At 72.1% G+C, this 54,953-nt stretch carries 58 protein-coding genes, 1 pseudogene and 1 riboswitch (2 of these 60 only partly in view); of the genes and pseudogenes, 24 read left to right on the top strand and 35 right to left on the bottom strand.

Annotated elements, in window-relative coordinates:
* The 5 genes from PH203_RS20475 to PH203_RS20455 all read right to left on the bottom strand — a co-directional run.
* Positions 1-662, bottom strand: the 5' portion of a protein-coding gene (locus tag PH203_RS20475; protein ID WP_289921658.1) for a serine/threonine-protein kinase. It extends 1,576 nt beyond the left edge of the window; 662 of the gene's 2,238 nt are visible here — the first part of the coding sequence; the start codon lies at positions 660-662; the stop codon falls past the left edge of the window.
* A gap of 56 nt (positions 663-718) precedes the next feature.
* On the bottom strand, positions 719-1,561 hold the full coding sequence (locus PH203_RS20470; protein WP_289921656.1) for an oxygenase MpaB family protein: 843 nt from the start codon (positions 1,559-1,561) through the stop codon (positions 719-721).
* A gap of 9 nt (positions 1,562-1,570) precedes the next feature.
* Positions 1,571-2,749 (bottom strand): acyl-CoA dehydrogenase family protein, encoded by a 1,179-nt coding sequence (locus PH203_RS20465; protein ID WP_289921655.1) that lies wholly within the window; start codon positions 2,747-2,749, stop codon positions 1,571-1,573.
* A 152-nt stretch (positions 2,750-2,901) separates the two neighbouring features.
* Positions 2,902-3,666 carry a CbtA family protein gene (locus tag PH203_RS20460; protein WP_289921653.1) on the bottom strand — a complete coding sequence of 255 codons (765 nt, stop codon included), beginning with the start codon at positions 3,664-3,666 and terminating at the stop codon, positions 2,902-2,904.
* Positions 3,667-3,691: 25 nt separating this feature from the next.
* On the bottom strand, positions 3,692-3,913 hold the full coding sequence (locus PH203_RS20455; protein WP_289921651.1) for a CbtB-domain containing protein: 222 nt from the start codon (positions 3,911-3,913) through the stop codon (positions 3,692-3,694).
* 38 nt (positions 3,914-3,951) lie between these two features.
* A riboswitch (cobalamin riboswitch) is annotated at positions 3,952-4,105 on the bottom strand.
* Positions 4,106-4,200: 95 nt separating this feature from the next.
* Here PH203_RS20455 and PH203_RS20450 point away from each other — a divergent pair.
* On the top strand, positions 4,201-4,767 hold the full coding sequence (locus tag PH203_RS20450) for a histidine phosphatase family protein (RefSeq protein ID WP_289921650.1): 567 nt from the start codon (positions 4,201-4,203) through the stop codon (positions 4,765-4,767).
* Positions 4,768-5,002: 235 nt separating this feature from the next.
* Here the strand turns inward: PH203_RS20450 and PH203_RS20445 are convergent, their stop codons facing one another.
* Positions 5,003-5,371, bottom strand: coding sequence for a ferredoxin (locus PH203_RS20445; RefSeq protein ID WP_289921649.1), 369 nt, complete (start codon positions 5,369-5,371; stop codon positions 5,003-5,005).
* Positions 5,372-5,478: 107 nt separating this feature from the next.
* On the opposite strand from PH203_RS20445, the gene PH203_RS20440 reads away from it, so the two are divergent.
* The 6 genes from PH203_RS20440 to PH203_RS20415 all read left to right on the top strand — a co-directional run bounded on the left by PH203_RS20440 (position 5,479) and on the right by PH203_RS20415 (position 10,308).
* Positions 5,479-5,844, top strand: coding sequence for a DUF6479 family protein (locus PH203_RS20440; RefSeq protein ID WP_289921648.1), 366 nt, complete (start codon positions 5,479-5,481; stop codon positions 5,842-5,844).
* A gap of 65 nt (positions 5,845-5,909) precedes the next feature.
* Entirely contained in the window at positions 5,910-6,260 is a 351-nt protein-coding gene (locus PH203_RS20435; RefSeq protein ID WP_289921647.1) for a hypothetical protein, read from the top strand.
* 223 nt (positions 6,261-6,483) lie between these two features.
* Positions 6,484-8,076, top strand: coding sequence for a glycoside hydrolase family 43 protein (locus PH203_RS20430; protein ID WP_289921646.1), 1,593 nt, complete (start codon positions 6,484-6,486; stop codon positions 8,074-8,076).
* Between the two features lie 180 nt (positions 8,077-8,256).
* Positions 8,257-9,249 (top strand): dihydroxyacetone kinase subunit DhaK, encoded by a 993-nt coding sequence (gene dhaK / locus PH203_RS20425; protein ID WP_289921644.1) that lies wholly within the window; start codon positions 8,257-8,259, stop codon positions 9,247-9,249.
* A gap of 47 nt (positions 9,250-9,296) precedes the next feature.
* The gene (dhaL, locus tag PH203_RS20420; RefSeq protein WP_289921641.1) at positions 9,297-9,905 is read left to right on the top strand and encodes a dihydroxyacetone kinase subunit DhaL; all 609 of its coding nucleotides are present in this window, start codon (positions 9,297-9,299) and stop codon (positions 9,903-9,905) included.
* Complete coding sequence (locus PH203_RS20415) at positions 9,898-10,308, top strand: PTS fructose transporter subunit IIA (RefSeq protein WP_289921637.1); 411 nt, start codon at positions 9,898-9,900, stop codon at positions 10,306-10,308. Before dhaL ends, PH203_RS20415 begins: the two co-directional genes overlap by 8 nt.
* Before the next feature lie 213 nt (positions 10,309-10,521).
* Here the strand turns inward: PH203_RS20415 and PH203_RS20410 are convergent, their stop codons facing one another.
* Complete coding sequence (locus PH203_RS20410) at positions 10,522-11,163, bottom strand: TetR/AcrR family transcriptional regulator (RefSeq protein WP_289921635.1); 642 nt, start codon at positions 11,161-11,163, stop codon at positions 10,522-10,524.
* A gap of 132 nt (positions 11,164-11,295) precedes the next feature.
* On the opposite strand from PH203_RS20410, the gene PH203_RS20405 reads away from it, so the two are divergent.
* The gene (locus PH203_RS20405) at positions 11,296-12,057 is read left to right on the top strand and encodes a glucose 1-dehydrogenase (RefSeq protein ID WP_289921634.1); all 762 of its coding nucleotides are present in this window, start codon (positions 11,296-11,298) and stop codon (positions 12,055-12,057) included.
* A gap of 7 nt (positions 12,058-12,064) precedes the next feature.
* On the opposite strand, the gene PH203_RS20400 is transcribed toward PH203_RS20405, so the two are convergent.
* The gene (locus tag PH203_RS20400; protein WP_289921632.1) at positions 12,065-12,760 is read right to left on the bottom strand and encodes a glycoside hydrolase family 75 protein; all 696 of its coding nucleotides are present in this window, start codon (positions 12,758-12,760) and stop codon (positions 12,065-12,067) included.
* Positions 12,761-13,137: 377 nt separating this feature from the next.
* Between PH203_RS20400 and PH203_RS20395 the strand changes: the two genes are divergently transcribed.
* A complete protein-coding gene (locus PH203_RS20395; protein WP_289921629.1) occupies positions 13,138-14,115 on the top strand; it encodes a fibronectin type III domain-containing protein in 978 nt (325 codons plus the stop codon).
* A gap of 188 nt (positions 14,116-14,303) precedes the next feature.
* On the top strand, positions 14,304-14,834 hold the full coding sequence (locus tag PH203_RS20390; RefSeq protein ID WP_289921627.1) for a hypothetical protein: 531 nt from the start codon (positions 14,304-14,306) through the stop codon (positions 14,832-14,834).
* On the opposite strand, the gene PH203_RS20385 is transcribed toward PH203_RS20390, so the two are convergent.
* Complete coding sequence (locus PH203_RS20385; protein WP_289921624.1) at positions 14,822-15,370, bottom strand: PadR family transcriptional regulator; 549 nt, start codon at positions 15,368-15,370, stop codon at positions 14,822-14,824. The two genes, PH203_RS20390 and PH203_RS20385, sit on opposite strands and share 13 nt — an antisense overlap.
* Positions 15,371-15,392: 22 nt before the next feature.
* Complete coding sequence (locus PH203_RS20380; RefSeq protein ID WP_289921620.1) at positions 15,393-17,408, bottom strand: NADPH-dependent 2,4-dienoyl-CoA reductase; 2,016 nt, start codon at positions 17,406-17,408, stop codon at positions 15,393-15,395.
* Positions 17,409-17,527: 119 nt separating this feature from the next.
* On the opposite strand from PH203_RS20380, the gene PH203_RS20375 reads away from it, so the two are divergent.
* Positions 17,528-18,688: a M20/M25/M40 family metallo-hydrolase gene (locus tag PH203_RS20375; RefSeq protein WP_289921618.1), complete on the top strand. Its 1,161-nt coding sequence runs from the start codon at positions 17,528-17,530 to the stop codon at positions 18,686-18,688.
* Here PH203_RS20375 and PH203_RS20370 read toward each other — a convergent pair.
* Complete coding sequence (locus PH203_RS20370) at positions 18,649-19,011, bottom strand: hypothetical protein (RefSeq protein WP_289921615.1); 363 nt, start codon at positions 19,009-19,011, stop codon at positions 18,649-18,651. The genes PH203_RS20375 and PH203_RS20370 overlap by 40 nt on opposite strands.
* Before the next feature lie 104 nt (positions 19,012-19,115).
* Positions 19,116-19,988: a hypothetical protein gene (locus PH203_RS20365; RefSeq protein ID WP_289921898.1), complete on the bottom strand. Its 873-nt coding sequence runs from the start codon at positions 19,986-19,988 to the stop codon at positions 19,116-19,118.
* Positions 19,989-20,232: 244 nt separating this feature from the next.
* On the opposite strand from PH203_RS20365, the gene PH203_RS20360 reads away from it, so the two are divergent.
* Together PH203_RS20360 and PH203_RS20355 are read left to right on the top strand one after the other, a co-directional pair.
* Complete coding sequence (locus PH203_RS20360) at positions 20,233-22,311, top strand: SpoIIE family protein phosphatase (protein ID WP_289921614.1); 2,079 nt, start codon at positions 20,233-20,235, stop codon at positions 22,309-22,311.
* Between the two features lie 99 nt (positions 22,312-22,410).
* Positions 22,411-23,115 (top strand): DUF5666 domain-containing protein, encoded by a 705-nt coding sequence (locus PH203_RS20355; RefSeq protein WP_289921612.1) that lies wholly within the window; start codon positions 22,411-22,413, stop codon positions 23,113-23,115.
* An 18-nt stretch (positions 23,116-23,133) separates the two neighbouring features.
* Here PH203_RS20355 and PH203_RS20350 read toward each other — a convergent pair whose 3' ends face one another.
* Positions 23,134-23,925, bottom strand: a complete 792-nt coding sequence (locus tag PH203_RS20350; protein ID WP_289921609.1) for a putative protein N(5)-glutamine methyltransferase — start codon at positions 23,923-23,925, stop codon at positions 23,134-23,136.
* Positions 23,926-24,055: 130 nt separating this feature from the next.
* Between PH203_RS20350 and PH203_RS20345 the strand changes: the two genes are divergently transcribed.
* Positions 24,056-24,484, top strand: coding sequence for a MarR family winged helix-turn-helix transcriptional regulator (locus PH203_RS20345; protein ID WP_289921607.1), 429 nt, complete (start codon positions 24,056-24,058; stop codon positions 24,482-24,484).
* Positions 24,485-24,526: 42 nt separating this feature from the next.
* On the opposite strand, the gene PH203_RS20340 is transcribed toward PH203_RS20345, so the two are convergent.
* Positions 24,527-25,264: a GNAT family N-acetyltransferase gene (locus tag PH203_RS20340; RefSeq protein ID WP_289921896.1), complete on the bottom strand. Its 738-nt coding sequence runs from the start codon at positions 25,262-25,264 to the stop codon at positions 24,527-24,529.
* 68 nt (positions 25,265-25,332) lie between these two features.
* Positions 25,333-26,259, bottom strand: a complete 927-nt coding sequence (locus tag PH203_RS20335) for an NADP-dependent oxidoreductase (RefSeq protein WP_289921603.1) — start codon at positions 26,257-26,259, stop codon at positions 25,333-25,335.
* A 152-nt stretch (positions 26,260-26,411) separates the two neighbouring features.
* On the opposite strand from PH203_RS20335, the gene PH203_RS20330 reads away from it, so the two are divergent.
* The 5 genes from PH203_RS20330 to PH203_RS20310 all read left to right on the top strand — a co-directional run bounded on the left by PH203_RS20330 (position 26,412) and on the right by PH203_RS20310 (position 30,940).
* Positions 26,412-27,017, top strand: a complete 606-nt coding sequence (locus PH203_RS20330) for a sulfite oxidase-like oxidoreductase (RefSeq protein WP_289921602.1) — start codon at positions 26,412-26,414, stop codon at positions 27,015-27,017.
* Complete coding sequence (locus PH203_RS20325) at positions 27,010-27,765, top strand: ferredoxin reductase (RefSeq protein ID WP_289921600.1); 756 nt, start codon at positions 27,010-27,012, stop codon at positions 27,763-27,765. The genes PH203_RS20330 and PH203_RS20325 overlap by 8 nt, the downstream gene beginning before the upstream one ends.
* A gap of 257 nt (positions 27,766-28,022) precedes the next feature.
* Positions 28,023-28,610 (top strand): hypothetical protein, encoded by a 588-nt coding sequence (locus PH203_RS20320; protein WP_289921599.1) that lies wholly within the window; start codon positions 28,023-28,025, stop codon positions 28,608-28,610.
* A gap of 94 nt (positions 28,611-28,704) precedes the next feature.
* Complete coding sequence (locus tag PH203_RS20315) at positions 28,705-29,673, top strand: acetylxylan esterase (protein WP_289921597.1); 969 nt, start codon at positions 28,705-28,707, stop codon at positions 29,671-29,673.
* Positions 29,674-29,773: 100 nt separating this feature from the next.
* On the top strand, positions 29,774-30,940 hold the full coding sequence (locus tag PH203_RS20310) for a serine hydrolase domain-containing protein (RefSeq protein WP_289921596.1): 1,167 nt from the start codon (positions 29,774-29,776) through the stop codon (positions 30,938-30,940).
* 22 nt (positions 30,941-30,962) lie between these two features.
* Here the strand turns inward: PH203_RS20310 and PH203_RS20305 are convergent, their stop codons facing one another.
* Complete coding sequence (locus tag PH203_RS20305) at positions 30,963-31,898, bottom strand: sensor histidine kinase (RefSeq protein WP_289921595.1); 936 nt, start codon at positions 31,896-31,898, stop codon at positions 30,963-30,965.
* Positions 31,895-32,776: an MEDS domain-containing protein gene (locus PH203_RS20300; RefSeq protein WP_289921594.1), complete on the bottom strand. Its 882-nt coding sequence runs from the start codon at positions 32,774-32,776 to the stop codon at positions 31,895-31,897. The genes PH203_RS20305 and PH203_RS20300 overlap by 4 nt, the downstream gene beginning before the upstream one ends.
* Before the next feature lie 106 nt (positions 32,777-32,882).
* Between PH203_RS20300 and PH203_RS20295 the strand changes: the two genes are divergently transcribed.
* A complete protein-coding gene (locus PH203_RS20295; RefSeq protein ID WP_289921591.1) occupies positions 32,883-34,958 on the top strand; it encodes a hypothetical protein in 2,076 nt (691 codons plus the stop codon).
* A gap of 46 nt (positions 34,959-35,004) precedes the next feature.
* Here PH203_RS20295 and PH203_RS20290 read toward each other — a convergent pair whose 3' ends face one another.
* Positions 35,005-35,775, bottom strand: a complete 771-nt coding sequence (locus PH203_RS20290) for a thioesterase family protein (protein WP_289921589.1) — start codon at positions 35,773-35,775, stop codon at positions 35,005-35,007.
* Between the two features lie 83 nt (positions 35,776-35,858).
* Positions 35,859-36,584 (bottom strand): class I SAM-dependent methyltransferase, encoded by a 726-nt coding sequence (locus PH203_RS20285; protein WP_289921588.1) that lies wholly within the window; start codon positions 36,582-36,584, stop codon positions 35,859-35,861.
* Positions 36,585-36,682: 98 nt separating this feature from the next.
* On the opposite strand from PH203_RS20285, the gene PH203_RS20280 reads away from it, so the two are divergent.
* Positions 36,683-37,084: a nuclear transport factor 2 family protein gene (locus PH203_RS20280; protein WP_289921585.1), complete on the top strand. Its 402-nt coding sequence runs from the start codon at positions 36,683-36,685 to the stop codon at positions 37,082-37,084.
* Positions 37,085-37,126: 42 nt separating this feature from the next.
* On the opposite strand, the gene PH203_RS20275 is transcribed toward PH203_RS20280, so the two are convergent.
* The 3 genes from PH203_RS20275 to PH203_RS20265 are packed head-to-tail and all read right to left on the bottom strand — an operon-like array spanning position 37,127 to position 39,296.
* Positions 37,127-38,377, bottom strand: a complete 1,251-nt coding sequence (locus tag PH203_RS20275; RefSeq protein WP_289921584.1) for an RNA polymerase sigma factor — start codon at positions 38,375-38,377, stop codon at positions 37,127-37,129.
* The gene (locus PH203_RS20270; protein ID WP_289921583.1) at positions 38,374-38,628 is read right to left on the bottom strand and encodes a YciI family protein; all 255 of its coding nucleotides are present in this window, start codon (positions 38,626-38,628) and stop codon (positions 38,374-38,376) included. The genes PH203_RS20275 and PH203_RS20270 overlap by 4 nt, the downstream gene beginning before the upstream one ends.
* Positions 38,625-39,296 (bottom strand): YciI family protein, encoded by a 672-nt coding sequence (locus tag PH203_RS20265; RefSeq protein ID WP_289921582.1) that lies wholly within the window; start codon positions 39,294-39,296, stop codon positions 38,625-38,627. Before PH203_RS20265 ends, PH203_RS20270 begins: the two co-directional genes overlap by 4 nt.
* Positions 39,297-39,462: 166 nt before the next feature.
* Between PH203_RS20265 and PH203_RS20260 the strand changes: the two genes are divergently transcribed.
* The 3 genes and pseudogenes from PH203_RS20260 to PH203_RS20250 form a co-directional block, all read left to right on the top strand.
* Entirely contained in the window at positions 39,463-40,290 is an 828-nt protein-coding gene (locus PH203_RS20260) for a class I SAM-dependent methyltransferase (RefSeq protein ID WP_289921581.1), read from the top strand.
* A 243-nt stretch (positions 40,291-40,533) separates the two neighbouring features.
* Positions 40,534-41,673: a transcription termination factor Rho gene (rho, locus tag PH203_RS20255; protein ID WP_289921580.1), complete on the top strand. Its 1,140-nt coding sequence runs from the start codon at positions 40,534-40,536 to the stop codon at positions 41,671-41,673.
* A 167-nt stretch (positions 41,674-41,840) separates the two neighbouring features.
* Positions 41,841-42,677, top strand: a pseudogene (locus tag PH203_RS20250) (serine hydrolase); the annotation flags it as partial.
* 59 nt (positions 42,678-42,736) lie between these two features.
* Here the strand turns inward: PH203_RS20250 and PH203_RS20245 are convergent.
* The 13 genes from PH203_RS20245 to PH203_RS20185 form a co-directional block, all read right to left on the bottom strand.
* On the bottom strand, positions 42,737-44,110 hold the full coding sequence (locus tag PH203_RS20245) for a glycosyltransferase 87 family protein (protein ID WP_289921895.1): 1,374 nt from the start codon (positions 44,108-44,110) through the stop codon (positions 42,737-42,739).
* 11 nt (positions 44,111-44,121) lie between these two features.
* The gene (mptB, locus tag PH203_RS20240; protein WP_289921579.1) at positions 44,122-45,516 is read right to left on the bottom strand and encodes a polyprenol phosphomannose-dependent alpha 1,6 mannosyltransferase MptB; all 1,395 of its coding nucleotides are present in this window, start codon (positions 45,514-45,516) and stop codon (positions 44,122-44,124) included.
* 133 nt (positions 45,517-45,649) lie between these two features.
* Positions 45,650-46,582, bottom strand: a complete 933-nt coding sequence (locus PH203_RS20235) for a glutaminase (RefSeq protein WP_289921578.1) — start codon at positions 46,580-46,582, stop codon at positions 45,650-45,652.
* A 99-nt stretch (positions 46,583-46,681) separates the two neighbouring features.
* Complete coding sequence (gene aspA, locus PH203_RS20230; RefSeq protein ID WP_289921577.1) at positions 46,682-48,094, bottom strand: aspartate ammonia-lyase; 1,413 nt, start codon at positions 48,092-48,094, stop codon at positions 46,682-46,684.
* A 116-nt stretch (positions 48,095-48,210) separates the two neighbouring features.
* Positions 48,211-49,227, bottom strand: a complete 1,017-nt coding sequence (locus PH203_RS20225) for an asparaginase (RefSeq protein ID WP_289921575.1) — start codon at positions 49,225-49,227, stop codon at positions 48,211-48,213.
* A gap of 32 nt (positions 49,228-49,259) precedes the next feature.
* The gene (locus tag PH203_RS20220) at positions 49,260-50,720 is read right to left on the bottom strand and encodes an amino acid permease (RefSeq protein ID WP_289921573.1); all 1,461 of its coding nucleotides are present in this window, start codon (positions 50,718-50,720) and stop codon (positions 49,260-49,262) included.
* Positions 50,717-51,418, bottom strand: coding sequence for a FadR/GntR family transcriptional regulator (locus PH203_RS20215; protein WP_289921892.1), 702 nt, complete (start codon positions 51,416-51,418; stop codon positions 50,717-50,719). The genes PH203_RS20220 and PH203_RS20215 overlap by 4 nt, the downstream gene beginning before the upstream one ends.
* A 158-nt stretch (positions 51,419-51,576) precedes the next feature.
* Entirely contained in the window at positions 51,577-52,413 is an 837-nt protein-coding gene (locus tag PH203_RS20210; protein WP_289921572.1) for an undecaprenyl-diphosphate phosphatase, read from the bottom strand.
* Between the two features lie 74 nt (positions 52,414-52,487).
* Positions 52,488-52,850 carry a fluoride efflux transporter CrcB gene (gene crcB / locus PH203_RS20205; protein ID WP_289921570.1) on the bottom strand — a complete coding sequence of 121 codons (363 nt, stop codon included), beginning with the start codon at positions 52,848-52,850 and terminating at the stop codon, positions 52,488-52,490.
* The gene (locus tag PH203_RS20200) at positions 52,847-53,227 is read right to left on the bottom strand and encodes a DUF190 domain-containing protein (RefSeq protein WP_289921569.1); all 381 of its coding nucleotides are present in this window, start codon (positions 53,225-53,227) and stop codon (positions 52,847-52,849) included. Before PH203_RS20200 ends, crcB (PH203_RS20205) begins: the two co-directional genes overlap by 4 nt.
* A complete protein-coding gene (gene crcB, locus PH203_RS20195) occupies positions 53,224-53,679 on the bottom strand; it encodes a fluoride efflux transporter CrcB (protein WP_289921568.1) in 456 nt (151 codons plus the stop codon). The genes PH203_RS20200 and crcB (PH203_RS20195) overlap by 4 nt, the downstream gene beginning before the upstream one ends.
* Before the next feature lie 59 nt (positions 53,680-53,738).
* Positions 53,739-54,719 (bottom strand): SMP-30/gluconolactonase/LRE family protein, encoded by a 981-nt coding sequence (locus PH203_RS20190; protein ID WP_289921565.1) that lies wholly within the window; start codon positions 54,717-54,719, stop codon positions 53,739-53,741.
* Between the two features lie 68 nt (positions 54,720-54,787).
* On the bottom strand, positions 54,788-54,953 hold the 3' portion of the coding sequence (locus PH203_RS20185) for a helix-turn-helix domain-containing protein (protein ID WP_289921564.1). The gene runs 125 nt beyond the window's last position; the window shows 166 of its 291 coding nt (coding positions 126-291); the start codon falls outside the window, past its right edge — the gene reads right to left on this strand; the stop codon is at positions 54,788-54,790.

Raw genomic sequence — 54,953 nt, 5'->3', positions numbered from 1 at the left:
AACGGCGGTACCCCGGTGGCGATCTCGTACAGCACGCACCCCAGCGAGTACAGGTCGCTGCGCTGGTCGACCTCGGAGCCGCCGATCTGCTCCGGCGACATGTAGTGCGGGGTCCCCATGGCGATACCGGTGCCGGTGAGCCGGGAGGTGAAGCCGATGTCATGGCCGAGGCGGGCGATGCCGAAGTCGCAGATCTTCACCGTGCCGTCGGTGAGCCGCATGATGTTCGCGGGTTTCAGGTCCCGGTGCACGATGCCCTGTTGATGGGTGTAGGCGAGGGCGGCGGAGACCTGGTCGGCGATCTCGATGATGTCCTCGACGGGCAGCGGGTGGTGTCTGTTGTCCTCCAGGAGCTGGCTGAGGTTGCGGCCCTCCAGCAACTCCATGACGAGGTACAGGATTCCGTCGGACTCCCCGAAGTCATGGACGACGGTGACCCCGCGGTGCTGAAGGGCGGCGGCGACCCTCGCCTCCCGGCGGAATCTCTCGCGCAGCACCCGGGTGAAGGACTGGTCGTGGGAGGGTCCGAGCGGCTTGAGGCACTTCACGGCGACACGACGGCCCAGCGACTCGTCGCGTGCCCGCCACACCTCGCCCATGCCGCCGCGCCCGATCAGCTCGAGCAGCCGGTACCGGCCCTGGATCAGCTTGCTGTCCCCCATCTGCTGCGATCGCCCCCGATGGTCTCGCCCGCCCCTGGCCCGTCCAGTATGGCGAGCTATCCACCCACTTTGTATGGTGCCGGGCGCGAGCCGGGGCCGAGCCGTGACATGGCCCGGATGATGTGTTTGGGCGGGAGTTGCCAGCGCAGACGTGCGGGAACACAGCGCAACAGGGTGCCCGTGGCACGCAACTGACGGGTGACGGTGGCGGGTTTCGGGGCCGGTCTGCCGTACAGCTCGTGGGCGTACGGCGGCAGAGCGGCGTACGCCAGCTGCGCCACGCGCCGCCACAGCACCTCGCGCGCCGGGACGAGGAGCGGATGCGTCGGCGGGCGGAGCAGGAAGTCGTCCACCGCGCGTGCCTCGGGTCCCACCGCGAGTTCGGGTCGCACCTTCTCGAAGTAGGCGGCCATCTCCGCCTGGTTCGCGGGTACGGCGTCCGGGTCCAGGCCCACCAGCCGCGCGCTGACGCGGTGTTCGGCTATGTAGCGGTCGGCCAGTTCGTCGGTGAGACGGAACCCGGAGCGGCGGGCGACGTGCAGATAGGAGTCGATCTCGGCGCAGTGCACCCACAGCAGCAGCTCGGGTTCGTCGACGCCGTACCGCTCCCCGGTGTCCGGGTCGACGGCCGACAGCATGGTGTGGATCTTCCGCACCCGTGCACCGGCCTTCTCCGCCGCCTCGGTGGTGCCGTACGTGATGGTGCCGACGAAGTTCGCGGTGCGCAGGAGGCGGCCCCAGGCGTCCTCGCGGAAGTCGGAGTTCTGCATGACCCCGCGCACCGCACGGGGGTGCAGGGCCTGGAGGTACAGCGCGCGGACCCCGGCGACCCACATCATCGGGTCGCCGTGCATCTGCCAGGTCACCGAGTTCGGTGTGAACAGCCCGGGATCACCCATACCGGCAGGTTAACGCCGTACCCGCGGCATCCCCAGACCGATCCACGAGATGATCTCGCGCTGGATCTCGTTGTTGCCGCCGCCGAAGGTGAAGATGACGGCCGACCGGTAGCCGCGCTCCAGCTCACCGTGGAGGACCGTGCCCGCGGAGCCCTCCTTCAGGGCGCCCGCCGCGCCGACGATCTCCATCAGCCAGGCGTAGGCGTCGCGGCGGGCCTCGGAGCCGTAGACCTTGACCGCGGAGGCGTCCTGCGGGGTGAGGGTGCCGTCCTGGACCGCGCTGACCATCTGCCAGTTGAGGAGCTTGAGGGCTTCGAGGCGGGTGTGGGTCCGGGCGAGGCGGCGGCGCACCCAGGGCAGGTCGACGACACGGCGACCGTCGGCGAGTTTGGTCTCGGTCGCCCAGCGCTGGACGTCGTGCAGGGCACGGATCGCCATGGTGCCGTGGGCGGCGAGGGTGACGCGTTCGTGGTTGAGCTGGTTGGTGATCAGCCGCCAGCCCTGGTTCTCGGCGCCGACGCGGTGGGTGACGGGAACGCGGATGTCCTCGTAGTAGCTGGCCGTGGTGTCGTGGCCGGCGAGGGTGTTGATGACGGTGCAGGAGTAGCCGGGGTCGGTGGTCGGCACCAGGAGCATGGTGATGCCCTTGTGCGGCGGGGCGGCCGGGTCGGTGCGGGTCGCCAGCCACACCCAGTCGGCGGTGTCGCCGTTGGTCGTCCAGATCTTCTGGCCATTGACGACATACTCGTCGCCGTCGCGTACCGCGCGCGTCTTCAGCGACGCCAGGTCCGTGCCCGCGTCGGGCTCGCTGTAGCCGATCGCGAAGTCGATCTCGCCGGAGAGGATCTTCGGCAGGAAGTACGCCTTCTGTTCGTCCGTGCCGAACTGCATGATCGTGGGGCCGACGGTGTTGAGCGCCATGAGCGGCAGCGGTACGCCGGCCTGGGCGGCCTCGTCGAAGAAGATGAACTGCTCGATCGCGCTCAGTCCGCGTCCGCCGTACTCCTTCGGCCAGCCGACGCCCAGCCAGCGGTCGGCGCCGAGCCGACGGATGATGTCGCGGTAGAAGCGCTTCTGCTCCCGTTTGTCGCCGTGCCGTGCGTGCGCGTCCTCCGGGACCAACTGGGCGAAGTACGCGCGCAGTTCGGTGCGCAGCCGCTGCTGCTCGGGCGTGTATTCGAGATGCACGGCGCCTCCAGGCTCCCCGGGACCGGTCCTGTCGGCGGACACGGTAGAACGTGTTCCAGAAATTGGGAATGGCGAGGACACGCGAAAGGGCCCCCGGCGTACCGGGGGCCCTTTCCGGCGCGAACCGCCGCGCGCGGTGCTGCTCGAACCGCTCAGTGGGCGACGGGAGTCGGCCTCGCGGCGCCCGCCGGCTCCGTGGCCGTCCTCGGGGCCAGCAGCCGCTCCGCCAGCAGCCCGAAGACCAGCCCGAAGGAGGTCCACAGGGTCACCTGCACGGCGAGGGCGGCGAGTCGGTACTCCCAGAGCAGGGCGGCCGGGAAGCCGTCCGGGACCATGTTGCCGTACGTGGGCAGGAAGACGTACGCCAGACCGACCGCGAGGACGAAGAACGCGCCCGCCGCGAGGGTGGCGTTCCAGTTGCCCAGGCGCGGGGCGAGGCGCTTGCCCAGGATGACCGTGCCGACCGTCAGCAGCACGCTGAGCACGATCATCAGGAAGTACAGCGTGGTGCGCTCGTTGAGGGTGTCGGGGTCGCCCACGGCCGGCGGGTTGGCCGGGTACTTCAGGAACGGGACGACGTAGACGGAGACGAGTCCGGCGGCCGCCAGGAGCAGCGCGCTCGCGCGCGGCCCGAAGCGGCCGATGCGGCCCAGTGCGAAGCAGTAGGCGAGCGCCGCGATACCGCCGAAGGCGACCCCGTAGACGAGGACGCCGGTGGACAGTCCCGCGCTGGACTGCAGGGTGCGGCTGACGAGTTCCTCGCCGCCGTGCTCATGGGCGTGGGCCTCCTCGAAGGCGATCGCCTCGTCGACGCGCGGTTCACCCAGGAAGTACGCGACGACGAGAGCGGCCAGACCCGCGGCGAGGCCCGCGAGCATGCCGCGGACCAGGAGGTTTCTGACAGTTGCGGAGTTCATGCGGGAAGTGGCTTCCTCGTCTCTGTCAGTGGCAGGGGAAGCCGAGCAGATGGCGGGCGTCGTGCACCCACTCGTGGACGCCCTCGCCGGAGATGAGGGAGGTGGCGCCCTGTTCGGCGCCGACGAAGTAGAGCATGACCAGCATCAGCACGCCGAAGAAGACCGCCCAGGGGGCGATGGCGCCGATCGGGAGCTTTGCGGGTACGGCGGTGGTGCCGGTGGTCGGCTGGGCGACGGTCTGCGCCATGGCAGGTACCTCCTGGGGGAACTCGCGTCCCGTTTCAGTGGTGCACAGGACGACGGGGCGGGTCTGACTCACCCGGCCCGCACCCGAAGGGCGTTCCCGGCATACAGTGGCGCGACCGTGCCGGAATCCCACCGGCTTCCACCGAACCGTCGTCGATATCCACGAGAAGGTACCGCGTGGGAGGGATGCGGCCAAGAGCGCATGGGAGCACCCCGGGGGCCGCTGCAGGCATGTTCGAGCCGTCAAGTACCGATCTTGGAAGGGTTGTTGAGCGGGGGAATGGGCGTATGACGAGCCGAGTGATGTTGATCTCACCCGCCATCACCGAGGCGCTGCGGGAGGCCAGATTCGACGACGGCTGCTCGCTGGACGCGACCGGGCTCCGCCTCGCCCAGACCGCCGCGGGTTCCCTCCCGGCGGCCGAACGGGCCCTGTGCTCACCCACCGTGCGCTGCCGCGAGACCGCCGCCGCGCTCGGACTCCACGCCGAGGACGCGATGGCGCTCGCCGCGCTGGACGCCGGACGCTGGCGCGGCTCGACGCTGGCCGATGTGAGCGCCAAGGAGCCGGAGTCACTGGCGCGTTGGCTGACGGACCCCGACGCCGCACCCCACGGCGGGGAGTCGGTACGCGCGGTCTGCGACCGGGCCGGGGCATGGCTGGACTCGCTGGCCGGGGAACCGGGCCGCGCCATCGCCGTGGCCGAGCCCGAACTCGTCCGCGCGGCGGTCGTACGAGCCCTCGGCGCACCGGAGTCGGCGTTCTGGCGCACGGACGTCCCACCGCTCACGGCGGTCGAGCTCAGCGGCCGGGCGGAGCGTTGGAACGTACGGCTCGGGCGCGCGCTCGGCTGAGACCGGGGCTCGCCTCGCGCCGGCGACGGGACACGCGCTCACGCACACACGGGACGTCCCCGGGGGTGAGAGCGGGTCGGGCGGGCGTACGGCCGGCACCGGTACCGCGCCTCCGGCCACCGGCAGGACACGCACCTGGCCCAGCCAGGGCGCGGCCTCCGGCGCGAGGCGCCGTGGGACCGCGATGTGCCCCGACCGGGACCGGGGGGCGCCCGGGCCGTGGGCGACGTCGAGGTCAGTTCAGTGTGGCCATGAAGTCCGTGCACGCCTGGGCGCACATGCGGCAGGCTTTCGCCGCCTCCTCGGCGCCGGGCCACCTGTCGAAGGCGTGGGCGCACTCCAGGCAGACCGTCCGGCACCACTCCAGCTGGACACGGATGCCGTGCTCGTCCAGGCGGTTCTGCTCGGACAGCACCCGGCACGTCGCGTCGCAGACCTCCGCGCACATGATGCCTTTGCGTCGTACGAGTTCCTGTTCCTCGGTCCCGTCCGGATCCACGAGGCTCGCACGCAGAGCGCACGCCCTGGCGCACTCGGTGCACGCCTGCGCACACGCGAAGCGGTCCTCCAGGAACCGGAAGAGCTCCTGCTGGGTCGTCGTCACACCAGACGGGTAGCCGTGGCCGATCGGGTCAAACCCCGTGCTCCCCTGGGTTTCGGCCCGTGTTCCGGATGTGGTTCGTGCGGGGTGCGAGGGGTACTCGCGTGCCCATGACTACCGCATGGATGGACGTGGCCGCGGGCCGAGGCGCCCTCGGCATCGGACTGATCGTCGCGGGTGTCGTGGTCGTGGCGATGCTGATCGGCGCCTTCTGGCTGGGCGCACGTATCCGGCGCCGGGAGCTGCCCCCGCCGACTCCGGAGGAGCAGCCGCAGCTGCCCGAGGACGGCCCGGTCCGCGAGGTGCTGGAGAACCGTGAGCCCGACGAGGTGCCCCGGAGCGATCACCGGCTTACCCCGCACGAGTCGCCCGCCTTCGGCAACTCGCCCACCCGGACCGGCCCGGACAAGGAACGGCCCCGGTGGACCGAGGGCAGCAGCGGTTCCTTCGGCAGCGGCGGCCCCGGCGGCCGCTGACCTGACATCCCGCACAACCGACCCGGCGTCGCACAAAGGCCGGCCCACCGAGGGAAGTGAGATCCATGACCGACCCCGGCCGCAGCACCCTGCCCCTGCCCGACTACGACCACCTGCCCATCGGTGGTCTGGAGAGCCGCGTCCGATCGCTCGGCACGGAGGACGTGGAGACCTTGCTCGCGTACGAGCGGACGCATGCCGACCGTGTGCCGGTGACCGAGGTCCTGACGGCACGTCTGGACCAGCTGGCGGCCGGTGCCGAGCCGACGTCGGGCGATCCGCAGGCGCTGCGTCCCGAGCAGCAGCAGGGCCGGACCGGCTCCCCGGTGTCGCCGGTGACCTCTCCCCAGCCCTTCAGCCCGCCGCCGCACGGCACCCCTGACCAGCGCGGCAAGCCTAAAGGCGACCGTACGTAGTCAGCACCACAACGCGGGCGGCGATCAATCGCCGCCCGCGTTGTGATCGTCGCTCCGGGGACCGCAGCTCCGCAGCCTCCCGACGCCGGAGGGCGGGGAGCCCGCGGATCGTCGAAGCGCTTCGATTCGAGGATGACCCTAGACACCCCGCACGTATGCGTGCAATTTTCGAAGCGCTTCAACAAGTCGCCGGACGATGCCATGCCACGAGGGGTTTGCCGCTGTGAGTACCGTTCCCGTCACACCTCCCCCGACCCCACGTCCCAGGACGGACACGGCGTTCTACGACAACCCCGTGATCCCCGGCTTCACGCCCGACCCCAGCATCTGCCGGGCGGGCGAGGACTACTACGTGGCCACCTCCAGCTTCGAGTACGTCCCCGGCGTACCGATCTGGCACAGCCGGGACCTCGTGCACTGGCGGCTGATCGGGCACGCCCTGGACCGGCCCTCGCAGTTGGCCCTCCCCGATGCGGCACCCGCCTCCACCGGCGTCTACGCGCCCACCCTCCGCCACCACGACGGCCTGTTCTGGCTGATCACGACCGTGGTCGCCGGGGCCGGGAACATCCTGGTGACCGCCGAGGACCCGGCCGGCCCCTGGTCGGACCCGGTGCCGATCGCCATTCCCGGCATCGACCCCTCCCTGTCCTGGGAGGAGGACGGCACCTGCTGGTGCGTCTACTCGAACGACGGCATCCGCGCGGTGCGCATCGATCCCAAGTCCGGTGACCTGCTCGGCGAGCCGGTGGCGCTGTGGTCGGGCACCGGCCTGCAGTACCCCGAGGGGCCGCACCTCTACCAGGTCGGCGAGTGGTGGTACCTGCTGCTGTCCGAGGGCGGCACCGAACGCGGGCACGCCCTGTCCATCGCCCGGGCCCGCACTCTGCCGGGCCCGTTCGAACCGCACCCGGACAACCCCGTCCTGTCCCACCGCAGCACCAGCCACCCGGTGCAGAACACCGGTCACGCCGACCTGGTCCAGGCCCACGACGGCAGCTGGTGGATGGTGCTGCTGGGCACCCGGCCGCGCGGGGACACACCCCTCTATCACGGCATGGGACGCGAGACCTTCCTGGTCCCGGTGCACTGGGAGGACGGCTGGCCGCTGCCGGGCCCGCTCGAACTGCGCTCCCCCGCACCGGAGTTGACCCCGCACCCCTGGCCGCGGGAGCCCGACCGCGACGACTTCGACTCCCCCGCCCTCGCACCCCACTGGGTGCAGCTCCGACGGCAGGACCCGGACGCCGTACGCCTCGACGAGCGCCCCGGCCACCTCGTGCTGCACGCCCGCGGGGACACCCTGGACCGACCCGGCGCCCTCTTCGTGGGCCGCCGCCAGCACGACCCCGAGTGCAGCGCGCGCACCCTGGTCGAGGTCGCCGAAAGCGGCCGGGGCGGGCTCGCGGTACGGCTGGACGAGGCCCACCACTACGAGGTCGACGTGGCCGACGGGGTGGTGAGCGCGGTCGCGCGGATCGGCCCGCTGCGCCGATCCGTCGCCGAGCGGACCGTGGGCGAGGGGCCGTTGACCCTGCGGATCGATGTCACGACCTCCGACGTGCTGCCTCCGACCGTCACTTCCCGCGACACGGACACCGACGGGCAGGACCCGACCGCGGGGCTCCGGCGGGGCGGACCCGACGGCATCCGGCTGGGATACGAGACGCAGGGCGGGGACTTCGAGGTCCTCGCCGAACTCGACGGCCGCTACCTCACCACCGAGGTCGCCGGCGGCTTCACCGGACGGGTCTTCGGCATGTACGCCACCCGGGGCAGCGCCGCCTTCGACTGGTTCGAGTTGCGGGCCCGCTGAGTCACGGGCGGACGCCGCGGCTCTCTCCAGGGGCGGCGGGGCCGGGCAGGACCGGGCCCCGCCTGCCTCATGCTGTCGTCCTGCGTGACCTTCGCCGCCGCAAGGTCGATACTGCCGACAGCAGTACTCCAGCTGAACTCGGCTCAGACAGCCATCTGCCAGTCTCGCCAGGAGGTACCCATGAGGATGCTCATCAACGTCCCCGAGACCGTGGTCGCGGACGCCCTGCGTGGCCTGGCGGCCGCCCATCCCGAACTGACGGTGGACGTCGAGAACCGGGTGATCGTACGGCGGGACGCCCCGGTGGCCGGGAAGGTCGCCCTGGTCTCCGGCGGCGGTTCCGGGCACGAGCCGCTGCACGGTGGATTCGTCGGCCCCGGCATGCTCTCGGCGGCATGCCCCGGCGAGGTGTTCACGAGCCCTGTTCCGGACCAGATGGTGCGGGCGGCGGCCGCCGTGGACAGTGGCGCGGGCGTGCTGTTCATCGTGAAGAACTACACCGGTGACGTGCTCAACTTCGACATGGCCGCCGAGCTCGCCGAGGACGAGGGCATCCGGGTGGCGAAGGTGCTCGTCAACGACGACGTGGCGGTCACGGACAGCCTCTACACGGCCGGCCGGCGCGGCACCGGGGCCACGCTGTTCGTGGAGAAGATCGCGGGCGCCGCGGCGGACGAGGGGCAGCCGCTGGAGCGGGTGGAGTCGATCGCCCGCCAGGTCAACGAGAACTCCCGCAGCTTCGGCGTGGCGCTGAGCGCCTGCACCACGTACGCCAAGGGCAGTCCCACCTTCGACCTGCCGAACGGGGAGCTGGAGCTGGGCATCGGCATCCACGGCGAACCGGGCCGGGAGCGGCGGGCGATGATGACCTCCGGCGAGATCGCCGACTTCTCGGTGAACGCGGTCCTGGAGGATCTCGATCCGCGCAATCCGGTGCTGGTGCTCGTCAACGGCATGGGCGCGACTCCGCTGCTGGAGCTGTACGGGTTCAACGCCGAGGTGCAGCGGGTCCTCACCGCCCGCGGGGTCGCCGTGGCGCGCACGCTCGTCGGCAACTACGTCACCTCCCTCGACATGGCGGGCGCCTCGGTCACGCTGTGCCAGGTCGACGAGGAGCTGCTGCGGCTGTGGGACGCGCCGGTGAAGACGGCGGGGCTGCGCTGGGGCGTCTGAACCGGCGCCGGCGCGCAGTCAACTCACCTACCACGCAAGGAGATCCAGTGCTCGACGCCGACTTCTTCCGCCGTTGGATGACGGCGACCGCCGCGTCCGTCGACCGTGAGGCGGAACGGCTCACCGCCCTCGACTCCCCCATCGGGGACGCCGACCACGGCAGCAATCTGCAGCGCGGGTTCCGGGCCGTGGCCGCGGTGCTGGAGAAGGAGACACCGGACACGCCCGGCGCCGTGCTCATCCTCGCCGGACGCCAGCTCATCTCGACGGTCGGCGGGGCGTCCGGGCCGTTGTACGGCACGCTGCTGCGGCGTACCGGCAAGGCGCTCGGTGACGACGCGCAGGTCAGCGAGGGGCAGTTCGCCGAGGCGCTGCGGGCCGGGGTGGACGCGGTCATGGCGCTCGGCGGAGCGGCGCCCGGCGACAAGACCATGATCGACGCGTTGGTGCCGGCCGTGGACGCCCTCGGTGACGGCTTCGCCGCGGCGCGGGCCGCCGCCGAGGAGGGCGCGCTGGCGACGACGCCGTTGCAGGCCCGCAAGGGCAGGGCGAGTTATCTCGGCGAGCGGAGCATCGGACATCAGGACCCCGGTGCCACCTCGTCCGCGCTGCTGATCGCGGGACTCTCCGAGGCTGCCGAGGCCGGCGGTGAGTGACGACAAGCTCGTCGGGATCGTGCTGGTCTCGCACAGCGCACAGGTGGCCGCGTCCGTGGCCGAGCTGGCGAAGGGCCTGGCGGGGGGCGGGGTCGCCGTACCCGTCGCCCCGGCGGGCGGCACCGAGGGCGGTGAGCTGGGCACCAGCTCGGAGCTCATCGCGGCGGCGGCCGCCTCGGTGGACCGGGGTGCCGGGGTGGCGGTCCTGACGGACCTCGGCAGCGCGGTGCTCACCGTGAAGGCCCTGCTCGCCGAGGGCGACGAACTCCCGGACAACACCCGCCTGGTGGACGCCCCGTTCGTCGAGGGCGCGGTGGCCGCGGTGGTGACGGCGGCGACCGGCGCCGACCTCGCGGCGGTGGAGGCGGCGGCCGCGGAGGCGTACACGTACCGGAAGGTCTGAGGCGCCGTCCGGGTGAGGGGCGGGGGCCGTGTCGGGCTCAAGGGCCGGGTCCCCACCCCCGCCCGGCTTCGCCTCCGCCTCCCTTCCCGGCTTCGCCTCTCGCAAGGGGCCAGGTCCGCTCCGCACCGGCCCCTCCCGCTCCGAAGCCGCTCGGGCACCAGGTGTCTCAGAGCCGGGTTCCCTGCGGCCTGGCTCCGCCTGTCCCACGGCCGCTCAGGTCAGCCCTTCCGCCACCACCGCGAGGGCCGAGCGCATCGTCCTCACCAGGTCCGCCTCCGACTCCGCACGGTCGGCAACCGTGCCGCCCGTGCGCCAGGCGAAGTGTTCCACCGCCGACCGCAGGGCCGCGTTGAACATCGCCGCCTGGACCGTGGGGCGGAGATCGTCCGCCGGGAGCCCCGCGCGCTCGGCGAGGGCGCGGGCGAACGCCGGTTCGGCCTCGTCGTACGTCTGGAGCCAGACGGCGCGCAGGCCCGGCTCGGTGCGGGTGAGGCGTACCAGTGAGCCGACCGACGCTCTCTCCGGCCCCGCCACGAAGGTGGGGTCGGCTGCCAGGAGCCGGTCGAAGATTTCCTCAAGGGGCCGCCCGGGGCGCCATTCCCGCAGACAGGCGGCGATGACGTCGATGCCGGCCGAGAAGAGCGGCCGCACGCAGCTCTCCTTGCTCGGGAAGTAGCGCCAGACGGTGCGCGCGGAGACGCCGACCGCCTCGCCGATCTGCTCGCCGGTGGTGGCCGCGACGCCCTGGGTGACGAACAGGTCCACCGCGGCCCGGGCGATCTCCAGCCGGATCTCGGCCTTGCGCTCGTCGGTCAGGGGCGGTCGTCCCGTACGTCCACGGGCTGCGGCGGCCATGTCTTCCTCCGGCTCCGGTGATCGGTCTCCCGGAATTCTCCACCACGACTTTATGTCACTCGCAGACATTAAGTCGTAGTGTGGAGACATCACCGGGCACAGCGCCCTCGCGCCGCACAGACAGGAACAGCCATGGCCACTGGACTCGACGGACACAGTGTCATCGTCACCGGAGCGGGCTCGGGCATCGGGCGCGCCGCCGCCCTGGCCTTCGCCGCCGAGGGCGCCAGGGTCCTGGTCGCGGATCTCAACGTCGAGGGCGCCCAGGCGGTCGTGAAGGAGATCGAGGAGGCGGGTGGCACCGCGGTCGCCGTCACCGGCGACCTCAGCGAGCAGGCCGTCGTGGACCAAGTCGCCGAGACCGCCGTGGAGCGGTTCGGCGGCGTGGACGTACTGGTGAACAACGCCGGGATCATGGACCGCATGTCGGCCCTCGCGGACGTGGACGACGCCGAGTGGGAGCGGGTCATCCGGGTCAATCTCACCGCCCCGTTCCTGCTCACGCGCGCGGTGCTGCCGCACATGCTGGCCGCGGGCAAGGGCACGGTCGTGAACACCGCCTCCGAGGCCGGTCTGCGCGGCAGCGCGGCGGGCGCGGCGTACACGGCCTCGAAGCACGGCATCGTCGGACTCACCAAGTCCCTGGCCGTGATGTACCGCAAGCAGGGCATCCGGGCGAACGCGATCGCGCCGGGCGGCACCCTGACCGGCATCGTCGTGGACGTCGACAGTGCGGCGCACGGCCCGGCCGCGCTCGGTGCGCACTTCGTCAATCTAGGCAGGGTGGCGCGGCCCGAGGAGCAGGCCGCCGCGATCGTGTTCCTCGCCTCGGACGCGGCGAGCAACATCAACGGCGCGGTCCTGCCGGTCGACGACGGCTGGTCGGCGGTCTGACGCTCGCTCACCGGCCCCGGACGAACAGCTTCGCCAGCCGCTCCCCCGTGGCCACGGCGGCGTCATGGTCCTCGATGGGTTTCACCTGCGAGTCCTTGAAGACGATGTAGGTGACCCCGGAGTCCGTGCCGCCGCCGCGCGGGTCGGGCCGGATGCCGAGCGCCTCGGCGCTGGCATAGGAGGCCTCGCCGATGATGTCGCGCGGTCCCACGTCGCCGACCACGGCGTACTGCACCCGGCCCTGGTAGATCACGGCCGCCACCGAGCCGCCGCGGACGTCGCTCTCCCGGTAGTTCCAGATCCGGCTGGGCATGGGCACGACGATGTACGGCAGGCTCGCGGCGTCCAACTGACGGCCGTCGGACTGCTGGTATGCGGTGGCGTCGGAGAACAGCGGGTCGGTGCGCCGATTGCAGCGGCGGCTCGGCCGGCCGTCGCAGTCGATGTCCATGTCGGCCTTCCAGAAGACGGCGTCACCGGTGTCGCACACCGGGATGGTCGCGGGCCTGCCGACGTCGCTGCGGTAGCGGCCGCGGGAGACGGGGGTGCAGTCACGCACCATGGCCAGCAGGTCGGCTGCGCGGACGTCGCCCTCGTGGCGCACCACCGGTTCCTGCCGGGCCTGGGGCTCGGCGACGGGCGGTGTCGTGGGGGCGAGCAGGGCGGCACCTGCCGCGGCCAGCGTCAGTGACTGGACACGCACGATAAGGGACCCTCTCCTGGTGGACGGTGACGGGCACTCAGACAAATCTGGTGCCGCCGCCATCGGGCGGCCACCGTTAGGGGGCCGGACGGTGCACGCGCTCGGCACGTCGGCGGATGTCCCGACCTTCCGACAGGGGCCGGGCGCCTGAGCCTGTCGGCTCCGGCCGCCCGGCCGCCCGCGTCCGGCGCGGGAACAGCGACGACAGCAGCCCGCGCCACCAGCACGAACTCCCGAGCCCTCAAAGGGAGTTCGGCCGTGAGGAGCTTCAGCATACGTAACCCCGGGCTCCGGTCACCAACGACGGCCCTCTTGATGTGCTCCCGCCGACGGGGCCATATTGGTCCGGACCAATACCGTCCCGGGGAGGCCGTACCGTGCGCCGTTTCCTCGCGCTCCGCGGAGCACTCTGCGCAGCGATCACGCTGGTCGCCTCGTGTGCCTGGAGCGGCGGCGGGGAGACCGGCCGAACCCCCGGCGCACCCGTGGGCGTGACCGCCGCGGCCGGCAGCGCGACCAGCGTGCATGTCATGTGGACCGCGGCCGACAGAAGCGTCGAGGTCTACGAGGTATATCGGGGCACCACAAAGGTGAGGGAAGTGCCCGGTTCCGAGCACATGGTGGACGTCACCAGGCTCAGGCCGTCCACCATGTATGTCTTCACCGTGCGGGCCCGGGACGGTGACGGACGGCTCGGGCCACCCAGCGCCGAGGTCCGCGCGACCACCCCGGCCGCGGCGACGGCGGACGGCTCGGCGCCCACCACACCGCGGAAGCCGACGGGCAAGGTGATCGGAAGCCGGGCCGTACAGCTGTCGTGGGGCGCGTCCTCGGACGACCGGGGTGTGATGTCGTACGACGTCCTCCAGGGCGGCACGAAGATCCACAGTGTGGGCGGGAATCAGACGGCCACCGTGGTGACCGGGCTGCGGCCCGGCACCGGTTACGCCTTCACCGTGCGGGCCCGGGACGCGGCCGACAACGTCTCCCCGGCGAGCGGTGCCGTCCGGCTCACCACCGCGCCGGGCACCGACGACGGCCGCGGCACCGCCCCCACCGGCTTCCGGGCGGCGACCCGGCAGGGCGGCGACGGGGCGTACTACCTGGACCTGGCCTGGGTTCCGCCGCGTGCGGACGGTGTGGTCACGGAGTATCAGGTGCACCTGGACGGGCGTGCGGCCACCTCACTGGTCTTCGGCGGGGACGCGCCGCGCGACAGGGCGACGTACAGCTTCTTCGTGGGGCGCGAGGCCGGGGTCGGACTTCGGGTGCGGATCCGGGCGAAGCTGCCGGACGGGACGTGGGGCGGATTCTCGCCGGAGCGGACGGTGACGACGGGCGGCGCGACGCCATGACGGCGGATGCCCCGGGGCCGTGACGGGCCCTCACGCCTGAGCCGTACGAAGGAATCCGTCACACGGCCGGGGGCGGTCCGCATGCGGGACGGGCCGTGGAGACGTTGGCTGCCCCTGAGGCGCACGGGCGACTCCCGACCTCGGCGGCGCAAGGATGTACCGCCAACCGTGCCGCCGGAGGGCAGTCCATGCGTACTACTCAGCTTCTCCTCCGCTCCGGCCTGACCGCAGCTGCCGCCGTCGCACTCACCGTCTCGCCGGCGGCGGCCGCTTCCGGGATCTCCGTGAGCACGACCGGGTCCACGGTGTCCGTCACGACCAGCGCGTGCACCCAGGACGGCGGCGGCAACTGGGGCACCGCCTCACTGCTCAACAGCAGCCAGGCGAACTTCGCCCAGGGCCGCCAGGTGACGCTGTCGGGAACCAGTTCCCTGCAGTCGGCCGCCTGGTCGAACGTGAGCCCCGGCACGTACACCGTCATCGTCATGTGCTCGACCCAGAGCACCCCGGCGGGCACCCAGTCGGTCATCGTCTCGACCGCCACCACCCCGACGATCTCCGCCACGGCCTCGCCCTCGCGCGGCGTGATGGGCGGACTCGGCGGCGGCATCAAGGACTACGGCCCCCTCACCCTGGGCGCCGGTGCCGCCCTGGTCGGTATCGGCGGCATCGCGGCGGCCTGGTTCCTGCGCCGGCGCGCCAAGCCCTACCGGCTCTGATCGGGCAGTTCGGCGAACTCCTCCAGCGCGTGGGTGAGCCACTGCGTCCAGAAGGTCTCCAGATCGATCCCCGCCCGCAGGATCAGGTGCTGCAACCGGTCCTGCGGGCTGTCCTTGCCGGGCGGGAAGTCACGCTTCTCGATCTCCTCGTACTCCGCCAGCTGCCCCCGGTGCACCTCCAGATGCCGGCGCAGATCGGCCTCGATGCCCTCGGTGCCGACCACGGCCGCCGCCCGCAGCCGCAGGAACAGGCTGTCGCGGTACGGCTTGGGGTCCTGGGACGCGGCCGCCCAGCGGGCCAGTTCGTCCCGGCCCGCGGGCAGCACCTCGTACCGCTTCTTCTGTCCCCGGGCCGGCTGCTCCGGCGCCAGGGCCCGGATGTGGCCCCCGGCCTCCAGTTTCCCCAGCTCGCGATAGATCTGCTGATGCGTCGCCGACCAGAAGTAGCCGATCGACCTGTCGAATCGGCGGGTCAGTTCCAGGCCCGAGGACGGCCTTTCCAGCAGGGCGGTGAGGATCGCGTGCGGGAGTGACATGAACTCATCCTAGGGACGGCCCCTACAGGGCGGCCGCGACCTCGGTGCCCTGCTTGACGGCCCGCTTGGCGTCCAGTTCGGCGGCCACGTCGGCGCCGCCGATGAGGTGCACGCTCACCCCCGAGGCGGCCAGCTCCTCGTACAGGTCGCGGCGCGGTTCCTGGCCGGTGCACAGCACGATGGTGTCGACCTCCAGGACCGTGCTCTCCTCGCCGATGGTGACATGCAGACCGGCGTCGTCGATCCGGTCGTAGCGCACGCCCGGGACCATCGTGACGCCGCGCTGCTTGAGCTCGGTGCGGTGGATCCAGCCGGTGGTCTTGCCGAGCCCGGCGCCGACCTTGGTGGTCTTGCGCTGGAGCAGATGGACGGTGCGCGGCGGGGCGGGCCGCTCGGGCTTCGCGAGGCCGCCGGGGGTCGTGTGGTCCATGTCGACGCCCCAGAGGCGGAAGTACGTCGCCGGGTCCTCGTGCGCCTTGTCGCCGCCGTCGGTGAGGAACTCGGCGACGTCGAAGCCGATGCCGCCCGCGCCGAGCACGGCGACCCGCTCGCCGACGGGGACCTTGTCGCGCAGGACGTCGAGGTAGCCGACGACGCTCGGGTGGTCGACGCCCGGGATGTCGGGGACGCGCGGGGTGACACCGGTGGCGACGACGACCTCGTCGTAGCCGTCCAGGTCCGCCGCTGTCACCAGGGTGTCCAGGCGTACGTCCACGCCGTGGGCGTCGAGCTGGTGGCGGAAGTAGCGCAGGGTCTCGTCGAACTCCTGCTTGCCGGGGACCTGGCGGGCGACGTTGAGCTGGCCGCCGATCTCGCTCGCGGCGTCGAAGAGGGTGACGTCGTGGCCGCGCTCGGCGGCGGAGACGGAACAGGCGAGACCCGCCGGGCCCGCGCCGACGACCGCGACGCGCTTCTTCAGCCGGGTCGGGGACAGCACGAGTTCGGTCTCGTGGCAGGCGCGCGGGTTGACCAGGCAGGAGGTGATCTGAAGGCTGAAGGTGTGGTCGAGGCAGGCCTGGTTGCAGCCGATGCAGGTGTTGATGGCCTCGGGGGTGCCGGCGGCGGCCTTGTTCACGAAGTCGGGGTCGGCGAGCATCGGGCGGGCCATGGACACCATGTCCGCGTACCCGTCGGCGAGCAGCTCCTCGGCCACCTCGGGGGTGTTGATGCGGTTGGTGGTGACGAGCGGGACCGACACCTCGCCCATGAGCTTCTTGGTGACCCAGGCGTACGCGCCGCGCGGCACCGAGGTGGCGATGGTGGGGATGCGGGCCTCGTGCCAGCCGATGCCGGTGTTGATGATGGTGGCGCCCGCCGCCTCGACGGCCTTGGCGAGGGTGACCACCTCGTCGTGGGTGGAGCCGCCGGGGACCAGGTCCAGCATGGACAGCCGGTAGACGATGATGAAGTCCGTGCCGACGGCCTCGCGCACCCGCCGCACGATCTCCACCGGGAAGCGCATCCGGTTCTCGTAGGACCCGCCCCAGCGGTCGGTCCGCTGGTTGGTCTGCGCAGCGATGAACTCGTTGATCAGATAGCCCTCGGAGCCCATGATCTCCACGCCGTCGTAGCCGGCCTGCCGGGCGAGGCGGGCGGCGCGGGCGTAGTCGTCGATGGTCTGCTCGACCTCGGCGTCGGTGAGCTCATGGGGCGGGAAAGGGCTGATCGGTGCCTGGAGGGGGCTCGGGGCGACCAGGTCCTGGTGGTAGGCGTACCGGCCGAAGTGCAGGATCTGCATCGCGATCCGGCCGCCCTCGCGGTGCACCGCCTCGGTGATGACCCGGTGCTGGTCGGCCTCCGCCTCGGTGGTGAGCTTCGCGCCGCCCTCGTAGGGCCGACCGGCGTCGTTGGGCGCGATGCCGCCGGTGACGATGAGGCCGACGCCCCCACGCGCGCGCTCGGCGTAGAAGGCCGCCATCCGCTCGAAGCCGCGCTCGGCCTCCTCCAGGCCGACGTGCATGGAGCCCATGAGGACCCGGTTGGGCAGCGTGGTGAAGCCCAGGTCCAGCGGGCTCAGCAGGTGCGGGTAACGGCTCATGGGGCGCCTCCGTGCGCGGGTGGTCGTGCTCTCTGTTGTAGAGGACCGCGGACGCTTTATGCAACTAGTTGCACAACCCGGGAGGCGTGACGCGGACCACCCTCGGGCACAGTGGCCCCATGACCGCGGAGATCGTCGAACTCGCCCAGCAGCTGATCCGCCGCCCGAGCCGCGCCGGAATCGACGACTACGCCCCCGTGCTGGGCGTTCTCGAGCACTGGCTCACCGCGCGGAACCTGCCGCATCGACGTCTGCGCGACGACGGGGGCGCCGTCGTCGGCCTGCTGGTGGAGGTCGCGGGCGGCCGCCCAGGGCCCTGGTGGACGCTGGACGCGTGCGTGGACACGGCACCCTTCGGGGACGAGAGCGCGTGGTCGTTCCCGCCGGACTCCGGGGACGTCGTCGACGGCTGGCTGCGGGGGCGCGGCGCGGCCGACTCCAAGCTGGCGGCGGCGATGTTCTGCGGCATCGCGGCGAAGCTGCACGGGCGTGAGTTCGACGGCGGGCTGGCGGTGCTGCTGGACGCCGACGAGCACACCGGGGGCTTCGGGGGCGCCCGCGCCTATCTGGCCGATCCGCGGGCGGCGCGTCCGGCGGGGGTGATGATCGGCTACCCGGGCCTTGAGGAGGTCGTGGTCGGCGGGCGGGGGCTGTGGCGGGCGACGATCGCGGTCCACGCGGACTCCGGCCACTCGGGTTCGCGGCGCACGACGCCGGGGGCCGTGTCGCGGGCGGCGCTGCTGGTGCGCCTGCTGGAGGAGGCCGAACTCCCGGACGCGGACGGGGAGTTCCCGCTGCCGCCGAAACTGACGGTGACGTCGATCCATGGCGGCGAGGGCTTCTCGGTGGTGCCGGATCTGTGCGAGGTGGGCGTGGACATCCGGACCACGCCGGGGTTCGGCGCACGGGAGGCGGAGGACCTGGTCCGGCGGGCGGTGGCGGCGCTGGGCACCTCGGCCGCCGTCACCCCGGTGGCGTCCTGGCCGCCCTTCCGCCTCGCAGAGGGCGAGCAGCCCGCCGCGGCACTCCTGGAGGCCGCGGCGCACGAGGGTCTGACGGTCCGGGCGAAGACCGCGGGCCCGTCCAACATCGGCAATCTGCTGGCGGCGGAGGGCATCCCGGCGACGGCCGGGTTCGGCGTGCGGTACGAGGGCCTGCACGGCACGGACGAGCGGGCACGCCTGGCGGACCTGCCGGTGATGCACGCCGCGTACCGGCGTGCCGTGCTCGGCCTGCTGGGTCAGCGGCTCTCAAGCCGTACGTGCAGCTCCCGCTCCTGATCCCCGGACGCCGACGACAGATCACGCACCGTGAACATGGAGTCCAGCGTGGTGCGCAGTTGCTCGATCGCCCAGTACCCGCCCTGCGCGTCGGCCTCGACCGAGGACGACAGCCGGGCCGGCGGCGGACACTGATGCGCCTCGGTCACCTCGAACGTGCCGAGCCACACCATCGGCCGCGTCTCATGAAGCTGCTGCGGCACCTCGTCGGCGCCCCGGTCGGACTCGAAGCACGTGCACAGCGTGTCGAACACGATCCGGGCGTCCTCCTTGCTGCATCCACTGATCTCGATGGAGACGGACTCCTCATGCGATCGGTTCATCACGACTGCTCCTCTCATGGCGGTGGCGCGGTACCGCGGGTTCCCCGCGAACCGCGCCACATCCCCAGAAAAGCACCACTGCCCCGAAGGGACCAGTGAGAGCCTCAGCTCTTCGTGAACCGGTACGTCTTGCTGTCGGTCAGCACACAGAACCCGGGCGAGACGACGATGACCCGCAGGGTGCCGGTGCGCCGGTCGTAGTCGATGCCCTCCGCCTCGAACGTGCCCGAGCATCCGCTGCGCAGCGGGAGCTGGCGGAGCGCGGTGACATGGCCGGTCACGTTCGTGGTGCCCGGCTCGGCGGAGAGGTCGATCCGCAGCAGTGGCTTGGTGATGCCGAAGAGCGTGCCCGCGGGGTCGTCGGAGGAGCACAGCAGCTGGGTCGAGGTGACGAAGTCGCAGCCCTGGACGTCACGTACGGCGTGGTCCAGGTTCACGGTGGAGACCTGCGGGAGGTTCGCCGAGGGAGAGGTGCCGGCGTTGACGCCGGGCGTCGGGAAGACCAGGAGCCGGCTCATGGTGCCGTACTCACCGGCGAGCATCCACTGGCCCGCGGGGGCGATGGCGACCCAGGAGTTGTTGAGCGCCTCGCCGGAGCCGAGGGTGTGGACGTACTCCGACCACGCGCCGCCGGGGGCCTGCACCCGGAACATCTTCGCGGTGCCCGAGTCTGCCTGGTAGGGCTCGATGTAGTAGCCGTTGTAGGAGGCGTCGGGGTCGCCGACGTGGTTCCAGCCGCGGCTGGACACGGAGACGGGGATGGTGCCGATCCCGGTGTATCTGTTGGCGCTGCCCGCCGGGACCTCGACCGAGGTCAGGCCCTGGCTCTCGGTCAGCGGGTCGGCGCGGTCGGAGCCCACCTCGGTCCAGGTGTCGGCGGCCGAGGCGGGCGGGGCGGCGGCGAGGACGGTGGTGGTGGCGAGGGCGACGAGACCGGTCAGGACGGCCTGACAACGTTGCCGGGCGCGCAGGGGCATGGCGGCTACTCCTCGGCGGGGGCGGGCGTGCTCGGCGGACAGTCTGGCGGCCACGCTGGACATGTACAAGACAATCGGACCTGCGGAAACGGCCCTGCTACCGTCACCGGGACGCGCCGCGGTGTGTCGAGAGATGGTGGAAGAGCGCGACGGACGCGTCCCCGGGGACGGTTGAGCGCGGTAGAACAGGGGAGTCGGCACGGGGGACGACGTGCCGTGTGGACGTTCGAAGGCGGTGCGTGCGATGAGTGCATCCGGGTCTCCGGTCGCCGAGGGCGACGGGCCGGTGCGCGGGGCGGTGCGGCCGAGTGGGCTGCTCGACGTCCTGGGCGTGGCCTCGGTGGTGCTGGACGCCGAGGGACGCATCGCGCTGTGGAGCCCCCAGGCCGAAGAACTGTTCGGATACACGGCGCGGGAGGCGCTGGGGCAGTTCGCCGCCCGGATCATGGTCCACGAGCAGTATCTGGACCTGGTCGTGAAGCTGTTCGCCGATGTCATGCAGACCGGCCAGGGCTGGGCCGGGGCGTTCCCGATCCTCCGCAAGGACGGCAGCACACGCCTGGTGGAGTTCCGCAACATGCGGCTCCTCGACGACCGCGGGGACGTGTACGCGCTGGGTCTCGCGGCGGACCAGTCCACGCTGCGGCGCCTGGAGCGGGACGTGGCGCTGTCGACGCGGATGGTCTCGCAGTCCCCCATCGGGCTCGCCGTGCTCGACACCGACCTGCGGTACGTCTCGGTCAACCCGACGCTCGAACGACTCAACGGCGTCCCGGCCGAGGAGCACATCGGCCGGACGATGCGCGAGATCCTCCCGGAGATCGACGTGGAGGCCATGGAGACCGCGGCACGCCAGGTGCTGGAGACCGGCCGTCCCCTGGTCGACGCGCACACCGTGGGCCGCACCCCGGCCGACCCCGACGAGGAGCACGCCTGGTCGGTCTCGCTGTACCGGCTGGAGGACGCGGTGGGCACCGTCCTCGGCGCGGCCGTCTCCATCGTGGACATCACCGACCAGCACCGGGCGGCCGTCGAGGCGGAGGCGGCCCGGCGGCGCCTCGCCGTCATCGCGGACGCCTCGGCCCGTATCGGCACCACCCTCGACCTGGACCGCACGGCCCGTGAACTGGCCGACGTGGCGGTGCCGGAGCTCGCCGACATCGCCGCCGTGGATCTGCTGGACGCGGTGGTGGAGGGCAGACGCAGCAGCCTCGGCCCCACGGAACCGGCCGTGATCCGGGCCCTCGCCGTCCAGGCCGACCACGACCCGGAAGCGCTCAGCGCCGCCGACCCGCCCGGACAGGTCGCCCGCTACGGCGCCGACCGCCTCGTCACCGAGTGTGTGCGCACGGGCCGGCCGGTGATGGTGGCCGAGGTCGGGAAGGCCGACCTGCCCCGTATCGCACGCTCCCCCGAGGCGGCGGAGCTGCTGGCCCGGGCGGGCGTGCACTCGTATCTCGCCGTGCCGCTCATCGCGCGCGGCGAGGTCCTCGGCGCCCTCGATCTCAAACGCACCCGCAATCCGCTGCCGTTCAGCGAGGACGACCTGCTGCTCGCCCGGGAGCTGGCGGCGCGCGCGGCCGTACAGATCGACAACGCGCGCTGGTACCAGAACGCCCGCGACACCGCCCTCACCCTGCAGCGCAGTCTGCTGCCCAGCCATCCGCCGGTGACGGGCGGCCTGGAGGTCGCCTCCCGCTATCAGCCCGCGGGGGCCACGGCCGAGGTCGGGGGCGACTGGTTCGACGTGATCCCGCTGGACGGCTGCAAGACCGCGCTCGTCGTCGGCGACGTCATGGGCAGCGGCATCAACGCGGCCGCGACCATGGGCCGGCTGCGCACCGCGACCAACACCCTGGCCTCCCTGGACCTCGAACCGGCCCGGCTCCTCGAACACCTGGACCGCATCACCCAGGACCTCGACCAGTCCATCGCCACCTGCGTCTACGCCGTCCACGACCCGCATCTGCGGCAGGTCCGGATCACCAACGCCGGGCACCTGCCGCCCGCCCGTCTCCGCGCCGGACGCAAGCCGGAACTCCTCGACCTGCCCACGGGGGTGCCGCTGGGGGTGGGCGGGGTCTCCTTCGCCACCACGACCGTCGACCTCGACCCCGGCGACCGTCTGGTCTTCTACACCGACGGTCTCGTCGAGACCCGCCAACACCCCCTCGACGAACGCCTGGACGCGCTCCTCGACCTCCTCGACGGCCCCGACCGCCCGCTGGAGGAGGTGTGCGACCTCCTGCTGCGCACCTTGCACCAGCCGGACAACTCCGATGACGTGGCGCTGCTCATCGCCCGTGCGCAGACGCCGGGTTGACGGTCGCGCATTCACAGGAACTCATTACCCGCTTCTTATCGGCCTCCGACCACAATCACAGCAAGGCAAGGCAATGGGGATGCCGGGTGGGAGCGAGCCATGACGCACGAGCCCGATCACGAAGCGACGCCGCCCGAGACACTCGTCGGGCCGGGCGAGGACACACCACTACGAGACCGCTGGCGCCGCCGGCCCGTGCACACACGAGCGGTGACCGCGGCGGCCCTGGTCGCCGCCCTCGCCCTCGGCGGGGCCGCGGTCGCCTACGCCGCGACCTCCTCGGGCTCGGACGGCGGGGCGACTCCCTCAGCTTCCGGCTCCGCCTCTCCGTCGCCGGGCGAGAGGGGCGAACGGCACGGCCACGGCTGGTGGTTCGGGCCCGGCGGTGACGCGGTGCACGGCGAGACGACCGTCAAGGACCGGGACACCGGCGAGTGGGTCGTACGGGTGTGGCAGCGCGGCACCGTCGAGAAGGTGGACGGCGACCAGGTGACCGTCAAGAGCGAGGACGGCGCCGAGTGGACCTGGACCGTCGAGGCGGACACCCCGGTCGTGCGTGACGACGGCAAGGGTTCCGGGGCCGACGACCTCAAGCAGGGCGAGACGGTCCATCTGTCCGGAACCCGCTCCGGCGACGACACCAGGACCGCAGACCGCGTCTTCGCCGGCACCTGGGAGAAGCCGGACCCGGGCAAGTGGCGAGAGAAGCTGCCGGAGTTGGGCGAGTGGCTCGACCGGCTCCCCGGCCACGACCACCACGAGCCGCCCGCGCCCGCACCCTCGGGGAGCGGGGCCACGACCTGACGCCGGCCGGCTTCGCGGCTACGGCCTGACGCCGATCACGACGTTGGCGTACCACTCCTCGGAGACCGCCTGACGTGCCGTCAGTCCCCCGCGGGTGAAGGTGTCGAGGGCCGCCGGTGCCTGCCGTTCACTCGTCTCGACGAGCAGACAGCCGCCGGGGGCAAGCCACTTGGCGGCTTCACCGGCGACTCTGCGCAGCACGTCGAGGCCGTCGTCTCCGCCGTCCAGGGCGACCAGTGGTTCGTGCTCGCGGGCCTCCGCGGGCAGGAGTCCGACCTCGCCGGTGGGGACGTACGGCACGTTCGCCGCGAGGATGTCGACGCGGCCGCGGAGTTCGCCGGGGAGGGCGTCGAAGAGGTCGCCCTCGTGGACGTGTCCCTCGAAGGCGGCCACGTTGCGGCGGGCGCAGCGCACGGCGGCCGGGTCGATGTCGGCGGCGTGCAGTTCGGCGCCGTCGAGCGCGTCCGCCAGCGCCGCCCCGACCGCGCCCGAGCCGCAGCACAGGTCCACGACCACGGTGGCGTCCGGGACTTGGGCCAGGGCCTGCTCGACCAGGAACTCGGTGCGGCGGCGGGGCACGAAGACCCCGGGTGCCACGGCGATGCGCAGCCCGCGGAACTCGGCCCAGCCGACGACGAGTTCGAGGGGGACGCCGGTGGCGCGACGGTCCACCATCGCGGCGAGTTCGTCCGGGGTGCGGGCGGCGGCGAGGATCAACCGCGCCTCGTCCTCGGCGAAGACACAACCGGCGGCACGCAGTGTCGCCGCGACGGACTCGGGCGAGGCGGGGGAAGGCGGGAAGGGAGGCATCGAAGCAGCAACCTACCCGAGTGATCACACGCCCCGCCGCCAGTGACGGCCCCGCACCGAGCCACGCAGCCACCCCACGGTCAAGTTGTACTATGCAACCAGAGCCGTGGAGGAGGGTGGAGGAGGTTCCGTGGACGCAGCCGAGGCCGTCGAGAGCATCCAGCGCGAGATGACGATCTTCGCCCGCCGGGCCCGGGCCTCGGCGGGCCGGATGCATCCCGAGCTGTCCCTCGTCTCGTACACCCTGCTCGGACACCTGGAGGAGCGCGACGGCTGCCGCGCCACCGATCTGGCCGCGCACCACGCCCTCGACAAGTCGACCGTCAGCCGCCAGGTGACGGCCCTGGAGCGAGCCCGACTCGTCGAACGGCGACGGGACCCGGAGGACCACCGGGTCCACGTACTGCATCTCACGGAGGCCGGCCGGCGGATCCTCGCCCAGGTCACCGAGAGCCGCAAGGCCGCCTTCCAGGAGCGGCTCGCGGAGTGGCCGGAGGAGGATCTCGCGCGGTTCGCCGACTATCTGGTGCGGTACAACGCTTGGCCACGCGAAGGGTGAGAGCCCGTACGAGTGCGCTCACGCTTGCTCCCACCGGTTCGCCTACGACATCACCGGCTGCCGTTCCGGCGTCCGCGCCGCCAGGAACCTGGTCGTACGGCGGAGCCGGAAGCCCAGGGACTCGTACAGCCCGATGGCGTTGGTGTTCCGGGCGCTCGTGTGCAGGAACGGGGTCTCGCCGCGCTCCCGGATGCCGTGGGCGACGGCCAGGATCAGCCGGGTCGCCAGGCCCTCGCCGCGGAAGGCGGGGTCGGTGCAGACCGCGCTGATCTCGGTCCAGCCGGGCGGGTGGAGCCGCTCGCCCGCCATGGCGATCAGCGCGCCGTCCCGTCGTATGCCCAGGTAGGTGCCCATCTCCACGGTGCGCGGCAGGAACGGGCCGGGCTGGGTGCGGGCGATCAGATCGAGCATCTCGGGTACGTCGGCGAGGCCCAGCCTGATCGCCTCGGGCTCCGGCGCGGCGGCCAGACCGTCGTCCACGAACTGCACACCGTCGACGCTGAACATGGTCTCCCAGCCGTCCGGGAGCTCCCCCACATACCCGGACAGTGGGACCTCCGCGCCCGGCCCGGCGAGGGCCGCCAGGTCCGCCCAGTCCTCGGCGGTCGGCACGTCGGGCATCCCCAGCCAGGGCGAGACGTCGACGGGGTAGCGCAGGACCCGGCCGCGACGCTCGGCGAAGCGGGCGTGCGGGCCGGTCAGCGAGGCGTGGGCGGGGTTGTCGAGGACGTGGGGTGCGGCGTGGGGCGTGCCGATGTCAGGTATGCCCGCGTGGGACATGCTGGCTTCGGTCCTCCCCGGGTACGGCGCGCCGCCGTCCGACCGCCCCGTCCGCATCGTGCTGTCGCTCATTCGGCGACCTCGATCACGATCTTGCCGCGGGCGTGGCCTTCCTCGACGGTGCGCAGGGCCTCGCCGGCCTCGGTGAGCGGGAATCGCCGGGTGACATACGGGTCCAGGTCGCCGTTCACGACCAGTTGGGCCACGGCGTCCAGGACGGCCGCAGTGCGGGCCCGGGTGACCCGGGTGCCGCCCAGCCGCTCCACGTCCACGGCCGGGGCACCGGCGGTGATCAGCTTGGACCGGTCGGTGAGCAGCTTCGCGGCCTCGGTGAGCACCTCGCCGCCGACGAGGTCGTAGACACCGTCGATGCCGTCCGGAGCCGCCTCCGCCGCCCGGTCGGTCCAGCCGGGACCGGACGGGACATGGACCGCGCCGAGGGACTCGACGAATTCCTTCTTGCCCTCGCCCGCGACTCCCACGACCCGCAGTCCGAGCGCCCGCGCGATCTGCACCGCGGCGGCTCCGACACCCCCGCCCGCTCCGGTGACCAGCAGGGTCGCCCCCGCGGGCAGGGCGAGCTGGTGCACACCGTCGTACGCGGTCGCCGCGGCGACGGGCAGGGTCGCGGCGTCCGTGAAGGACAGCCCGGCGGGCTTGTGCGCGGCCAGGGACGCGGGCAGCAGGGTGTACTCGGCATAGCCGCCGGCCACCGGGTTGCCGAAGACCTCGTCCCCGGCGGCGAACCCCTCGACGCCCTCGCCGACGGTCTCCACCACACCGGAGACCTCGCTGCCGAAGACGGACGGGAACACCCACTCACCGGAGTCGCCGGGCCGTCGGTATCCGGTGCGGAGTTTCCAGTCGACGGGGTTCACGCCCGCGACCCGTACCGCCACCAGAATCTGACCGGGTCCGGGCACGGGGCGCTCCACCTCGGCCAGGGCCTCGGTCTCCGGACCTCCGTACCGCGTGAAGACGTACGCCTTGGGCATGTGCTCACACTCTCCTTCGCTCGCGCGGGCATCTGTCCGCAAGGATGATCGGCGGGCGGCTATTCCCGGGGCGGTGGAGAGTTCATACGGCCGCAATGATCGCTGTCCTGACCAGGGCCGGAGCACTCGAGACGACACAGTACGGTTGAACCATGAACGTCACCCGAGGCTTCACCGGACGCGACCGCGTCCCCGACCCCGGACTGCCACCCGGCCAGTACGACGCGGGCGACGACTGGCCCGTGCTGTCCGCGGAGGTCACACCGGAACTGTCGCCGGCCGACTGGACCTTCCGCGTCGACGGCCTGGTCGAGGCGCCGCGCACCTGGGACTGGGACGAGGCGCACGCGCTGCCGGGTTCGGTGTACGAGGGTGACATCCACTGTGTGACGAGCTGGTCGAAGTTCGGGGTGCGGTTCGGAGGTGTCTCGCTCGACGCCTTCCTGGATGTGGTCCGGCCCCATGGGTCCGCGACCCATGTCGTCGCCTATTCGCACACCGGGTACACCACGAACCTGCCGCTCGCCGATGTGACCGGCGGGAAGGCGTGGATCGCCTGGGAGTTCGGCGGGAAGCCGCTGTCGCCGGAGCACGGGGGGCCGGCTCGGCTGCTGGTGCCCCATCTGTACTTCTGGAAGAGCGCCAAGTGGGTCGCGGGCCTCAGGATCCTCGACCACGACGAGCCGGGATTCTGGGAGCAGAACGGCTATCACGCGCGGGGCAACCCGTGGGAGGAGCAGCGGTACTCCGGTGACTGAGACCTTCACTCCCCCCACGCGGTTCGCCGTGCCCGGGCGGATCGCCGTGAGCAACCGGGCCGCCGCGGTGTGGCAGACGGCCACGCTCACCGAGATCCGCCGCGAGACCCCGTACGTCTCCACCTTCCGGTTCGCGGTGCCCGCGTGGGCGGGGCATCTGCCGGGTCAGCATCTGATGCTGCGGCTGACCGCCCAGGACGGCTATGTGGCCCAGCGCCACTACTCGATCGCCTCGGCACCCGACGACGAGGGCTACATCGAACTGACCCTGGACCATGTCGAGGGCGGCGAGGTGTCGGGCTGGTTCCACACGGTCGCCGAGCCCGGCGACGAGATCGAGGTGCGGGGCCCGCTGAGCGGCTTCTTCGCCTGGCCCGGCGACCGGCCCGCGCTGCTGATCGGCGCCGGCTCCGGCGTCGTACCGCTGATGTCGATGGTGCGGCACCACCGGGCGCGGGGTCTGTCCGTGCCGTTGCGGATGCTGGTGTCGGCGCGCGGTCCGCAGGACCTCGTCTACGCGGACGAGCTCGGCGAGGAGACGACGCCCGTCTTCACGCGGAGCGCGCCAGAGGGTGTGCCGGTGGGACGTATGGCCGCCGCACATGTGGCGCCGCTCCTGGCCGAGCAGCCTTCCGGTGGGTGGGAGGCCTATGTGTGCGGCTCCAACGCCTTCGCCGAGCACGCGTCGCGGCTGCTCGTCGAGGCGGGGCAGCCGGTGGACCGGATCCGGATCGAGCGCTTCGGCTGAGTCGCGGGGCGGGGCGGCGTCGCCATCGAGCGCCGTCCCCGGAACCGGCCCCCGTTTCACCCCGACCGTGCAGGGCACCCCTCCCGCGGCGGCACCGGCGGCGACTGCCGTGCCGGGGCCGCGGTGAACGATGTGCGGCGGACGGGGTACTTGACCTACCGGGGCACTCGCAGATGTGCCTGGTGCTGAGGGAGGCGGACCGGCCTCCGGTACCGCTCGTCCCGCCCTCCGGCTCAGGAGACGGCGAGGAGGTCGCCATGCGAACCCGGGTGCGCGGCTGGCGCTGGCGCGAGAATCCGCTGCGCCGCCGGTCCGACGTCGTCGCGGCGTGGACGGCGCTGGCCGTGGCCGTGCTGCTGCTCGTCGGGGCGCCGCTCGCAGGCGTGGTGACGGCCCGGTGGGCCTATGACGAGGCGCAGGCGACCGCCGCGTCCCAGCGTGCCGACCGCCACAGCGTGCAGGCCGAGGTCGTCGGCAAGGGCCCGGACCGGCAGCCGACGGCGGGAAGCGGACGGACGCACGCCTACCGCACGACGGTCCGCTGGACCGAACCGGGCGAGGGTGCGCGGACCGCGGCGGCAAGGGTCCCGGCCGGCGCCCGCCAGGGTGATGTGGTCGAGGTGTGGTTCGACTCCCGGGGCCGCAACGTCACCCCACCGCCCGACGACGTCTCCGTCTGGCAGTACACCGTCACCATGGGCGTCTGCGGCGCGGGCGGCGCCGCCGCCCTGATCCTGCTCGGCCATTCCGTCGTACGCCATGTGGCCACCCGCCACCGGCTGGCGGAGTGGGAGGAGGAGTGGACGCGCACCGAGCCGGTGTGGACGCGGCGGCGGTGGGCGTGACGCCCCGCCGGGTGCCCCTGCACAGACCTGGCGACCCGTCCGAGGTCGCACGTACGGTGTGATCATCACTGTCCCTCTTCAAAGGCGGTCCTGCATGGCTCTGTTCGACCTCCCCCTCGACGAACTGCGTGAGTACCGCAGCGCCTCGACCGAGCCCGAGGACTTCGACGCGTTCTGGTCCAAGACCCTCCAGGAGGCCCGTGAGCACGATCTGGACGCCCGCTTCGAGCCGGTCGACACGGGACTGACGACGGTCGAGGTGTACGACGTGACGTTCGCCGGGTTCGGCGGACACCCGGTGAAGGGCTGGCTGACGCTGCCCGCCGGGGTCACGGAACCGGTGCCGCTGGTCGTGGAGTTCGTCGGGTACGGCGGCGGGCGCGGACTGCCGCACGAGCATCTGCTGTGGGCGTCCTCGGGGCGGGCGCACTTCGTGATGGACACGCGCGGTCAGGGCAGTGCGTGGGGCGGGGGCGGCGGCACCGCGGACCCGGTGGGCGGGGCGCCCGCCTACCCCGGTTTCATGACGCGCGGCATCGACGCACCCGAGAACTACTACTACCGCCGGGTGTTCACGGACGCGGTGCGCGCCGTCGAGGCGGCCCGCTCGCACCCCTCGGCCGATGCCGCCCGCACGGTCGCCGTCGGCGGCAGCCAGGGCGGCGGCATCACCATCGCCGTGGGCGGTCTGGTCCCCGACCTGGTCGCCATCGCGCCGGACGTGCCGTTCCTGTGCGACTACCCCCGCGCGGCGGTTCTGACGGACCGTCACCCGTACCGTGAGATCGGCCTGTTCCTCAAGACCCACCGCGGTCGCACCGAGGACGCCCTGCGCACCCTGTCGTACTTCGACGGTGTCCACTTCGCCGCCCGCGGGAGTGCCCCGGCCCTCTTCTCCGCGGCCCTGGAGGACCAGACCTGCCCGCCCTCGACGGTCTTCGCGGCGTTCAACGCCTGGGCGCACGACGACAAGCAGATCGAGGTCTACGACTTCAACGACCACGAGGGCGGCGGCCCCTACCAGGAGGCGGCCAAGCTCGACTGGCTGCGCTCGCGCCTCTGAGGACCCTGGTCCTTCCCTCCAGTCCGACCAGTCGGTACGTTCGACGGGCCCGGGCCGCAGTGTGGCGGCCCGGGGTCCCGGCGTACGACGGAGGCGGTTCATGTCCGAGCACGAGTCCCGCGTTCAAGGCGACTGCGACGAGCGATTCGCGGCGGTGCGCACCGCGTTCGAGGGGAACTTCCGGGACCGGGGCGAGCTGGGGGCCGCGGTCGCCGTCACGGTCGGCGGGCGGACCGTGGTGGATCTGTGGGGCGGCTGGGCCGACGCCGGACGCACCCGGCCCTGGGAACGGGACACGCTGGTCAATGTGTGGTCGACCTCGAAGGGGCCGGTGGCCCTGTGTGCGCACATCCTCGCCGACCGGGGGCTGCTCGACCTCGACGCCCCGGTGGCCGTGTACTGGCCCGAGTTCGCCGCAGCGGGCAAGGAGAAGGTCCTCGTACGGCATCTGCTGTCGCACCGGGCCGGACTGGCCGGGCTGCGGGAACCGCACTCCGTGGAGCAGCTCTGCGACTGGGAGCTGACGACGGCGCGGCTCGCCGCGACGGAGCCGTGGTGGGAGCCGGGTTCGCAGTCGGGGTACCACGCGCTGACGTACGGGTTCCTCGTCGGTGAGGTGGTACGACGGGTGTCCGGGCTGCTGCCGGGGGCCTTCCTGGAGCGGGAGGTGACCGGGCCCCTCGGCATCGACTTCACCGTCGGGCTGCCGGAGAAGGAGTACGGGCGCGCCGCCGAGCTGGTCCATCCGTCGGCGGCGGCGAGCAGCGAACAGGCGGCGGTCTTCAGCCAGTTGGCGCCCGTGGCACTGGCCGCCCTGGCCAATCCGATGGCGGGCGCGACCGAGGCGAACACGCCCCGGTGGCGGGCCGCCGAGATCCCCGCCGCCAACGGTCACGGCACCGCGCGGGCGGTGGCCCGGCTGTACGGCATCTTCGCGGGGCAGGGCACGTACGACGGTCACCGCGTCCTGACGCCGGAGGCGGCCGAGCGGGTGCGTGAGGGGCAGGGCAGCTGCCGTGACCTGGTGCTGGGCGCCGGTTTCGAGAGCGAGACGGAGATCGCGCTCGGGCTGTGGCTGAGCGGGGCGAACGGGTCGTACGGGCCCAACCCGCGGGCGTACGGGCATGACGGTTTCGGCGGGTCCTGCGGGCTGGCCGACCCCGAGGCCCAGGTGTCGCTCGGTTACGTCATGAACCGCATGGGGCCTCATATCGCCGACGATCCGCGGAAGATGGCGCTCGTCGACGCCCTCTACAGCGCGCTGTGACACCGGCCGTCGGCCTATGGGTTCAGGGCGTGGGCCAGCGGAAGTACAGCTGCACCACGGAGCCCGAGGGGCCCAGGTCCTCGGCGACCAGGTCGGCCAACTGCCGTACGACCCACATCCCGTGACCGTTCGGGGCGCGCGGGTCGGGTGGCAGATGGCCGGGGAAGGGCGGAAGGGGCGCCGAGTTGTGTGCCCCCTCGTCCCGGATCTCGCAGATCAGGTGGTCGGGGTCGCCGCCCAGCCGGATCACGCCCTGTCCTCCGCCGTAGCGCAGGGAGTTGGCCACGGTCTCGTGCACCGCCGCCACCAGGTCGTACATGCGCTGTTCGGGCAGGCCGACACGGCGGGCGTACCCGACGAGGGCCTGGCGCACCGCGGCCGAGCCGCCGCGGGCGAAGGGGATGTCGTCCGGGCCGGCGGGCAGCGGGGCCGGACGGTGTGCGTCGCACTCGGCGCAGAAGTCCGCCGGGTCGGTGAAGTCGGCGGGCCCGTCGGTGAGTTCGGGGTGGGTGCGCAGGGCGGTGCGGACGACGTCGGCGGGCAGGGTCCGGGTGTCGTAGGGGCAGACGATCCAGTGGGGCGAGTCGGCGAAGGCGATGTTGAGGAGCGACTCGTAGCGTTTCCACTCGCGCGCCTCGAACGTGCCGCGGCCTGTCCAGACGGGTTCGCCGATGACCCTCACCCGCCTCCGGTCCGGGCCGTGCCGGTCGCAGTAGGCGTGGTAGCGGCCCAGGGTGCGCGAAGGGTAGTCGTACCAGTCCCGGGCGTCGACGAACTCGACCTCCCCGGACCGTGCGCCGAGCGCCTCGCCGAGCAGGGCGATGTTGCGTTCGTCGACCACGGCGAGAACGGCATCGCCGGCGTCCAGCCCGTCGAGGGCGAAACCGGCGGTGCCGGCGAGGAATTCGGTGTCCGAGCCGTAGCACAGGGCCTGGTGGGCGAAGCCGGTGCGGGTCACGGCTCACCTCCGTCCGGTTCGAGGCGCAGGCCGGGGACGCGGTCCCAGCCGGTCACCCGCATCACCCGCTGGATGTGCGGGGCGACCCCGGACAGGACCAGGGTGCCGCCCGCGCCGGACCGGGCGAGCGCGGAGAAGACCAGCAGCCGCAGTGCGCCCACGTCGATGAAGTGCAGTTCGCGCAGGTCGAGTCGGGTGTGGACGCCGTTCGCCGGGCGGTTGCGCTCGGCGTGCAGGGCGCGGGCGACGGCGGTGACGTTGGTGTCGTCGACCTCTCCGGCGAGGGCGAGGCCCGGGGGTGCGAAGGTGCGGGTGATGGAGAGCAGGTCGTCGCGCCAGACGTGGTCCGCGCCCACCCGGCCGTGGTGGAGTCCGGTGAGCGGGGCGAGTTCGGACTCGTCGAAGACCCGGCTGTCGTACTGGCAGATGCCGAGCACGGGCAGCGCGGAGAAGACCGGGTCGAGCAGGAGCTCGCTGTCGTGCAGTGTCTTGAGTCCTCTGCCGCCGCGGGCGCGCAGGATCTCCGTGCACACGCGCAAGCCCAGGAAACCGTCGGCGACCGCGCGCCGGGTCTCGCGGCGGATCACCTCGTCCAGGTCCCACAGCCCGTCGGGGGCGGCGAGATGGGGGTCGACCAGGAGGCGGCCGGTCGCGACCTCCTCGTCGACCCGGCAGCCGTGCTCCTCCAGGAAGGACAGGGCGACGCCGGCGGGGATGTCGGCGGGCGGCAGCAGCAGTCCACGGTGGCCGCAGGCCAGGCCGTCGAGCAGAAACGCGGCGAGGACGGTCTCGCGTTCCTCGTCCGTGTCGTAACCGAGGAGCAGATGGTCTCCGTGGCGCATCCGTCCCACGGTCGTCACGGCGGGTACGACGGCCATGGCGCGCCTCCCTCGGCGAGGTGGGACCGCATCCACGCTACGCCGGAAACAGGCCGCCCGTGAGGGGTTAGGGTGACCTGGCGTCGGGTTGCGGTGAGGGGGGACGATGGCGGCCTCTGTGCAGGGCGGCAGGATCGGCAACCTTCCCGCCGAGGCGAACGAGTTCGTCGGCCGCAGGCTCGAACTCACGGAGATCGCAGGGCTGCTCGGGGCCGTGCGGCTGGTGACGCTGACGGGGCCGGGGGGTGTCGGCAAGTCCCGGCTCGCCCTGCGCGCCGCGCATGTCGCGAAGTCGGCCTTCCCCGGCGGGGCCTGGCTGGTGGAGCTGTCGGACCTCAGGAATCCCGATCTGCTGACGAACACGGTCGCGCAGGCGACCCGGCTGACCGAGCAGACCCTGCGGCCGCTCCTGGAGGCGCTGTACGAGCATCTCACCGGGGCGCCCCTGCTGCTCGTGCTCGACACCTGCGAGCACGTTCTGGACGAGTGCGCGCACGTCGTGCAGGAACTCCTGTTGCACATCCCGGAGTTGAGGGTGCTGGCGACCAGCCGCCAGGCGCTCGGGGTACCGGGCGAGCAGCTGCTGACGGTGACGCCGCTGCCGCTGGGCGAGCGGGACGACGCGGTGAAGCTGTTCGCGGCCCGGGCCTCGGCCGCGATGCCGGAGTTCACGCTCACCGAGGACAACCGACCGCATGTGGCCGCGGTGTGCGCCCGGCTCGACGGGATACCGCTGGCCCTTGAGCTCGCCGCCGTGCGACTGCGCGGATTCCCGCTCGACCGCCTCCTGGAGGGCCTGGACTCCCGCTTCGACCTGCTCGTCTCGTCCGCCCGGCCGCGGCTGGCCCGCCATCAGACGCTCCGTACGGCCATCGGCTGGAGTCATGAGCTGTGCACGCCCCTGGAGCGGCTGCTGTGGGCGAGGCTGTCGGTGTTCGCCGGCGGCTGGGACATCGAGGCGGCCGAATTCGTCTGCCACGGCGGTCCGTTGAGCGCCGAGGACGTGCTCGCGCTGCTCGCCTCGCTCACCGAGAAGTCGATCGTGACACGGGACGGCGAGGGGATTGCGGGGCGCTATCGCATGCTCGACACGGTCCGCTCGTTCGGCGCGGAGTGGCTCGCCGGGCTCGGCGAGGAGGAGGCGGTCCGGCGCAGGCACCGGGACTACTTCCGGTGGATCGCGCGCCAGGGCGAGGCGGAGTGGCTGGGCCCCGGTCAGCGGGTGTGGGCCGAGCGGCTCTCCGCGGAGCACGCGAATCTGCGGCTGGCGATCGAGGACTGTCTGGCGGCGCCCGAGCCGGAGACCGCGCTCGAACTCACCGGCAGCCTCTGGTACTTCTGGTTCGCCTGCGGGGTCGCCGAGGAGGGGCGCGGCTATCTGGAACGGGCCCTGCGCCGGGCACCCGAGAGCGGCGGCCCCGAGCACACACTCGCCGTGTGGGCGCACCGGCTCGTGACCGTCGTACCGGACGACCTGGAAGCGGCGGAATCGGTGAGCGCCGCCTATGTGTGGCTCGCTGCGGAGCGTCAACTGCCGGTTCCCGCGCTGCCGTTGACGGGGGCGAGTCTGGCCGTGCGGGGCGAGTCGGCGCGCTCGGCGGTGCTGTACGGGGCCGGCCTGCAGGCTCCGGCGGGCGACGGCGGCGCCGAGTTCTTCCAGCTCATGACCCTCGCGCTGCAGGCGTATCTCCTCGCCGGGCAGGCCGCGTTCGAGCGCTGCGCCTCGGTCGCCGAGCGGTTGCGGCAGGACTGTGCCAAGCGGGGCGAGCTGTGGATGCGGGCGTGGGGTGACTTCTTCGTGTCGCTGGCCGGGATCGGCCTCGGCCATGCGGACGAGGCGCTGCGGACGGCCCGGGAGGCGCTGACCGCGAAGTGGCGGGTGCACGACCACCTCGGGGCCGCCGCCGTCGCCGATCTGCTGGTCGCCGCGCAGGCCGCCCGCGGCGAGGACGAGCTGGCGGCACGTCTGCTGGGCGTCAGCAGACGCCTGTGGCGCACGGCGGGACTGCCGCAGCTGGGCAACCCCGACACCACCGTCTTCCACCGCGAGTACGAACGCCGCCTGCGCGCCTCCCTGGGTGACGCCCGGTTCCTCCAAGCGGTGCGCGAGGGCGGGGAGTTGGGCGCGGAGGCGGCGATCGGGCTGGCACTGGGCGGGGTCGGCGCGCGGGACGACCTCTAGCCGGACAGCGCCCTCCAGGGGCCGAACCGGTGGTGGCCCTTCCCCGTCATCCGGTACCGGCGTCCCGCACGACGCGCGCCTGACGCCCCACCGCGAGCAGCCGGCCGTCCGCGGCCCAGACCGCGCTGTCGTCGACCGCCCAGCCGCCACCGGCGTGGTCGGCACGGATCCGGACGAGGGTCCAGCCGTGCGGGGGGCCGTCGTCCAGGGCGTCGGTCAGGTGAACGGTCAGCTCGGCCGTGGGCACGGGGCGCGGGGTGCGCAGGCGGGCGTGGAGGGCGGGCGGGAGGACGTCGGTGAGCGTGATCACGGCGCCCGCGTCCAGGGCGCGTCCGTCCGCGAAGCGCACCCAGGCGACCAGTTCGGCCGTGCCGCCGCCGACGAGCGGGCGGGCCTCGGTGGCCGGGCGGATCTCCAGCTGGTCGGCGAACGGGGCGGGCGCGTGGGGCAGTTCGAGCGGCAGGCACTCCTCCGGTCCCGGCACGTCGGGGGCGGGGCGACCGGCGTACGACGGTCCAGGGCGCCCGGCGCCGAAGAGGGCAGAGCCGACCAGTACCGGGCCCGCGCTCTGGTGGCCGCTGAAGACGCAGGTCGCGGTCTGTCGGCCGGTCGCGGGCGAGGTGCCGGAGAAGTGCAGCGGGCTCGCGTCGACGGGGGCGAGGAAGTGTGCGGTCAGGGTGCGGACGGGGTGCGCGCCGCCGGGGAAGCGGTCGCGTACGGCGGCCAGGGCGACGGCCGCGACATGGCCGCCGTGGGCTCCCTCCCAGGACCACCAGGCGGGGTCGATGCGGATCTCGGTGCCGGTTGTCGTCGTCACGGACTCACCATAAGCAGGTGAGTTTGATTTTCCAACCCGCGATAACCTATTGGTTCGAAAACCAAACCCACCCGGTCCGCCGCTCAGTACGGCAGGCGCGCCACCACCATCCGCACCCGCGGACTGCCGTCGCTCCGGCTCCCGAACTCGGGCAGGGCCACCAGCTCCACCTCGAAGCCCGCGCGCTCCAGCTCCCCACGGACGTCCCCCAGCCGGAACGCCCGGTAGTACATGACGAACGGCGGCCGCCACAGCGCGTTGCGCACCCGCATGACCACGTCGAAGCCCAGCAGCATCCAGTAGCCGAGGGAGCCGGGGCGGGGCGGCGCGACGACGGGGAAGGCGAAGCTGCCACCCGGCCGCAGGACCGAGCGGACCTGGCCGAACAGGCCCGGCAGTTCGGCCGGCAGAAAGTGCCCGAAGGCCCCGAAGCTCACCACCAGGTCGAAGGCGGGGCTAAACGGCAGGGCCCGGGCGTCCGCGCGGACCCAGTCGACCCGGGGACCGGCGGGCCGGACGCGTTTCCGGGCGACCTCGAGCATGCCGGCGCTGAAGTCGACGCCGGTCACACTCTCCCGGCACACCCGCGCGAGCACGGCGGCCCCCGCCCCGGTGCCGCAGCACAGATCGAGGCCGGCGGCGAAAGGCCCCATCGGCGTCAGCGCCCGTGCGACGGCGTCGAGCACCGAGTCAGGGGTGCGGAAGGGCGTGTGATCGAATTTGGGGGCGAGGAGGTCGTAGCCGTGTTCCACGGACGACAGGGCCTGGACGGCGAGCTCACGGAGGCTCGGGCCTTCTGGGCTGAACATCGCGTCAGCTTAGGCGAGCAGCCCCCATGGACACACCGCGGGCCGGGGCATACCGTGGTTCACACCTAATCAACTAATTGACTATGAGGTGAGCCCGGATGCGCGCTTTCCGCGAGGCCGTCGAGGCGTGGGACTTCGACGCCGTCGAGGCACTGCTGGCCGAGGACGTCGTCTTCACCAGCCCGGTCGTCTTCAAGCCGTACCCCGGCAAGGCGATCACCGCGGCGATCCTGCGGGGCGTCTCCCGGGTCTTCGAGGACTTCCGGTACGAGCGCGAGCTCACCGGCGCCGACGGCCGCGACCACGCCCTGGTGTTCACGGCCCGGGTGGGCGACCGTGCGCTGAGTGGCTGCGACTTCATCCACGTCGACGAGGACGGCCTGATCGACGAACTCACGGTCATGGTGCGGCCGTTGTCGGGCGCCCAGGCCCTCGCGGAGGCCATGGCAGCCCAGTTCGAGCAGATCGCGAAGGAGGCGGAGACAGGCGCCGCCTCCTGAGACGCCGCATCCTGAGGCGTCGCCTCCGCCGACGACCGGCCCTCACCCGGCGGACCGGCACTCCACGAGCCGCTTCTCCAGGAACCTCCGCTCCGCGTCGTTCTCCACCAGCGCCAGCGCCCGCTCGTACGCCGCGGCCGCCTCCGTCGTACGCCCGGCGCGGCGCAGCAGGTCGGCGCGGGTGGCGGGCAGGAGGTGGTAGCCGGCCAGATCGCCCTCCTGCTCCAGCTCCGCGACCAGGGCGAGGCCCGCGTCCGGCCCCTCGGCCATACCGACGGCGACCGCACGGTTGAGGCGGGCCACGGCGGAGGGCACGAGACGGACCAGTTCCCCGTACAGCCCGGCGATGTCGGCCCAGTCGGTGTCCCCGGCCGTGCGGGCGGTGGTGTGGCAGGCGGCGATCGCGGCCTGGAGCTGGTACGGGCCCGGGCGGCCACGCCGCAGCGCGGTCTCCAGGAGCGCGGCCCCCTCGTCGGCCTCGTCGCGATGCCAGGCCGTGCGGTCCTGGTCCTCCAGCGTGACCAGGTCACCGGCCGCGTCGACGCGGGTGTCCCGGCGGGCGTGGTGCAGCAGCAGGAGGGCGAGCAGACCGAGGGCCTCGGGTTCGTCGGGCATCAGGCGGGCCAGTACGCGGGCGAGGCGGACCGCCTCCGCACAGAGGCTCCCGCGCACCAGACCGGCGCCGGAGGTGGCGGCGTACCCCTCGTTGAACAGCAGGTAGATCACGCCGAGTACGCCCGTCAGACGCTCCGGCAGCAGATGCGCGGGCGGTACCCGGTACGGGATGCCCGCGTTGCGGATCTTCTTCTTGGCCCGCACCAGCCGCTGCGCCATGGTCGCCTCGGGCACGAGGAAGGCGCGGGCGATCTCCGGTGTGGTGAGCCCTGCGAGGGTGCGCAGGGTCAGGGCGACCCGGGCCTCGACGGGCAGGGCGGGGTGGCAGCAGGTGAAGATCAGCCGCAGCCGGTCGTCCCGCACCCCGCTGTCGTCACCACCGTCGTGGTCGTCGTACGGTTCCCCGCCGGCCGTCAGCATCGCGGCCTCCCGTAGTTTCCGCGCCCCCACCGCTTCCCTGCGCAGGACGTCCAGGGCGCGGTTGCGGGCGGTCGTGGTGAGCCAGGCGCCGGGGCGGCGCGGGACGCCGTCGCGCCGCCACCGGTCGAGGGCCTGGGTGAAGGCGTCCTGCGCGCACTCCTCGGCGAGGTCCCAGTCGCCGGTCACCCGGATCAGGGTGGCGACGACCTGGCCCCACTCCTCGCGGAAGGCGGCGGCGACGGCCTCCTCGACGGTCACTCCCACACCGGCCGCACTTCCACGGGGCCGCCCTCGGAGTGCCGGGCGGCGAGGGCGATCGCCTCGTCGAGGTCGGCCGCCTCGACGAGGTCCACGGCGGTCACGTACTCGTCGGCCGTGGTGAACGGCCCGTCGGAGATGAGGACTTCACCGTCGTGCGCCCGCACGGTCGTGGCGTCGGCGGGCGGCCGCAGCCGTACGGTGACGTCCCGGCCGTGTGCCGGTGCGCAGACGAACAGGACGTACCTCATGACACGTGCTGGTGGGTGATCAGCCAGCGCAGACCGAAGTCCCGGTAGCCGGTGGTGACCCGGACGAACTCGTCGAGGCCGGTCGCGGTCAGCCGGACCAGGGCGTGGCCGAAGGCGATGCTCTCGTCGACCTGGACGCCGGATTCCAGGACCTCGCAGGTCACGGGTCCGGTGAAGGCCGCTTCCCGCAGGGCCTTGCGGAGCGTGTCGGCACCCTGATGTGCCGTCCCGTCGTGGAACACCGTCGCGTCGGGCGCGTAGCAGGCGGTGATGCGTTCGACGTCGCCCGCGCGGACCGCCTCGGTCAGTTCCTCCTCCAGCCGGCGGATCCGCGCCTCGGGCTCCTCGTCCTCCCAGAACGGGCGCACCTCCATGGCGCCGACGGTGGCGACGGGGTGCCGGGCGGCGGCCTGGACGGCCTCCTCCAGGGTGTCGCACTCGAGGACGTCGAACCCGGCGACATACTCCTTGGTCTCCGCGAACGGCCCGTCGGTGCGCAGCACTTCGCCGTCGCGCACCCGCACGGTGACGGCCTCGGAGGGCAGCGCGAGCCGGTGGCCGTGGCGCCGGACCCCGCGCTCCCCGAGGTCCTCGACCCAGGGTTCCACGGGGGCCATGCCCGAGGAGTCGGCCGTGTCGTCGCCGCAGACGAGCAGCATGTACTTCATGAGGTCCTCCCGGTCCTTGTGAGCTTCCTACACCCCACCGACGAACGGTGCCGGAAGGAATCGACACCCGGCGGAGGCGATACCCGGTGGAGGCGATTTCCCGCCGCCGGGGATGTGCGGCGGGCGAATGCGCCACAGAGCGGTGGCGGTGCGGTTGGATTGCGGCATGACCACCGACGAGCACGCGCGGTTCATGCGGGCCAACCAGGCCAACTGGGACGCCCGTACCCCCGTCCACCTCGCCAGCCGTTTCTACGGGCTCGACCAGGATCTCGATCCTGCCCGCTGGTTCGCCGGCTTCGAGTGGGACGACCTCGGTGAGCTGACCGGCCGCGATGTGCTCCACCTCCAGTGCCATCTCGGCACCGAGACGATCGCCTTCGCCCGGCGCGGGGCCAGGGCGACCGGCCTCGACTTCTCCGCGGCCTCGGTGGCGGCCGCGCAGGACATCGCCGCGAAGGCGGGTCTGGACGTCGCCTACGTACAGGCCAACGTGTACGACGCCGTCGAGGCGCTCGGCGGGCGGCAGTTCGACGTCGTCTACACCGGGAAGGGCGCGCTGTGCTATCTGCCCGATCTCGAGCGGTGGGCCGGTGTCGTCGCCCGACTCCTGCGGCCGGGCGGGCGGTTGTATCTCGTCGAGTTCCATCCGCTGCTCAACTCGCTGGGCCCGAAGCCCGCTCCGGGCGAGGGTCCGGAACTGCTCCTGCGCCATGACTACCTGGGCGGTGGCGGCCCCGTGCACCGTGACGCGACGCACACGTACACCGACGGGCCCGCCGTCGAGGACGCCACCGACAGTTACGAGTGGATGCACGGAATAGACGAGGTCATCAACGCGTTGACCGGGGCAGGACTGGCCATCCGGCGGCTCCGGGAGAGCGACGAGCTCCCCTGGCCGCGCTGGCCGCAGATGGTCCGCACACCCTCCGGCTGGTGGCGGCTGCCCGAGCCGCGGATCCCGCTTCTCTACGGACTCCTCGCCACACACTGAAGCACCGTGGTACCGTCCCGTTAGCACCTGTGTACGCCCGGTCCTGGGCGCCGGTGCCAGTTCATCCTCAGATCGCCGGTCGTCGTACCGGCTCTCTCACCACCTCGCAGTCGGCGGTCGTCGCCGTACCCGAGGTGTTGTCTCCCGCCGCGCGAAGGCCTTCTGCGCGCCTTCCCGATCTTCGCGGCCCTCCCCTTCCTTCCGCATGTCTCATGCCTTCCGTCCTCGAAAGGACCGACCACCATGACCACCACACTCGAACCCCCCGTCCAGCAGCAGCTCCCGGTCCGCGCGGCCACCGGTGTCCTCGACATCGACGCGAACGGGAAGGGCCATCTGCGTCCCGAGAGCCTGCTGCCGCTGCCGTCCGACCTCCAGGTCTCCCCCGCGCTGATCCGCAAGTACGGTCTGCGCAAGGGCGACGCCGTCGACGGCGTACGCGGCACCCAGCGCGCCCTCACCGAGGTCGCCCGGGTCAACGGCCAGGGCGCCGACGAGTTGCGCGACCGCCGCCACTTCCGCGATCTGACGCCGCTGCACCCCCATGAGCGCATCCGCCTCGAACACCCGGCGTCCGGGCTGACCGGCCGGGTCGCCGACCTCATCGCCCCCGTGGGCAAGGGGCAGCGCGGGCTGATCGTCGCCCCGCCCAAGACCGGCAAGACGGTCCTCCTCCAGCAGATCGCGGCGGCCGTCGCCGGGAACCATCCCGAGGCCCGCCTGATGGTGGTGCTGCTCGACGAACGCCCCGAGGAAGTCACCGAGATGCGGCGCTCCGTGCGCGGCGAGGTGTACGCCTCCACGTTCGACCGCACACCCAAGCAGCACATCGCGCTCGCGGACCTCGTGATCGAACGGGCCAAGCGGCTCGTCGAGGCCGGCGAGGACGTCGTGATCCTGCTCGACTCCCTCACCCGGCTGTGCCGGGCCCACAACAACGCGGCCGCCGCCGGTGGCCGCACCCTGAGCGGCGGTGTCGACGCCACCGCGCTCATCGGCCCCAAGCGGTTCTTCGGCGCCGCCCGCCTGACCGAGGAGGGCGGCTCGCTCACCATCCTCGCCACGGCCCTGGTGGAGACCGGTTCCCGGGCCGACGACTACTTCTTCGAGGAGCTCAAGAGCACCGGCAACATGGAACTGCGCCTCGACCGCGAACTGGCCTCCCGCCGTGTCTTCCCGGCCGTCGCCATCAACCCCTCGGGCACCCGCCGCGAGGAACTCCTGCTGACCCCGGCGGAGTTGACCGCCGTACGAGGACTGCGGCGGGTCCTTCAGAACGGGGACGGCCAGGGCAACCTGGAGACGCTCCTCCAGCGCATGCGCGAGACCCCGGACAACGCGACCTTCCTGCGACGGATCCAGCCGACGCTGCCCGTCGGCTGACCGAGCCCGGCTCGCTGGTCCGGCCGGCCGTCCACGCCGTCACCACGGACCCGGGCGGCAGAACTCCCTGGCGAAGAGGGCGGGCTCCGTACGGCATCCGGGTGCTCGCGACCACCCCTCGGCCCGGGCAGCGCGGCTGCGGGAGGGTCCGTTCCTAGGTTTGCGGTATGACCATCGGATTTACCTCCCGGGTTGCCGTGTCCACCTGCGCCTTCTGCACGGCGGGCCTCCTGGTACTCGCCCCCGCCTCGGCCGCCGCTCACACCGGCTCCGACCCCGGCGCCCCCGGCGGCGCGCAGGCCGCGACTCCGCGGCCCGCCCTGCTGTACCGCTCCGGCACCCACGTCCGGCCGCACCGGGGTGCGCCCCGGGTACCGGCCGTGTCCGCGCTGTCGTGGATCGTGGCCGACGCGCAGACCGGGGAGGTGCTCGCGGCGCACGACGCGCATCGCAAACTGCCGCCCGCCAGCACACTCAAGACCCTGTTCGCGCTGGCCGTGCTGCCGACACTGCCCGGAGGCATCCGGCACCGGGTCGGGCACGACGAGCTGGCCGACGTGGGCCCCGGGAGCAGCCTCGTCGGCGTACGGGAGGGGCGGACGTACCGGGTCGCCGACCTGTGGCGCGGGGTCTTCCTCAACTCCGGGAACGACGCCGTGCACGTCCTGGCCCGGCTCAGCGGCGGCTGGCGCCACACGGCCGCCCGCATGCAGGCCAAGGCGAGGGCCCTGGGCGCCCTCGACACCCACGTCCGCTCCCCCGACGGCTACGACACACCCGGCCAGGTCTCGTCCGCGTACGACCTGGCCGTCTTCGGCCGCGCCGGGCTGCGCAACCCCGACTTCGCGCGGTACTGCGGCACGGTCGAGGCGAAGTTCCCCGGGGGCGGCGGATGGTCGTACGAGATCCAGAACACCAATCGGCTGCTCACCGGTGCCGACGGGGTGGAGCCGTACCACGGGCTGATCGGGGTGAAGAACGGCTACACCAGCCATGCGGGCAACACGCTCGTCGCCGCGGCCGAGCGGGGTGGGCGCAGGCTCGTGGTCACCGTGATGAATCCTCAGGCGGGCGGTGGTTTCGCCGTGTACGAGGAGGCGCGGAGGCTGCTGGACTGGGGGTTCGGCGCGGCGGGGCGGGTGGACCCGGTGGGTTCGCTGGACGCACTGCGGGTCCGGCCGCGGCCGGGGCCCGAAGCGGTGCCCGCGGCGGCCGCGGTCGCGGTGGACGAGGGGTCCGGCCGGCCGGATGTCTGGATGGTCGCCGGTGCCGCCGCGCTCGGCGCGGGCGCCGTCGCCCTCGTGCTGCGGGCCAGGTCCGCGCGGCGGCCGTCGGATTGACCGACCGGCAGCCACAGCAGCAGGCCGAGGGTGATCCAGGTGTAGGTGTTGCCGCCGAGGAATCCGTCGACGCCGGACGCGTCGTCGAACCACAGCCACACCACGCTGGTGCACATCACCGCGTACAGGGCACCCGCCACGCGCGCGTGCCCGGCGCGGACCAGCACCGCGAAGGCCGGCAGCAGCCACACCAGGTGGTGCACCCAGGTGACGGGGCTGACCAGACACGCGGTCAGCCCGGTCAGGGCGAACGCGGCCGTCCAGTCCCCCGCCGCGGCCGCCCGGCGGGCCCGTACGGCCCACACGCACAGCACCGGCAGGACCACGGCCACCCACGCGGCCCGGTCCGGTTCACCCAGCCGGGCCAGAATCCCCTGCAGGGACTGGTTCGAGACATAGTCCAGGCGGCCCACCCGCGTGGTGTCCCACAACGCCTCCGTCCAGTAGAAGCGCGAGGCGTCCGGGGCCGCCCAGGCCGCGAGACCGGTCGCGCCCGCCGCCACCGCCGTCGCGACGGCGGCCGCGCGCCTTCTCCCGGAGAGCAGCAGAAGGACGATGAACAGCGCCGGGGTGAGCTTCACGGCCGCCGCCAGTCCGGTCCCCCAACCCGCCCAGCGCTCCCGGCCCGTGGCGAGCAGCCGGCCGTCGAACAGCACCAGGGCCAGCAGCAGAAGGTTCACCTGCCCGAAGCTGAACGTGTCCCGCAGCGGCTCGAACAGGGCGAGCACGCAGGCGCCCAGAGCGCATCCGTACCACCCGTGGCGCCACCACGACCGCCCGGCCAGCAGCCGCACGATCACCGCGAGCGCGGCCAGGTTGAGCAGCAGGGAACCGGCGATCGCGACGGGCAGCGGGAGCAGGGCCATCGGCAGCATGCCGACGGCGGCGAAGGGCGGGTAGGTGAAGCCGTACGTCGTCCCCGGCACCCGGTAGTCGTAGAGCCGCCCGCCGTGGACCCAGCTGTCGACAGCGCCGTGGTAGACCCGCAGGTCGAACCAGCCGCGCAGCAGCGGCACGGTCGCGGTGAAGGCGATGACGGCGGCGGCGAGGGCGAGGACCAGCAGCAGCCGGCCGCGGTCGGTGCGAGGCGGGTGCAGGCGGGCCGGGCTCATGCGGTGCGGCCCAACGCCGGTGCCTGGGAGCTCTGGTGGGCCTGCCACAGGAAGACCACCGCGAGCACACCGCCGGAGACGGCCAGGACCAGCTGGTCGACGTCGGCGGGGCCCCCGCCGGGAAGGGTGGCGAGCGCGAGGACGCCCGTCACCGCCGCCACCCGGTGCCGCACCGAGGCGGTGGGGGCCGCGGCGGCGATCAGGAACAGTCCCCACAGGGCGTACCAGGGACGGATCGCCGGTCCGAACGCGGCGACGGCGGCGAGGCTCAGGCCGAGCGCGTACACGGGATGTGGGCGCAGCCGCCACCATATGGCCGCGATCAGGATCGCGGTGAGCGTGAGGCCGAGCAGATGCCAGGCGGGCACGGCCAGGGGCGCCAGGTCGCTGCCGAGCCGTTCGAGGAGGGCGCGGGTCGCACGGCCCAGGAGGCTGGTGAGGGCCCAGTTCTGCGGGGAGACGGGGGTGTTGAGGGCGCCTATCCAGCCGTATCCGGTCCCGGCGGCCGCGGTCGCGGCGACCGTGGTGGCCGCGGCGGCGAGCACGGTGGTCAGGACGGCCTTGGCGGGGCGGTGTCCGGCCCGCACCTGGAGGACCACGACCGCGGCGAGCCCGAGCGCGGCGGGTGCCTTGACCAGCGCGGCGAGCGTGACGAGTACGGCGCCCAGGACCGGCCACCGGCCCAGCGCCGCGACCAGACCGACACCGAGCAGGCCGAGCATGATGGCGTCGTTGTGGGCGCCGGCGACCAGGTGCAGCAGGACGAGCGGGTTGAGGGCGCCCAGCCAGAGCGCGGCGGCCGGGTCGGCGCCGCTGTGCCGCGCGAGCCGGGGCAGCGCGGCCGCCATCAGGGCCACCCCGAACAGGGCGACCACACGCATGCCGAAGAGCCCGGCGGGGAGTTCGCCGCGGGTGAGTGAGGCCAGTGCGGAGGCGACGGCGAGGAAGACCGGGCCGTACGGGGCCGCGGTGTGCTGCCAGACGGGGGCGACCTCCTCGGCGAGCGGGCCGCCGAGCTGGGCGGGGCCGTGGGTGTAGACGTCCATGTGGGCGTCGACCATGGCGCCTTGGGCGAGGTAGCTGTAGACGTCGCGGCTGAAGAGCGGCGGGGCGAGGAGGAGCGGGGCCGCCCAGACGGCGAGGACGACCAGCAGGGCGCGCGGACTCGGCGGTGCCGTGCTGCGGACGAGCCGGCCCAGCAGGATCCAGGCCGCTATCAGAAGCACGACACCGAAGTGGACACCCACCAGGCCCAGCGCGACGCGGACGTTGGCGGGGGCCAGGAGCTCGCGTACGGGCAGGGCGCCGGCTGTGTCACCGCCCAGCGCCAGGACGGTGGTTCCGGCCAGGCCGAGTACCTGGCAGCGGCGGAGATCGACGGGAAAAGCCATGGCCAACACTCGGGAAGCGTGTCAACGCCGGGTGGCGGGAATTCGACGCGGGGCTCTCCGGTGGGAAGCCGAAGTGTGACCGGGCGGTGAGAGCGAACCTCGGAACCTCGGAACCTCAGAACCCTCAGACCCCTCAGAACACGGACAGGCCCGTCAGCGTCGTGAACCTGTCCAGCGCGGCCACCCCCGCCACCGAGTTCCCCCGCTCGTCCAGGCCCGGGCTCCACACGCACAGCGTGCAGCGCCCCGGCACCACCGCGATGATCCCGCCGCCGACCCCGCTCTTGCCCGGCAGTCCGACCCGGTAGGCGAAGTCGCCCGCCGCGTCGTAGGTGCCGCACGTCAGCATCACGGCGTTGACCTGCTTGGCCTGGCTGCGGGTGAGGAGCCTGCTGCCGTCGGCGCGGATGCCGTGGCGGGCCAGGAAGGTGGTGGCGAGGGCGAGGTCGGCGCAGGAGGCCAGCAGGGAGCACTGGCGGAAGTACTGGTCGAGGAGGACCGGGACCGGGTTGTCGATGTTGCCGTAGGACGCCATGAAATGGGCGAGGGCGGCGTTGCGGTCGCCGTGCGCGGACTCGGAGGCGGCGACCTCCTTGTCGAAGTCCAGGGCCGGGTTGCCGCTCTCGGCGCGGAGGAAGGACAGCAGGGTGCCCGCCGCGTCCCCGGTACGGGTCTGGAGGCGGTCGGTGACGACGAGCGCGCCCGCGTTGATGAACGGGTTGCGCGGGATGCCGTTCTCGTACTCCAGCTGGACCAGGGAGTTGAAGGGGTTGCCGGAGGGCTCGCGGCCCACGTGCTCCCAGAGTGCGTCGCCCTCGCGGGCCAGGTCGAGGGCGAGGGTGAAGACCTTGGTGATGGACTGCGTGGAGAACGGCTCCCGCCAGTCCCCCACGCCGTACACCGTGCCGTCCAGTTCCGCGACGGCCATGCCGAAGCGGCGCGGGTCGCAGGCGGCGAGCGCCGGGATGTAGTCGGCGGGCCGGCCGCGTCCCGGGGTGCGCTCGATCTCCTCGGCGATGCGCGCCAGAACCGGCTCGAAGGTCATGGACGGACTCATGATCACCATTGTGCCTCCGGGCCGGTCCGGGCGCGTCTCAGCAGGTCGGGCGCATCGTTCGGGCGTGCAGGGTCGGTGGGGTGAGCCGGCTCGGCCGGCCGGGCCGGGTCAGGCCAGCGCCTGGCCGGTACCCGCGACGACCTCGGGCCGCAGCAGGTCGGCGAGGGTCTCGGCGGGCAACAGCCCCTTCTCCAGCACCAGTTCGGCCACGCCCCTGCCGGTGACGAGGGCCTCCTTGGCGATGCCGGTGGCGGCCTCGTACCCGATGTGTGGGTTGAGGGCGGTCACCAGGCCGATGGAGTTCTCCACGCTCGCGCGCAGTCGCTCGGTGTTGGCGGTGATGCCGTCGACACAGCGCTCGGCGAGGGTGCGGCAGGCGGCGCCCAGGTGCGTGATGCTCTCCGACAACGAGTGCAGGATGATCGGCTCGAACGCGTTCAGCTGGAGCTGTCCGGCCTCGGCGGCCATGGTGATGGCGACGTCGTTGCCGATCACCTCGAAGGCGACCTGGTTGACCACCTCGGGGATCACCGGGTTCACCTTGCCGGGCATGATCGACGAACCGGCCTGTACCGGCGGCAGGTTGATCTCACCGAGCCCCGCACGCGGACCGGAGGACAGCAGCCGCAGGTCGTTGCAGCTCTTGCTGAGCTTCACGGCGATCCGCTTGAGCACACCGGACATCTGCACGAACGCCCCGCAGTCCTGGGTGGCCTCGACCAGGTTCGCGGCGGTGACCAGCGGCAGTCCGGTGATCTCGGAGAGATGGCGGCGGGCCGCCTCCGCGTACCCGGCGGGAGCATTGAGTCCGGTGCCGATCGCCGTGGCCCCGAGGTTGATCTCATGGATCAACTGCACAGCCTCGTCAAGACGGTTCCGATCCTCGTCGATCATGACGGAGTACGCCGAGAACTCTTGACCGAGCGTCATCGGCACCGCGTCCTGCAACTGTGTACGGCCCATCTTGAGCACATCACGGAACTCGACGGCCTTACGGGCGAACGAGTCCTGCAGTACAGCCATCGACTTGAGCAGTCCACGCACCGCGAACACCGTCGCCACCTTGACGGCGGTCGGGTAGACGTCGTTGGTCGACTGCCCCAGGTTGACGTCCTCGTTGGGGTGCAGGTGCTGGTACTCCCCCTTCGCATACCCCAGCAACTCCAGCGCCCGGTTCGCGACGACCTCGTTGGCATTCATGTTGGTCGAGGTACCGGCCCCGCCCTGAATGACATCGACGACGAACTGGTCGTGCAGCTTCCCGTCGCGAATCTCCCGGCACGCCTCGACGATCGCGGCGGCCTTGCGCGGCTCCAGCAGCCCGAGCTCCTCATTGGCGAGAGCGGCGGCCTCCTTCACGGCGGCAAGAGCGTCGATCAGGTGCGGATAGGCGGAGATGGGGGTCCCGGTGATGGGAAAGTTCTCGACGGCCCGCAGAGTGTGCACACCCCAGTAGGCATCGACGGGAACATCACGATCACCGAGCAGATCGTGCTCGCGGCGAGTAACGACAACGGTCATGAGGGTTTGGGTCCCTTTTCTGAGGGGGTTGAGGGTGAGTTACCTAGGGGCGCGGGGAACTGGGCGACCAGCCACACACGGCCCGCAGCCGCAAAGCAAGAATTCGAGGCAATTCCTCAGGCGCAGGCCGAAACAACAACAGGCTCCAGCGACCGAACCGGCCGAACTTCACCAACCGGCACGCCACCCCCGAGCAGCGGCTCACCCGCGAACTCCGCCAACAACGCCTCGTCCACGCCCGCACGGGCAAGCGCCGCCGCGGCAACAGGGACCCGCGCCCGATTGGCCCCGTCCGCGATCTTCACCGCGACGGCCCGCCCGTCAGGCAGCGCAGCGACCTGCACCCCTTCGAACCCGTCCTTGGCGAGCAGCCCCGGCACGGCGGCCATCAACGCGGCGACATCGCGCCCCGCCCCCGACGCCATCTCCGGGTGAGCACGCATCGCATCGGCGACCCGGGCCTCAGGCGTCCCCGCCACCGCAGTGGTGATCCGCGCCGCAGCACGAGCAAGCCCATGCAGCGACACCGAGAACAACGGCGCCCCGCACCCGTCGACCGTCACCTGGGCGATCTGCTGCCCGGTGAGGTCCTCGACGATCTCGGCGATCGCCTGCTGCAACGGGTGCGCCGGGTCGAGATACCCCTCCAGCGGCCAGTCGTTCAGCACGCACGTGTAGAGCATCGCCGCGTGCTTCCCGGAGCAGTTCTGGGCGAGCCGCGAGGGCAGCCGGCCCTCCCGCACCCACTGGTCCCGCACGGCGGGGTCGTACGGCATGTCCGGCACGTTCCGCAGCGCGTCCTCGCCCGCACCGGCGAGCTCCAGAATCCGCCGCGCACCGGCGAGATGCCGCTCCTCACCGGAGTGACTGGCCGCGGTGAGCGACAGCAGCTCGCCGTCGAGCGGGAGCCCCGCCCGCACCATGGCGACGGCCTGCACCGGCTTGAGCGCCGACCGCGGATAGAACGCCGCCTCGATGTCACCGAGCTGGAACCGGACCTGTCCGTCCGCCCCGAGGACGACGACGGAACCGTAGTGGATGCCCTCCACGACCCCGCCGCGTATGAGGTGGGCGACGGGAGCGTGGAGGGGCTCGCGGATCAGGGGTGCGTCCGCGACTGGACTGCTGTACATCACTTCCTGCTTCTAGGGGAGCGCCACGCGGATCACGCGTCGGCGGAGGTGGACGTGGATTCGGTCCCGGCGGATGTGCGGGCGACCCGGCCGCGGACGGCGTACCAGCCGCCGACCAGCGCCCCGACGATCAGCGGCAGGCACAGCACGGTGGTGCGTCCGGCGCCGCCGTCGGCGTACATGAGGACCAGGACGGAGGCGAGGAAGGCCAGCGTCACGAGTTCGGTCCAGGGGGATCCCGGCAGACGGTAGCCGGGGCGGGTCAGTTCGCCCTTCTCGGTCTTCTGCCAGAAGATCAGGTGGCAGATCATGATCATGCCCCAGGTGGAGAGGATGCCGATCGCGGCGAAGTTGAGCACGATCTCGAAGGCGTCCGCCGGGACCACGAAGTTGAGGCCGACGCCGAGGACACAGATACCGCTGGTGAGCAGGATGCCGCCGTACGGGACCTGGCTGCGGCTCATCACTCCGGTGAACTTGGGTGCGGAGCCGGACATCGCCATGGAGCGCAGGATGCGGCCCGTCGAGTACAGGCCGGAGTTGAGCGAGGACAGGGCCGCGGTCATCACGACCAGGTTCATCACGCCGCCGGCCGCCGGGATGCCGATGTTGGACAGGACCGTCACGAAGGGGCTCTCGCCCGCCTTGTACGAGGACCAGGGCAGCAGCATCGACAGCAGCACCACCGAGCCGACGTAGAACAGTCCGACGCGCCACATGATCGAGTTGATCGCCTTCGGCATGATCTTCTCGGGGTTCTCGGTCTCGCCCGCCGCGACGCCGACCAACTCGACGGAGGCGTAGGCGAAGACGACGCCCTGGATGATCAGCAGCATGGGCAGCAGGCCGTTGGGGAAGATGCCGCCGTGGTCGGTGATCAGGGCGGGGCCGGGGGTGGTGTCGCCGACCTCGTGCTGGGTGACCAGCAGGAAGATGCCGATCAGCATGAACGTCACCAGCGCGCCGACCTTGATGATGGCGAACCAGAACTCCATCTCGCCGAACATCTTCACCGAGACGAGGTTCACGGTGAGGACGACCGCGAGGGCGATGAGCGCGATCACCCACTGCGGGACGTCGGAGAACATGCCCCAGTAGTGGGTGTAGACGGCGACCGCGGTGATGTCGGCGATACCGGTGGTGGCCCAGTTGAGGAAGTACATCCAGCCCGCCACGTACGCGCCCTTCTCGCCCAGGAACTCCCGGGCGTACGACACGAAGGCGCCGGAGGACGGGCGGTACAGGACGAGTTCGCCGAGGGCGCGGACGACCAGGAAGGCGAAGATTCCGCAGACCGCGTAGGCGATGAACAACGAGGGGCCGGCGTCGGCGAGGCGGCCGCCCGCGCCGAGGAAGAGGCCGGTGCCGATGGCGCCGCCGATGGCGATCATGTTGACGTGCCGGGACTTCAGCGACTTGCTGTAGCCCTCGTCTCCGGCATCGACATGGCCGGAACGTTTCTGCACGCCGTCGTGCAGGCTCTGCTCGCTCACGCCTGGGGGTTGCCTTCCGTGGGGGTGCCCGCACCCGGGGCGGTGTCCTTGCCGCCGGCCGGGGAACGCACGATGTCGGTGAGGGTGGTCTCGACCCGGTCGAGGTGGTGGGACATGGCCTCCACCGCGTCGAGTTCGGAACCGTCGATCAGCGCCTCGACGATCGCCCGGTGCTCCCGGTTGGACTGCTCACGGCGTCCACCGAGCTCGTTGAGGAAGGCCGACTGACGCGCCAGTGCGTCACGGATCTCCTCGATGACCCGGCGGAAGACCGGGTTCTGGGCGGCCTCGGCCACTGCGAGATGGAAGAGGGTGTCCATCGCGACCCAGGCGGTGGTGTCCGTCTCCTGCTCCATGCGGTCCAGGAGGTGGGCGAGGTGGTCGAGGTTCTCGGGCGTACGGCGCACCGCCGCGTACCCGGCGACCGGGATCTCCACGTGCCGGCGGACTTCCAGCAGGTCGCTGGCTGCGTAGTCGCCGAAGGTGGGGTCCTCCACCGCGTTGGCGACGACGAAGGTGCCCTTGCCGGTCTTGGAGACGGTCAGGCCCATCGTCTGCAGGGCCCTGAGGGCCTCGCGCAGCACGGGCCGGCTGACCTCCAGGGTGCGGCAGAGCTCGGCCTCGGAGGGGAGCTTGTCGCCGATGGCGTACTCCCCGCGCTCGATGGCGCCACGCAGATGCGCCAGGACGGCCTCCATGGCGCTGATGCGCCGCGGGGGCTGTCCGGCTGTCCGGCTGTCTGACAGGTTCACGGGAGAGATACTCCGGGCGGCGGGAGGGTGCTGTCAAGGCATGCGAATGGGGATTTTCATGGGGCGTGAGACTTGAATGCGGTCCCACACCCCACGAACGTCGGTCAACCGCTCAGTACGCCCGTGCCCAGCAGCCCGAACAGCAGCAGCCCCACGACGATCCGGTAGATCACGAACGCGTTGAAGGAGTGCTTGGCCACGAACTTCAGCAGCCAGGCGATGGAGGCATAGGCGACGACGAAGGAGACGGCCGTGCCGACGGCCAGCGGCGCCGCGCCCGCGCCCGTGCCGAGGGCGTCCTTGAACTCGTAGATGCCGGCGCCGGTCAGGGCCGGGATGCCGAGGAAGAACGACAGACGGGTGGCGGCGACCCGGTCCAGGTCGAGCATGAGCGCCGTCGACATGGTGGCGCCGGAGCGGGAGAAACCAGGGAAGAGCAGGGCCAGGATCTGCGAGCTGCCGACGAGCATCGCGTCCTTGAACGAGGTGTCGTCCTCCCCGCGCTTGTGCCGGCCCATCTGGTCCGCCGCCCACATCACACCGCTGCCGGCGAGCAACGAGCCCGCGACCACCCACAGCGAGGCGAGCGGGCCCTCGATGAGCGGCTTCGCGGCGAGGCCCACGACGACGATCGGGACGGTGGCGCAGACGACCCACCAGGCGAACTTGTAGTCGTGGTGGTACCGCTGCTCCTTGTCGCGCAGCCCGCGGCCCCACGCGGAGACGATCCGCACGATGTCCTTGAAGAAGTACACGAGCACGGCGGCGATCGCGCCGACCTGGATGACGGCCGAGAATCCGACCACGGCGTCGTCGTCGACGGGGATGTTCATCAGCCCCTCGGCGATCTTCAGATGGCCGGTGGAGGAGACGGGCAGAAACTCGGTCACCCCCTCGACGGCTCCGAGGACGACGGCCTGACCGACGCTGATGGCGCTCATGTGTTCCAGTTCTTCCCACGGGGAGGGCGAGTCGGGCGGGGACAGTCTTACTACACGCAGACGTGCCCGAGGCCTTACGCCCAGACGGCGCGGGCCAGTTCCACACCCGCGAACGCCGCTCCCAGACCGGCGACGAGACTCGCGCCGACGTTGGCGAGGGCGTACAGCCCCGCCCCCGTCTCGGCCAGCCGCAGGGTCTCGTACGAGAAGGTCGAGTACGTGGTCAGGGCACCGCACAGACCGGTGCCGAGGAGCAGCTGGAGGTGGTGGGAACCGGCGGCGCCGGTCAGGAGGCCGAGGACGAGACAGCCCGTGACGTTGACGGCGAAGGTGCCCCAGGGGAAGACCGAGTCGTGGCGGGACTGGATCGCGCGGTCGGTGAGATAGCGCAGCGGGGCACCGACCATGGCGCCCGTGACGACCAGCAGCCAGTTCACAACGACCTCTTACCCTTCGTGTCCGATTCGCCGGACTTTTCGTCCCGGCCCACGTACCGGATGACCTCGCAGTCGTCGAGGATCACCAGCCCTTCGCTGACGAGATCGTCGAGCTGTGGCAGGAAGGCCCGTACGCGCTCCTCGGTGTCGACGATGACGATCGCGACCGGCAGGTCCTCGCTGAGGGACAGCAGCCGTGAGGTGTGGATCAGGGAGGAGGCGCCGAAGCCCTCGATGCCGCGGAAGACGCTGGCGCCCGCGAGGCCCGCCGTGTGGGCGCGGTGGACGATCTCGCTGTAGAGGGGCTTGTGGCGCCAGGTGTCGTTCTCGCCGATGAAGACGGTCACGCGCAGGGCGTCGCCGGTCAGCCTCGTCATGACTGCCTCCGCTTCAGGAGGCGGCGGGTCGCCGTGGCGGCGAGCCAGACCGCGGTGAGGGCCGCGAGCAGGGTCGCGGCGAGATAGGCCAGGCCCGTGCCCGGGTGGCCGGAGTCGACGAGTCTGCGGATGTCGACGGCGTACGTGGAGAAGGTGGTGAAGCCGCCGAGGACGCCGGTGCCGAAGAAGGGGCGGACCAGGCGGTGGGCGGCCCATACGTCGGTGATGAGCACCATGAACACGCCTATGACCGCACAGCCCACGACGTTGGTCCAGAAGGTCGCCCAGGGGAAGGTGCCGGGCTGGAGGGGCCACCACAGGGAGAGCGCGTAGCGGGCGGTGGCCCCGAGCGCGCCGCCGAGCGCGACCACGGCGACCACGGACCCCTGGTCGCGCAGGACCGGCGGTCGTGGGGTGGGGACGCGGAGGGTCTCCGTCTCCGGGGCTGTCATGGTCGTACGTCTCCTGCCTGAACGGCCTGATCGCGGCCGTCAACAGGGTAACGCCGGGGTCACTTGGGGGCGGGCGGCTCGCACAGGGCCACGCCCCGCTCCCACAGGCTCCCCAGGACCAGATGACCGGCGGCCTCGCAGACGCTGGTGACCATTTTGAAGCCGGAGTGGCGGCGGGTGAGGTGGTGGACGGTCTCGCCGTGGTCGTCGACGGCCAGGACGCCGATCGTGCCGGTGGGACGGAAGGGGGCGCGCAGGGCAGCGCGGGCGGCGGCACGGCGGACGGCGGGGTTTGCGCGGTGCAGGAGGTCCAGCGGGGGGACACGAGGGCCGGCCAGGGACACCCAGACCGGTCCGTCGGGCCGGGCGCGCCAGATGTTGTCGGGCATGCCGGGGAGGTTCTCGACGAAGGGTTCGCTGCGGCCCGCCTTCGGGCCGGTGAGCCAGTGGCGGGTGAGGCGGTACGCGCCGGTCTCCGCGACGACCAGGAAGGACTCGTCGGCGCTCGGGGCCAGGCCGTTGGCGAACTGGAGCCCGTCGAGGACGACTTCGGGGGTCTCGCTGCCGGGAGCGAGGCGCAACAGGCGGCCTGTGCCGGCGTGTTCGACGATGTCCCCGATCCACTGGTCGAGGGGGTAGCGGCGGCTGGAGACGGTGAAGTACACGCTGCCGTCGGCGAGGGCGACCGCGTTGCTGCAGAACCGCAGCCGCTCCCCCGCCACCGAGTCGGCGAGGATGCGCACGACGCCGTTGGTCACGTCGACGCGCAGCAGGCCGAGTTCGGCGTCGCAGACCAACAGGGTGTCGTCCGCGAGGAGTTCGAGGCCGAGCGGGCGGCCGCCGGTCTCGGCGAGCACCTCTACGCGGGCCGTCGCGGGGTCGGCCAGTCCGTCGAGGCGGAGGATGCGGCCGTCCTCCACGCCGGTGAGCACCCGGCCCCGGCTGTCGGCGACGACGTCCTCGGGACCCCGCCCGCCGATCGCGACGTAACAGCGCGGGACCAGCGCCTGGGCACGCTCGGCCACCTGTGCACGCTCCACGGACATCCGCCCTTTCACATCGCCTGAGGGTCCGCCATCGACCGAACCCCCCTTACCACCAGCCCTTTTTACTGCCAGCCCTTCTCGAACATGCGCGCCACCTCCGCTATCCGTACCTCGTCGCGCCGGTAGTAGGTGCGCCGCCGCATCCGCTTGGTACGCAACAGGCCGATGTCCGCGAGGAGTTCGAGGTGGGTGTCGGCGACCTGGCGGCGCACCCCCAGCTTGGCGGCC

Source organism: Streptomyces sp. S.PB5 (genome assembly GCF_030403745.1).
Taxonomy (GTDB): domain Bacteria; phylum Actinomycetota; class Actinomycetes; order Streptomycetales; family Streptomycetaceae; genus Streptomyces.
This window is presented reverse-complemented; position numbering and strand designations above follow the sequence as displayed.

What these genes read in the sequence shown, in the direction of transcription:
- PH203_RS20320 (WP_289921599.1), top strand. Translation starts at nt 28,023, where the DNA reads ATGCGAACCCGGGTGCGCGGCTGGCGCTGGCGCGAGAATCCGCTGCGC.
- PH203_RS20225 (WP_289921575.1), bottom strand. Translation starts at nt 49,227, where the DNA reads ATGTACAGCAGTCCAGTCGCGGACGCACCCCTGATCCGCGAGCCCCTC.
- PH203_RS20405 (WP_289921634.1), top strand. Translation starts at nt 11,296, where the DNA reads ATGGCCACTGGACTCGACGGACACAGTGTCATCGTCACCGGAGCGGGC.
- rho (WP_289921580.1), top strand. Translation starts at nt 40,534, where the DNA reads ATGACCACCACACTCGAACCCCCCGTCCAGCAGCAGCTCCCGGTCCGC.
- PH203_RS20335 (WP_289921603.1), bottom strand. Translation starts at nt 26,259, where the DNA reads ATGCCCAAGGCGTACGTCTTCACGCGGTACGGAGGTCCGGAGACCGAG.
- PH203_RS20450 (WP_289921650.1), top strand. Translation starts at nt 4,201, where the DNA reads ATGACGAGCCGAGTGATGTTGATCTCACCCGCCATCACCGAGGCGCTG.
- PH203_RS20470 (WP_289921656.1), bottom strand. Translation starts at nt 1,561, where the DNA reads ATGGGTGATCCCGGGCTGTTCACACCGAACTCGGTGACCTGGCAGATG.
- PH203_RS20385 (WP_289921624.1), bottom strand. Translation starts at nt 15,370, where the DNA reads ATGTCACTCCCGCACGCGATCCTCACCGCCCTGCTGGAAAGGCCGTCC.
- PH203_RS20235 (WP_289921578.1), bottom strand. Translation starts at nt 46,582, where the DNA reads ATGGTGATCATGAGTCCGTCCATGACCTTCGAGCCGGTTCTGGCGCGC.
- PH203_RS20455 (WP_289921651.1), bottom strand. Translation starts at nt 3,913, where the DNA reads ATGGCGCAGACCGTCGCCCAGCCGACCACCGGCACCACCGCCGTACCC.
- PH203_RS20265 (WP_289921582.1), bottom strand. Translation starts at nt 39,296, where the DNA reads ATGAAGTACATGCTGCTCGTCTGCGGCGACGACACGGCCGACTCCTCG.
- PH203_RS20280 (WP_289921585.1), top strand. Translation starts at nt 36,683, where the DNA reads ATGCGCGCTTTCCGCGAGGCCGTCGAGGCGTGGGACTTCGACGCCGTC.
- PH203_RS20365 (WP_289921898.1), bottom strand. Translation starts at nt 19,988, where the DNA reads ATGCCCCTGCGCGCCCGGCAACGTTGTCAGGCCGTCCTGACCGGTCTC.
- PH203_RS20200 (WP_289921569.1), bottom strand. Translation starts at nt 53,227, where the DNA reads ATGACGAGGCTGACCGGCGACGCCCTGCGCGTGACCGTCTTCATCGGC.
- mptB (WP_289921579.1), bottom strand. Translation starts at nt 45,516, where the DNA reads ATGGCTTTTCCCGTCGATCTCCGCCGCTGCCAGGTACTCGGCCTGGCC.
- PH203_RS20300 (WP_289921594.1), bottom strand. Translation starts at nt 32,776, where the DNA reads ATGGCCGTCGTACCCGCCGTGACGACCGTGGGACGGATGCGCCACGGA.
- PH203_RS20350 (WP_289921609.1), bottom strand. Translation starts at nt 23,925, where the DNA reads ATGCCTCCCTTCCCGCCTTCCCCCGCCTCGCCCGAGTCCGTCGCGGCG.
- PH203_RS20270 (WP_289921583.1), bottom strand. Translation starts at nt 38,628, where the DNA reads ATGAGGTACGTCCTGTTCGTCTGCGCACCGGCACACGGCCGGGACGTC.
- PH203_RS20370 (WP_289921615.1), bottom strand. Translation starts at nt 19,011, where the DNA reads ATGAACCGATCGCATGAGGAGTCCGTCTCCATCGAGATCAGTGGATGC.
- PH203_RS20410 (WP_289921635.1), bottom strand. Translation starts at nt 11,163, where the DNA reads ATGGCCGCCGCAGCCCGTGGACGTACGGGACGACCGCCCCTGACCGAC.
- PH203_RS20260 (WP_289921581.1), top strand. Translation starts at nt 39,463, where the DNA reads ATGACCACCGACGAGCACGCGCGGTTCATGCGGGCCAACCAGGCCAAC.
- PH203_RS20315 (WP_289921597.1), top strand. Translation starts at nt 28,705, where the DNA reads ATGGCTCTGTTCGACCTCCCCCTCGACGAACTGCGTGAGTACCGCAGC.
- PH203_RS20295 (WP_289921591.1), top strand. Translation starts at nt 32,883, where the DNA reads ATGGCGGCCTCTGTGCAGGGCGGCAGGATCGGCAACCTTCCCGCCGAG.
- PH203_RS20285 (WP_289921588.1), bottom strand. Translation starts at nt 36,584, where the DNA reads ATGTTCAGCCCAGAAGGCCCGAGCCTCCGTGAGCTCGCCGTCCAGGCC.
- PH203_RS20440 (WP_289921648.1), top strand. Translation starts at nt 5,479, where the DNA reads ATGACTACCGCATGGATGGACGTGGCCGCGGGCCGAGGCGCCCTCGGC.
- PH203_RS20215 (WP_289921892.1), bottom strand. Translation starts at nt 51,418, where the DNA reads ATGGAGGCCGTCCTGGCGCATCTGCGTGGCGCCATCGAGCGCGGGGAG.
- aspA (WP_289921577.1), bottom strand. Translation starts at nt 48,094, where the DNA reads ATGACCGTTGTCGTTACTCGCCGCGAGCACGATCTGCTCGGTGATCGT.
- crcB (WP_289921568.1), bottom strand. Translation starts at nt 53,679, where the DNA reads ATGACAGCCCCGGAGACGGAGACCCTCCGCGTCCCCACCCCACGACCG.
- PH203_RS20360 (WP_289921614.1), top strand. Translation starts at nt 20,233, where the DNA reads ATGAGTGCATCCGGGTCTCCGGTCGCCGAGGGCGACGGGCCGGTGCGC.
- PH203_RS20435 (WP_289921647.1), top strand. Translation starts at nt 5,910, where the DNA reads ATGACCGACCCCGGCCGCAGCACCCTGCCCCTGCCCGACTACGACCAC.
- PH203_RS20340 (WP_289921896.1), bottom strand. Translation starts at nt 25,264, where the DNA reads ATGTCCCACGCGGGCATACCTGACATCGGCACGCCCCACGCCGCACCC.
- PH203_RS20330 (WP_289921602.1), top strand. Translation starts at nt 26,412, where the DNA reads ATGAACGTCACCCGAGGCTTCACCGGACGCGACCGCGTCCCCGACCCC.
- PH203_RS20210 (WP_289921572.1), bottom strand. Translation starts at nt 52,413, where the DNA reads ATGAGCGCCATCAGCGTCGGTCAGGCCGTCGTCCTCGGAGCCGTCGAG.
- PH203_RS20380 (WP_289921620.1), bottom strand. Translation starts at nt 17,408, where the DNA reads ATGAGCCGTTACCCGCACCTGCTGAGCCCGCTGGACCTGGGCTTCACC.
- PH203_RS20390 (WP_289921627.1), top strand. Translation starts at nt 14,304, where the DNA reads ATGCGTACTACTCAGCTTCTCCTCCGCTCCGGCCTGACCGCAGCTGCC.
- PH203_RS20375 (WP_289921618.1), top strand. Translation starts at nt 17,528, where the DNA reads ATGACCGCGGAGATCGTCGAACTCGCCCAGCAGCTGATCCGCCGCCCG.
- dhaK (WP_289921644.1), top strand. Translation starts at nt 8,257, where the DNA reads ATGAGGATGCTCATCAACGTCCCCGAGACCGTGGTCGCGGACGCCCTG.
- PH203_RS20460 (WP_289921653.1), bottom strand. Translation starts at nt 3,666, where the DNA reads ATGAACTCCGCAACTGTCAGAAACCTCCTGGTCCGCGGCATGCTCGCG.
- PH203_RS20310 (WP_289921596.1), top strand. Translation starts at nt 29,774, where the DNA reads ATGTCCGAGCACGAGTCCCGCGTTCAAGGCGACTGCGACGAGCGATTC.
- PH203_RS20355 (WP_289921612.1), top strand. Translation starts at nt 22,411, where the DNA reads ATGACGCACGAGCCCGATCACGAAGCGACGCCGCCCGAGACACTCGTC.